Raw genomic sequence first — 57,671 nt, 5'->3', positions numbered from 1 at the left:
AGAAGGATCTCGCGGAGCTGACGCTGCCGTTCCTCGACCCCCGCAAGCGCATGGCGGAATACCCGCAGGATCCGCACAAGCTGCGGCTGGTGGCAATCCCCACCACCGCCGGCACCGGATCGGAGGTCTCACCCGCGGCCGTCCTCACCGTCGCCGGCCGCAAGGAGACCCTCGTCGACTACTCGCTGGTTCCGGACATGGCGGTCGTGGATCCGATGCTCACCCTCTCGATGCCGCGCACCCTGACCGTCGACACCGGCATCGACGCGCTGACCCACGCGCTGGAAGCGGTGGCCTCCATCTTCGCCTCGCCCTTCACCGATGCGTTCTGTGTCCAGGCCGCGCGCCTGATCTTCGAGGCGCTGCCGCGGGTGTACGACGACCCGGACGATCTGTCGGCCCGCACCGACATGTCCAATGCCGCCACTCTCGCCGGACTCGCCTTCTCGAACGCCTTCGTCGGCACGAACCACGCACTCGCGCACTCCGTCGGTGCCAGGTTCGGCATCGCCCACGGCCGGGTGAACGGCGTGTTCCTGCCGCACACCCTGCGCTACAACGCCAGCCTGCCGACCAAGTTCATGCCGGCCCCGGGCTACTCCGCGTACGTCGCGCCCGAGAAGTACGCCCAGCTCGGGCGGATCGTCTTCGGCGGGCACGAACCCGAGGAGAGCCGCCGCCGGCTCTTCCAGGGTGTCGAGGATCTGCTCCGCCGCATGGGGGTGCCGCGCACCCTGAAGGAGATCGGCATCGCGGAGGACGAGTTCCTCGCCGCCCTGCCGGAGCTGGCGATGACCGCGTTCCAGGACCTGAGCAACCGCACCAACCCGCGGATGCCGCTGATCAGCGAGATCACCACCCTGCTCCGGCTCGGCTACTACGGGGACGGCGAGCATGCCCACTGACAGCGCCACCAAGACCGTCCAGGTCGAGGCGCCCTTGGACACCGTGCTCGCGACCATCCGTGACCTCGAGAGCCAGACCGAGTGGATCCCCGAGATCCTCGAGGCCGAGGTGCTCGAGGTCGACGAGGAGACCGGACTGCCGCGCACTGCCCGGTTCAAGGCGTCGGCCACCGTCGGCACCGACAGCTACACCCTCACCTACCGGCACCGCGACGACGGCATGAGCTGGTCGATGCTCCAAGGACGCCTGCAGACCGGGCAGGAAGGGCGCTACCAACTCGACGCGGTCGGTCCGGCCAGCACCTCCGTCACGTACGAGCTGACCATCCACCACAACCTGCCGCTGCCCGGTTTCCTGCGGAATCGGGTGATCAAGGGCCTGGTCGACAGTACGCTCACCGGTCTGAAGAAGCGCCTGGAGAGCTGAACGCGGGCGGCGTGGGCCCACCCGGCAGGATCCTTCCATGCCGCCGATGCGCAAGATGCCACTCGAGCCCGCGCTCCGACACCTGCCGCCCCCGCCGCCACGTGCGCGCCGGCGACGACCCGTTTCCCGCCTTCACTCGCATCCCGCTGAACGGCCGCGGCCCCGAGGACGTGGTCGTCGACACGGACGGAAGGGTGCTGTGCGGTGTCGAGGATGGTCGTATCCTGCGAGTCGACCCCGGGACGGGCACCGAAGACACCGTCGCGGAGACGGACGGAAGGCCCCTCGGCCTCGAAGTGCTACCGGACGGCGATCTCCTCGTCTGCGACGCGCACCGTGGTCTCCTGCAGGTAGACGTCCGCCACGGAGCCGTCCGGACCCTGGTCGACGGCGTCGACGGTCGACCTCTGACGTTCTGTTCCAACGCCACCGCCGCCCGGGACGGCACCGTCTGGTTCACCCAGTCCAGCACCCGCCACGGTCTGGACCACTACGTGGGCGCCCTGCTCGAGCACCGCGGCAGCGGCCGACTGCTGCGCCGCGACCCGGACGGATCGGTCCATGTCGTACTCGACCGGCTCCACTTCCCGAACGGCATCACTCTCACGGAGGACGAATCCTCTGTCCTGTTCGCCGAAACCGGCGGTTACTGCCTGACCGGACTGCCGGTCCGTGCCCCCCACACCCCGCGTCCGCTGACGACGAACCTTCCGGGAATGCCGGACAACGTCTCCCGGGCGTGCGGCGGCCGGCTGTGGGTGGCGATGGTTGCGCCCCGCAATGGTGTCCTCGACCGGCTCGGAGGCAGCCCACCCGTGGTACGCCGGGCGTTGTGGCGACTGCCGGTGGCGCGACTGGCTTGTCCCGCTCGCACGACCTGGGTGCTGGGGGTGGGGGAGGACGGCCGGGTGCTTCACGACTGCGGGTGCCGGGATGTGCCCTTCGGCCAGGTGGCGGGCGTCGCCGAGCATGTCGGGCGGTTGTACCTGGGAAGCCTGAGCGACTCGGCGATCCTGTGCTTGGACGTGGACCGGGCGGCGTGAGCGAGCCACGACGGCACGCTTCTCCCGCCCGTGCCGAACGGTACGCCCTCGGACACGAGAGGGGGAAGGGAGCGGGCACCCTGCGGCACCACCAGGTCTGAATTCGAAGCAAACGGAACATTGGAATTCCAAGAAGAAGGCGGGCTGGCGCACCCAAGTCCGGCTTCCATAATCCGACCAATACGGAACAAAGAAATTTTCCAAACTCCACCGCAACTCCACGCACCCCACCGAAAGAACCGCCCTGGAGACAGCCACACAGTCAGGCGCCGAACGCGCGGGAGATGGCCGCAGCGACGTCGCGGTGGCCCCGGATCGGCAGGGCAAGCCCACGGCCGGCATGAGCGAGGTCGCGGGCGGTGAGCAGATCGTGTTCGCCGGAGATGTCGGCGAGCACGTCGAGCCGGGGGAGCCGGGAGGCGGCGGTCCGCGGATCGGGCCCAGCATTGTGCACACAATCGGACAGCAACAGCACCCGTCCTTCGTCGGCGGGTACGTCCCGGAGCTGACGCGCCGCCACCTCGAGCGCGAAGCCGACGTTCGTCAAACCCTTGCTCGGGATCCGGAGCAGCAGGTCCACGAGCCGCGCCGGGGAGACCGGCTCTCCGAGAGCGCTGAGCACGGCGGCTTCGGACCAGAACGCCACCACCGCCAGATCGTCGTGGCCGAGCTCGCCGGCCACGGCACCCACCGCGGCCGCGGCGGTGCGGATGCGTTCGCCGCGCATCGACCCGGAGATGTCGACGACCAGCACCACCTTCCGGCGGTCGCGGATCCGGTCCCGCATCACCAGATCGGTCGATCGCGCGAACGGGTCCTCGGCGAGTACTTCGACGGTGCGGTCGAGATCGAGTTCCTCGGCGCCGTCCTGATACGGCAGGGTTCGCAGTCTGCCGACGCCCCGCCGCGGCAGGCGACGGTGCCGCGGGCGCGGCACGGACAGCCGCGCAGCGATCTCGCGGGCCCGGCGTCGGACCTCGGCGTCGGCGACAGGGCCCGACGCATCGAGATCGGCCAGTGTCAGCACCTCGGCCGGCTCGTCGGTCATCCCGGTACCCGCACCGGGACCCGCTCCGGGGCTGCGCCCCTGACGATGCGGACCGCCGACCATCGCCGAACCCTGGCCGTTACCTCGGTTCTCGTACAGCGTCGGGGCCGTCGACAGCGGCTTCGGCTTGCGCCGGAACGGCCTTCCCCGACCGGTGGAGTGGCGCTGGGCGCGCCGGTGCCCGGGGCCGTCCGCGGGGACGGCTCTTCAACCGGGGGCCGCGGCGCTGGGGCGAAGGAGGAAGTGGTCCTGCCAGATCTCCCGCAGCACCGCCTCGGGTGTGGTTTCGGCGACCTCGTCCACCGCGATCCGCCCGGACAGAGCCACCAGCAGGGCGTCGAGCACAGCGCCGGTGTAGTCCGGCGGCAGATCGCGCGGCGGGTCGGCCGAGTCCGGCAGCTCGCCGCGCACGTCCCGCATGTCGATCAGCTGCATCGCGACCAGCGTCAAGTCGATAGCGCCGCGGACGCTGGACCCGCCGCGCAGGTCGGGGTGCCCGCGCGTGGCGCGGGTGAGGGCTACCGCGTCGGCGACGAGCCGTGCCGACCCGCACCCGGTGCGCCGGACGACGATCTCGCGTTCGGCCTGTGGGTCCTGATAGTCCACCGACAGCCGGCAGAACCGGTCGTGCACGCTCATCGACAACCGGACGGTGCCGATGTTGTCGAACGGGTTCATCGAGGCCACCACGCGGAACGCCGGATCGGCCTCGACCGTGCCCACCCGCGGCACCGTGATCCGCCGCTCCGCCATCGCGGTCAGCAGGCTGTTCAGTGTGTCCTCGGGCGAGCGGTTGAACTCCTCGAGGTAGAGCACCCCGCCGGCTCGCATCGCCGCCACCAGCGGGCCGGGCACGAAGTTGTCCTCGTGGTAGCCCTCCGACAGCACCCGCGCCGGATCGTGATAGCCGACCAGGCGCGCCGGCGTGAGATCGGCGTTCCCCTCGACGAACATCAGCGGACTGCCGAGCTCGGCGGTGACGGCCCCGAGCAGGGTGGACTTGCTGGTGCCCGGTGGCCCCTCGAGCAGCACGTCGCGCCCCGCGCCGATGGCGGCGAGCAGGAGGTCGGTTTCCCGGGCCCGGCCTACCACCCGGTCCGCGACTCCCTGTCGGACCTCGGCCATCGGTCGGGTGGTGCGCTGCATGCTCACGTCCTCGTGTACCCCTGGGATCCGTTCGTTTCCTCGGACAACTATGCACCGGGTGGACCCACGGGGCGGACCGATTCGGCGATCCATGCGCAGAATCGCAGTCCCCACCCCCTAATGTCGACGCAATGACCGTCCGGAACCCCTTGGACCCGACCGAGATCGGGTCGGCGCTCGCCGCGTTCGAACCCCGCTCCCTGCCGCTGGAAGGCCGGCGCCACGCGGCGGTGGTCGTCGCCGTACTCGACGACGGGCACGGCAACCCTGTCGTGCCGCTCACCCGCCGCCCGACCCGCCTGCGAGCTCACCCCGGCCAGTTCGCCCTGCCGGGCGGACGTCTCGACGACGGGGAGGCACCCGAGGTGGCCGCGCTGCGCGAGCTGCACGAGGAACTCGGCCTGCGCACCGATCCCGGCGGCATTCTCGGCCGCCTCGACGACTACATCACCCGCTCGGGTTACGTCATCTCCCCGTACGTCGTCTGGGCGGATGCCGGGATCGACGATCTCGTGCCCAACCCCGACGAGGTGGCCGCACTCTATGCCGTCACCGCATCCGAGCTCGACAGCGAACCCCGGTTCGTCGCCATACCGGAATCGGACAAGCCGGTGATCCAGTGGCCGTTCCGGGGACATCTCGTCCACGCCCCCACCGCGGCGGTGGTGTACCAGTTCCGCGAAGTCGTGCTCCACCGCCGCAGCACCCGCATCGACGACCTGGAACAGCCCGTGTTCGCGTGGAGGTGACGAGTCGGCCGGCCGGCGGCGACGAGGCGTGTGCAAGGCTGTCGGAACCGACCCCACCCGAACGACAGGACGGACGATGAACGACGCGACGACGGCCGGTGCGCCGGCTCGATCCGACCGCATCGTCACCGTCCCCAACGTGCTGAGCGTCGTCCGCCTGGTCGGCATCCCGATCTTCCTCTATCTGGTCCTCGTCCGGCACGCCGACGGATGGGCGCTTGCGGTCCTCATGCTCAGCGGGATCACCGACTGGGCCGACGGCAAGCTCGCGCGGCTGCTCGACCAGGCCTCGCGACTCGGCGCGGTGCTGGATCCGCTCGTCGACCGCCTCTACGTCGTCACCACCCTCCTCGCCCTGGTGGCCCGCGGCATCGTGCCGTGGTGGATCGCCGCGGTTCTGATCGGCCGGGAGCTGGTCCTCGCTCCGACCCTGGCCGTCTACCGTCGCCGCGGCCTGCCGCCCCCGGAGGTGCTGTACCTGGGTAAGGGCGCCACCTTCCTGCTGATGTTCGCGTTGCCGCTCCTGCTGGCCGCGGAAGCGCTTCCCGCCGCGGCCGGCGTCCTCGCGCCCGCGGGGTGGGCCGCCCTCCTCTGGGGGACTGCCCTCTACGTGTGGACGGGAGTGCTCTACCTGTCGCAGGCGGTGCGGACGGCCCGTGCGGTACCCATCTCGGGAGGGCCTGCCACCGAATGAGCCGCAACTGGGAGCAGATCCGCCGCAACCCCGTGCCGTCGCTGCTCAAGGCGCTTCTCGAGGACCACCTCGACCCCGGCTACACGGCCGCGGCGCACGACCGCGCCGTCGGCCACGCCCGGCCCACCCGGGTCGGCATCGGGCTCTGGCTGGTCCTCGGTGGCCTGCTCGCCGGACTCGTCCTCGGAGTGGCCTACGCCCAGAACATCGAGCGGGAATCCGGTACGGATCAGGCACGCAACGAGATCCTCGCCACCGTCCGCACCGCCGAGGACCGCAACGACGTCCTCGCGGCCACCCGCGACGACCTGGCCACCCAGGTGGAACAGCGCCGCATCGAGGTGCTCGCCGACGACGAACAGGGTGCGGCGGTGCTCGACCGGCTCGCCCGAGCCGAGGAGGCCGCCGCCGCGGCTCCCGTGCGCGGCCCCGGGATCACGGTCACCCTCGCCGATCCGACCTCGCGCCCCGACCTGACGGACTCCGCGGAGAAGGACCGCGCCCGCAGCACCTCGGTGATCCTCGACCGCGACCTGCAGTCGGTCGTCAACGCCCTCTGGGCGAGCGGGGCCGAGGCCGTCGCGATCAACGGGGTACGGGTCGGTCCCGGTGTCACGGTCCGGCAGGCCGGGGGAGCGATGCTCGTGGACAACCAGCCGGTCTTCTCGCCCTACACCGTCGCCGCCGTCGGGTCCCCGGCCGATCTGCAGACCGGCTTCGTCGTCAGCGACGCCTACCTGCGTATGTCGGGGGTGCAACAGCTGTACGGGGTAGGTTTCACCATCACGGAGGCGACGGACCTCGCGTTGCCGGGCGCCTCGGTACGCGACGTCGCATCGGCACGGGAAACGGGAGAGCGGTGAAGACTGTGGCGACCAAGCGCGGATACGCCCTCTATGCGGTGCTGGCCCTCGGCGTGGGCATCGCCGTGGGTGTGATCTTCAGCCCCCAGGTTCCCGACGTGGTCCAGCCCTACCTGCCCATCGCGGTGGTCGCCGCGCTCGACGCGGTCTTCGGGGGACTACGCGCCTATCTGGACGAGATCTTCGACGCCAAGGTGTTCGTCGTCTCCTTCACCTTCAACGTGCTCGTCGCCGCACTGATCGTCTGGCTCGGCGACCAGCTCGGCGTGGGCACCCAGCTGTCCACCGCGGTCGTCGTGGTCCTCGGTATCCGGATCTTCGGCAATGCATCCGCGCTGCGACGCAGACTGTTCGGGGCGTAGCCGGATGCACGAGGGCAAGCACGAATGGCACGAACCGGCCGAGAGCGGGTCGGCGCGCCGATCGCGGATCGTCTTCTCCGCACTGGCGGCGCTGCTCATGGTGGTGCTGGGCGTGGGAATCGCCACACAGGTCAGGAACACCGGTTCGGGCGACGCGCTCGACTCCGCCCGGCCGGCCGACCTGCTGGTGGTGCTCGACAACCTCAACCGGCGCGAAGCGGAGCTGCGGCAGGAGATCACCACACTGGAGCAGACGCTGGCCAGCCTGGAACGGAACGGCTCCGAAGCCGCGCTCGCGGAGGCGCAGCAGCGCCTGTCGGCCCTGGAGATCCAGGTGGGCACCGCCCCGGCGGCCGGCCCGGGAGTGATCTTGACCATTGCCGACCCGCGGCGCGGCGTGGGGCCGGAAGTCCTCCTCGACACGATCCAGGAGCTGCGCGCCGCGGGGGCGGAGGCCGTCCAGGTCTCCGGAACCGGCGGCGCCGCCGTCCGTATCGGCGTGGACTCCTGGGTGGGCGGAACCGCCGGTGCGCTGGTCGTCGACGATCGATCGATCGCAGCGCCCTACACCGTCGCCGCGATCGGGGACGCGCCCACGCTGGCGGCGGCTCTGAACATCCCCGGCGGCGTGGTCGACACGGTGGCGCGCGCGGGCGGGTCGGTACAGATCGAACAGTCGCCGCAGGTCGAGGTGCCCGCCTTGCGGGAGATCGAGCCGCGACAATACTCTCAGCCCGGTAATTGAACCCGGCGTTCCACGCGAATGTCGCTGCCCGAAAGGACCTGTCGTGAGTGAGTTCCGAACACCCGCCGATCTGCGTTACACGGCGGAGCACGAGTGGGTTCGCCGAACCGGTGACGCGACTGCGCGCGTCGGCATCACGGACTACGCCCAGTCGCAGCTCGGCGACGTCGTCTTCGTGCAGTTGCCGGAGACCGGAGCGGAGATCACCGCGGGCGACTCGTTCGGCGAGGTGGAGTCGACCAAGAGCGTTTCCGACGTGTTCGCGCCGCTCACGGCGAAAGTCGTTGGGGTGAACCCGGATCTGGATGCCAATCCCGAGCTCGTCAACAGCGATCCGTACGAGGCCGGCTGGCTGGTGGACCTCGAGGTCGGCAGCAAGGACGAGCTCGACGCCGCTCTGGCGAGCACGCTCGACGCGGACGGGTACCGCGCGATCACGCAGAACTGACGCCGCGTCCGGCCGGGACCGCGTCTGCCTGCACGAAGGACGTTGTGCAGGGTACGGTCAACGGTAGGCGTGTGCCGGGTCGGGGCGCGGGTCCGTACCGGAAGTGATCGTGGCTGAACGAAACTGCGGCCCAGGGGGAGCGATCCCGAAGGGTCGAACGGATAAGGAGATACGGTGAGCGAGAACGGCAACGCGGGCTACGAGGAAACCCCTGCGGAAACCACTTCGGTGTTTCGTGCCGACTTCCTGAACGAACTCGATACCACCGGCGCGGGCACGGGGACGACCGAGGCCCCCGTCTCGGGGGTCGAGGGGCTTCCCACAGGATCGGCGCTGCTCGTCGTCAAGCGCGGCCCGAACGCCGGGTCGCGTTTCCTGCTCGATCAGCCGACGACGTCGGCCGGGCGTCACCCGGACAGCGACATCTTCCTCGACGACGTGACGGTGAGCCGCCGGCACGCCGAGTTCCGTCAGGACGAGGGCGAGTTCCAGGTCGTCGATGTGGGAAGCCTGAACGGCACCTACGTCAACCGCGAGCCGGTGGACTCGGCGGTCCTCGCGAACGGCGACGAGGTGCAGATCGGAAAGTTCCGGCTGGTGTTCCTCACCGGCCCGCGGGGTTCGCAGGGCACGGGTAGCTGATGACCGCTGCCCGCCAGCCGTCACCGGGGGGAATGTCGATCGGGTCCGTGCTCGATCGGCTCCGTCCCGAGTTTCCGGACGTGACGATCTCGAAGATCCGCTTCCTCGAATCCGAGGGACTGATCAGTCCGGAACGCACCCCGTCGGGTTATCGACGTTTCTCGATCGCGGACTGCGAGCGCCTGCGGTACGTGCTGACCGCGCAGCGGGACCAGTACCTGCCGCTGAAGGTGATCAAGGAACAGCTCGAGGCGATCGACCGCGGTGTCGCGACGGTGGGCTCGGTGGAGAGCCGCCCGAAGCGGCCCCGGCCCCTGGCGGTGGCGCCGGGCGAGGTGTCGCCGGAGGATCTGCGCACGGACCGGGAGGTGCGGGTCGGCCGGGAGGACCTGTGCCGGCAGGCGGGCATCGAATCGTCCTTTCTCACGGAGCTGATCCGCGCCGGGCTCATCGTGCCCGGCGCGGCCGGCTTCTTCGACGAGGATGCGGTGCTGCTGGCTCGCACCGCCAAGGCCATGTCCGAGTTCGGCCTCGAGGTCCGGCACCTGCGTGCCTTCAAGCTCGCGGCCGACCGGGAGGCGGGCCTGGTGGCGCAGATCGCCGGTCCGGTCGCGAAGGGCCGGGACGTCGGGGCGCGCGCCCGAGCCGAGGAAATGGTGCGGGAATTGGCGGCGTTGTCGTTGACGATGCACACGTGCCTCGTCAAGGCGGCCGTTCGGGGCGCTCTCGATCGGTGAGTGTGGCAGCCGTGGCGTCGACTCTGACGACGGCGGCTCGTTGGCACTAGAATTCAGGGGGATATCGGCGGACGGTTCGCCACCGACGCACAGCAGGGATGGGAGGCGGCTCGATGAGCGAGATGCGAGTAGTGGGGATTCGGGTCGAGCAACCGCAGAATCAGCCTGTCCTTCTGCTGCGCGAGGTCGACGGTGATCGGTATCTGCCGATCTGGATCGGCCAGATGGAGGCCACAGCGATAGCGCTGGAACAGCAGGGTGTCGAGCCGATCCGGCCTCTGACGCACGACTTGATCAAGAATCTGGTCGATGCGTTCGGCCGCACCCTCCAGGAGGTCCGGATCGTGGATCTCAAAGAGGGGACGTTCTACGCCGATCTCGTCTTCGACGGCGGTCTGCGCGTGTCGTCCCGTCCTTCCGATGCGGTCGCTGTAGCCTTGCGCATCGGCGCGCCGGTCTTCGTGGAGGAGCCGGTGCTGGTGGAAGCGGGCCTCGTCATGCCGGATGAGCGGGAGGACGAGGTCGAGAAGTTCAAGGAGTTTCTCGAATCCGTGTCCCCCGACGACTTCAAGGCGACGGACGGCTGATCGTCGAACGTCGCCGAGGTTCTGTCGCGACTCCCGGTCACGGTGGCCGGGGCGCGTTCTGCGACGAGTGGTACAGGACCGGAAGATCGTCGTCCGGTCGGCGTGTTGCTGCCCAACTTTTCGCACGGGGCGTACGCTGAGTGAATCGCTACGGATCGACTCGGTGGGTCAAGCGGGCGCTCGACGATCGGATGGGGTGGGGGATCCGCCCGTCGTTCGTTCCGGGTCACGCCTGTGCACGCGAGAGGGAGTCACAACAGTGGGAGATCGGCCGCAGGGACAGCAGCTCAGCTTCGACGCCGTCGACCGCGAAGCCCCGTCACGGGCATCTCTCGACGCCGACGAGATGCAGCCGGGCCTGTTCCCGGACGATTCGGTGCCTGACGAGCTCGTCGGCTACCGCGTGCCGATCGCCTGCCAGATCGCCGGCATCACCTACCGTCAGCTCGACTACTGGGCGCGCACGAATCTGGTCGTTCCGTCCATCCGGGGCGCGGCGGGTTCGGGCAGCCAACGGCTCTACTCGTTCAAGGACATCCTGGTCCTGAAGATCGTCAAGCGTCTGCTGGACACGGGCATCTCCCTGCAGAACATCAGGGTAGCGGTCGACCACCTCCGGGAACGCGGAGTGCGGGACCTGGCGAAGATCACCCTGTTCTCCGACGGCACCACCGTGTACGAGTGCACCTCACCGGAAGAGGTGGTCGATTTACTGCAGGGCGGACAGGGCGTGTTCGGGATCGCGGTGAGCGGCGCGATGCGGGAGTTGACGGGCAGTATCGCCGACTTCCCGGCCGAGCGGGCGGACGGCGGCGACGTCGAGCAGCGTCCCGAGGACGAACTGGCCTCCCGTCGTCGCGAACGCGTCAATCGGCGGATCGGCTAGACGCTCGTCACACGAAACACCTGCAGCCTCGGTGCTGCCCGGGCGCCCCCGTGCCCTAGAATCGGTGGTACGTCGCCGCCGTGCGGGAGAGTTCCGGACCTGTTCCGGACGCCGAAGGAGCAGCACCTCCCCGTCAATCTCTCAGGCATCGAGGACCGTACGGGCATCGACGTCTCTGGAAAGCGGTGGGAGCACCCACCCGCCCACGGGGAAAGGGCCGGCTCGCTCCGGTACCGAATCTCTCAGGCGCTCGCCCCGGCGAGCTCGCGACAGAGGGGGAGGACACGCACCGTGCGACCCCTGCGCGGATGCGGACCTCCGACCTCAGGGAGTCGCGATGACCGACGCCGCCACGTACACCTTCGCCGACCGCCACGTCGGCCCCGACGCGGCGGGACTGCGCCGCATTCTCGACGTCATCGGCGTCGAATCCCTCGACGAGCTGGCCGTCAAGGCGGTGCCCGCCGGCATCCTCGACGCCCGGACCGACGGAGTCGCGGACGGACTCGAGTCGCTCGACCCGCCGATGTCGGAACACGAGGTACTGACGGCGCTGCAGGAACTCGCGGGCCGGAACACCGTCGCGACATCGATGATCGGCCAGGGGTACTACGGCACGCTGACCCCGCCGGTGCTGCTGCGCAACATCATCGAGAATCCCGCCTGGTACACCGCATACACCCCGTACCAGCCGGAGATCAGCCAAGGACGACTCGAAGCGCTCCTCAACTTCCAGACCATGGTCTCGGACCTGACCGGCATGGAGGTCGCCAACTCGTCGATGCTGGACGAGGCGACCGCCGCCGCGGAGGCGATGACGCTGCTCAAGCGCGCCAACCGCAAGTCCAGGAGTGCGCGGGTCGTCGTGGACACCGACCTGTTCGCCCAGACCGCCGCGGTCCTCGCGACCCGGGCAGAACCGTTGGGAATCGAGATCGTCACCGCGAACCTCGTCGACGACGGCCTGCCCGAGGGGGAGTTCTTCGGCGTCGTCCTGCAGATCCCGGGTGCCTCCGGCCGGCTGTTCGACGCGGCCCCCCTCGTCGAGGCGGCGCACGAGCGTGGGGCCCTCGTCGCGGTGGGCGCGGACCTGCTGGCGCTCACTCTGCTCACCCCGCCCGGGGAACAGGGCGCGGACGCGTGCTTCGGCACCACCCAGCGCTTCGGCGTGCCGATGGGGTTCGGCGGGCCGCACGCCGGCTATCTCGCCGTGCACGCCGCCCATGCCCGCAACCTGCCGGGCCGGCTCGTCGGTGTGTCGGTCGACGCCGACGGCGCACCGGCCTACCGGCTGGCGCTGCAGACGCGTGAGCAGCACATCCGGCGCGAGAAGGCGACCAGCAACATCTGCACCGCACAGGTTCTCCTCGCGGTGCTCGCCGCCATGTACGCGTCGTACCACGGAGCCGAGGGCCTGGCGGCGATCGCGACCCGCGTGGCCGGCCAGGCCGCCCGTCTCGCGGCGTCGCTGAAGGCCGCCGGTATCGACGTGGTGCACGACAGCTTCTTCGACACCGTGCTGACCCGCGTTCCCGGTCGCGCCGACGCGGTCGTCGCGGCGGCGCTCGAGGCCGGCATCAACGTTCGTCGCGTCGACGGGGACCACGTCGGGATCTCGTGCGACGAAGCGACCCGGGACGTCGACGTGGCCGCGGTCCTCGCCGCGTTTGGGGCCGAGGACACCGCGGCCGGAGCCACACCCGCCCTGCCGCGGCAGCTCGCGCGCACGACCGCGTACCTGCAGCACGAGGCGTTCACCCGGTACCGCACCGAGACCGCGATGATGCGGTACCTGCGCCGCCTGTCGGACATGGACCTTGCGCTCGACCGCACCATGATCCCGCTGGGTTCGTGCACGATGAAGCTCAATGCCGCCACCGAGATGGAGGCGATCACCTGGCCCGAGTTCTCGGCGCTGCATCCTTTCGCCCCCGCAGATCAGACCGCGGGCATCCGCCGGCTCATCGGCGACCTGGAAGGGTGGCTGGCCGCGGTGACCGGGTACGACGCGGTGAGCCTGCAGCCGAACGCCGGTAGCCAGGGCGAGTACGCCGGGCTGCTCGCCATCCGCCACTACCATCTGAGCCGGGGCGACGAGCATCGGGACACCTGCCTGATCCCGTCGAGTGCACACGGCACCAACGCCGCCTCCGCGGTCATGGCCGGCATGCGCGTCGAGGTCGTGGCGTGCCGGTCCAACGGTGACGTCGACCTCGCCGATCTGCGTGCGAAGATCGCCGATCACGCCGAACGTCTCGCCGCGATCATGATCACGTACCCGTCGACCCACGGCGTCTACGAACACGAGATCGCCGACATCTGCGGTGCCGTGCACGACGCCGGCGGGCAGGTGTACATCGACGGCGCCAACCTGAACGCCCTCGTCGGTCTGGCGCGTCCCGGCAAGTTCGGAGGCGACGTGAGTCATCTGAACCTGCACAAGACCTTCTGCATCCCGCACGGCGGTGGCGGCCCCGGCGTGGGGCCGATCGGTGTGCGCGCGCACCTGGTGCCGTTCCTGCCCGGACACCCGGCCGAACCAGGCCTCGGGGGCGGTGGGCCGGTGTCGGCGGCGCCGTTCGGATCGGCCTCCATCCTCCCGATCACGTGGGCGTACATCAAGCTGATGGGGGCCCAGGGCCTGCGGCGGGCGTCGCTGACGGCGATCGCGTCGGCGAACTACATCGCGCGCCGGCTCGACGAGTACTTTCCCGTCCTGTACACGGGCGAGAACGGCATGGTGGCGCACGAGTGCATCCTCGATCTGCGCCCCCTGACGAAGGATTCGGGGGTCACGGTCGACGACGTGGCCAAGCGCCTGGCGGACTACGGCTTCCACGCGCCGACCATGAGCTTCCCCGTCGCGGGCACCCTGATGGTCGAACCCACCGAGAGCGAGGACCTCTCCGAACTCGACGCGTTCATCGACGCGATGATCGCCATCCGCGGCGAGATCGATCGCGTCGGGGCAGGGGAGTGGCCGGTGGACGACAACCCGCTGCGCGGCGCACCGCACACCGCCCAGTGCCTGGTCGGGGAGTGGACCCACCCCTACAGCCGTGAGATCGCGGTGTATCCGCTGGGGCAGAGCCGCGCGAAGGTGTGGCCCGCGGTGCGACGCATCGACGGGGCGTACGGGGATCGGAACCTCGTGTGCTCGTGCCCGCCGTTGGAGGCCTACAGCAGCTGAGCGAGTTTTCGGGGGCTGGGGCTGTCGGTAGCCCGGCCCCCGAAAAAACCACAGAGAATATTCCGAGCTCGACGGAACAGTATAAATAACCGAATCACACTCGACCCCACCTCAACCACAAAGCAAACGTCCAAAACAACAGCCACAGACCAGAAGGTCAGCCCGGGGCGGCGTTCAGTTCCAGGATTGTCACTTCCGGAGGAGTGGCGATGCGTACCGGTGGACCCCAGGCGCCGGTACCGCGGGAGGTGTACACGAGGGTGTCGCCGAACCGGTCGAGGCCCGTCACCGTCGGCTGTTGCAGGGGCACGACATATCCGAGCGGCCACATCTGTCCGCCGTGCGTGTGCCCGGACAATTGCAGGTCGACACCGTGGTCGCGGGCCTCGAACACCTGCCGGGGCTGATGGGCGGCCAGGAGGACGAAGCGCTCGGGATCGCGGCCCTGCAACGCCGCGGTCAGATCCGCTTCGTTCGGGGCCGGCGCCGAATAGTCGTGAATGCCGGCGAGATCGATGGCATCGCCGCCGCGCTCCAGGACGACTCGTTCGTTGCGGAGGGTGCGTACGCCGAGGGTTTCCCAGAAATCGAGCCAGGACATCGCGTCGTCGGCGTAGTACTCGTGGTTGCCGCTGACTCCGTAGACCCCGAGGGGAGCCCGCAGGTCGGCGAGGGGAGCGAGATCCTGCCCGACGAGCGCGATCGTGCCGTCGGTGAGGTCCCCGCCGAGAACGATCAGGTCCGGCTGCTGCGCGTTGACGAGGTCCACCGCGCGCCGGGTGAATTCGCGGCCGCGGGACGGGCCGACGTGCAGGTCGGTGACGAGGGCGACGCGCAGCCCGTCGAATCCGGCCGGGAGTCGGCGCAATGGGATCCGGGTGTGCACGACCCGGGGCCGAGCGGCCTCGACCGTGCCGTAGCCGACCGCGGCGACCGCGGCGACGGTCAGCACGCCCGTCGCGACCTGCAGGGCGCGTCGCCTGGAGGGATCCGGGGGGTGGGCGTCGCCGCGCCGGAAACGGCGTACCGCTCGCGTCGCGAGGCACACGATCCCGATCAGGAGCGTGCCGAGGACCAGGTACAGCACGACGCCGAGCCAGGTCCAGCCGAGGAATCCGAACGGGCGGGCCCAGCGCGGGTCGAGCGACGTACCGCTCTGCGCACCGATCAGAGCGACGACGAGGAGGACGCCGAGCGCGGTGTTCGCGGCGATCGCCGAGCGGCCGCGCAGGCCGGGGGCTCTGACGAGACGGCGGTGGAGCCAGAAGGTGACGAGGGCGAGGAACGTCCCCGCGACGAGAAGGCGGATCACGGTGTCAGGACATCAGCTTTCGGATGGCGGCGGCGAGATCGGGTCCGTCGGTCGTGGCGACGGGGACGAGCGCACCGCCGGTGCGGTCGGCGAGGGTCTGCAGGGTGTTGCGGTCGGTGCCGTCGCCGAGCGCCACGACGTCGATCCGGACGGGCCGGTCGGGGTCGCCGGCGGCGGCGACGAGGTCGAGGATGCGTTGGCGGGAGGTGTCGTCGTCGTTGGCGCTGTCGGTGATCAGGAGGACGGAGTTGGGCCTGCCGGGGGTGTGGTTGCGGACGGCGTCGACGTAGGCGGCGGCCAGGGACCGGTAGACGGCGGAGCCGTCGGTGGTGTCGGCACCGGTCAGGGCGGCGGTCAGCGCGGTGCGCTGGTCCGCGGTGAGGGTGCCGCGCGCCACCGCGGTGCGGTACGGGGTGGTGCCGTCGAGGTCGCGGGCGAAGACCCACATGGCGAGTGTCGAGGCATCCGGCGAGCGGGCGACGTGCTGGTCCAGGGCGGTGGCGATGTGGGCGAGACGGGTGTCGTCGCCCTCGACGGCTCCCATGGACGTGGACGTGTCGAGAAGGATCGTGGTGGCGCGGGGTGCGACGGGTGCGCGCCGGTGGTCGAGGAGGATGTCCGCCACGGCCGGGGCGGCGCGGTTCAGGGTCTGTTCGATGCGTGGGAAGGGAACCGCGTCGGTGCGGGGGACGGGCTGGCCGTCGACCCGGAAGCCGGCGTCGGCGAGGGCGCGGGCCGCGTCGGGTTCGCGGAGGTGGCCGGCGAGTTCGGCGGCGGCGCGGGAGAGGGTCTCGTCGACCCACGGGGCGTCGACCACGGCGGCGGGGAAGTCGGCGGTGGGGGTGGGGCCCACGGGAACGAATTCGACGAGGCCGGCGGTGCCGCCGGTGACGATCGCCGTGTGCAGTTGTTGCTCTGTGATCGGTACGGCGTGCACCGCTCCGTCGGCGCCGGGTCCATCGGCGAGGGTGGCCAGGGCTGCGGCGGTGGTCGGTCCGGCGCCGTCTCCGAGGGCGTCGGCGCCGAGCGCGAGTGCACCGACGGCGGAGGTGGCTGCGGGGGAGGCGGCCTGTTCGGCGGTCAGGGGACCGGTTCCGGCGTCGGTGGCTGCGGCGGCGACGGCCTCGAGGGCGGGAGTGGTGGCGTCGGCGTCGGTGCCGGTGGGCAGGGCCAGGCGGAGGCCGGCCCAGCCGTCGAGGCCCAGGCCGGCGAGGATGCTGCCGTCGGACTGCAGGGAGGGCAGCTGGCGCCATCCGGTGCCGGCGGTGCTGAGGGCGCGCTCGAGCTCGGCCGGGACGGCCAGCACGACCGGGGAGGTGGCGAGGGAGCGGGTCTGTCCGTCGAGGGCCTGCGCCGCGCGCGCCGTGGCGTCGCTGCTGAAGGGGACCCAGAGTGCGGGTGGGGGGCCGAGGATGGGGTCCCAGCGGGGGTCGGCGGTGAGGGCGGTCGTGGCCGGGGTGGTGGCGACGGGGGTGACGCGCACGTCGATGCAGTGGTCGCGGACGACGGGGCGGGTGTCGGTGACCCAGCGGGCGGCGAGGGTGGTCAGTGTGGGGGCGACGGCGGGATCGGCAGCGACGTCGAGGAGCGCGTCGCCTTCGACGCAGGTCTGCGCGGCTTCGGTGGCCTGCTCCTCGATGCGTTCGCGCAGGCGAAACCAGCCGACGGTGGCGAGGACGAGTGCGAGTGCTACGGCGACGGCAATGATCGGGCCCTTGCTGACGCCTCTGGCGCGGCCCGTGCCGCGATGTCGACCCACGTGTTTCCTGCCTGTCGTCGTGCCTGCCCCGCCGTTCCCGGAGTCTAGTGATCGGCCGGTGAGACGCCACGGCCCCCGATCCGGTGGATCGGGGGCCGTGGGTCGTGGCTCAGGCTCGGCAGCCGTGGGCGGCCTTGAACTCGAGGCGGCGGCGGTGCAGGATCGGCTCGGTGTAGCCGCTGGGCTGCGTGGTGCCTTCGAGGATCAGTTCCTTGGCGGCCTGGAAGGCGATGCTGCCGTCGAAGTCGGGGGCCATCGGCAGGTAGGTGGAGTCGCCCGCGTTCTGCCGGTCGACGACGGGGGCCATGCGCTGCAGGGCGGCGACGACGTCGTCGGCGGTCACGATGCCGTGGTGGATCCAGTTGGCGAGCAGCTGGCTGGAGATGCGCAGGGTGGCGCGGTCCTCCATGAGCGCGACGTCGTGGATGTCGGGCACCTTGGAGCAGCCGACGCCCTGGGAGATCCAGCGCACGACGTAGCCGAGGATCGACTGGCAGTTGTTGTCGAGCTCCTCGCGCTTCTGCTCGTCGGTCCAGTCGGTGCTGGGGGCGAGGGGGATGGTGAGGATGTCGTCGACGGTGGCGCGGCGCTTGCCCTTCAGTTCGTCCTGCACGGCGAACACGTCGACCTGGTGGTAGTGGGTGGCGTGCAGGGTGGCGCCGGTGGGCGAGGGGACCCAGGCGGTGTTGGCGCCGGCCTTGGGCTGGCCGATCTTCTGTTCGAGCATGTCGGCCATGAGGTCGGTCATGGCCCACATGCCCTTGCCGATCTGGGCTTTGCCCTGCAGGCCGGTGGCCAGGCCGGTGTCGACGTTCCAGTCCTCGTAGGCGAGGATCCACTTCTGCTTCTTCATCTCGGCCTTGCGCACCATGGCGCCGGCTTCCATGGCGGTGTGGATCTCGTCGCCGGTGCGGTCGAGGAATCCGGTGTTGATGAACACGACGCGCTCGCTGGCCTCCTTGATGCAGGCCTTCAGGTTGACGGTGGTGCGGCGTTCCTCGTCCATGATGCCGACCTTGAGGGTGTTGGCCGGCAGGCCCAGCACCTCTTCGACCCGGCCGAAGAGTTCGGTGGTGAAGGCGACTTCCTCGGGGCCGTGCTGCTTGGGCTTGACGATGTAGATCGAGCCGGTGCGGCTGTTGGCGAGCGGCCCGGTGTCCTCGCCGACGGACAGGCCGTGCACGGCGGCGAGGCTGGTGATCAGCGCGTCGAGGATGCCCTCGGGGACCTCGTTGCCCTCGGAGTCGAGCACGGCGGGGTTGGTCATGAGGTGGCCGACGTTGCGGACGAACAGCAGGGACCGGCCGTGCAGGGTGAGGTCGGAGCCGTCGGGGGCGACGTAGACGCGGTCGGCGTTGAGGGCGCGGGTGAAGGACTTGCCGCCCTTGGAGATCTCCTCGGCGAGGTCGCCGCGGTTGAGGCCGAGCCAGTTGCGGTAGCCGATGACCTTGTCGTCGGCGTCGACGGCGGCGACGGAGTCCTCGAAGTCCATGATGGTGGTGATGGCCGATTCGAGGACGACGTCCTTGACACCGGCGGCATCGGTCTTGCCGATCGGGGATTCGGGGTCGATCTGGATCTCCACGTGCAGACCGTGGTTGCGCAGCAGCACGGACGTCGGGGCGTCCTTCTCGCCGAGGTAGCCGACGAACTTCTCGGGCTGGGCGAGTGTGGTGACGGTGCCGTCGCCGAGTTCGACCTTCAGCTCCTCCCCGTCGACGAAGTACCGGGTGGAGTCGGTGTGCGATCCGGTGGCGAGGGCGGCGGCGGTGTCGAGGAAGTTGCGGGCCCAGGCGATGACCTTGTCGCCGCGGACCTTGTTGTAGCCGGTGCCCTTCTCGGCGCCGCCTTCTTCGGAGATGGCGTCGGTGCCGTAGAGGGCGTCGTACAGCGAGCCCCAGCGGGCGTTGGAGGCGTTGAGGGCGAAGCGGGCGTTGAGGACAGGCACCACGAGCTGCGGCCCGGCGGTGGTGGCGATCTCGGCGTCGACACCGCCGGTGGTGACCTGGAAGTCGGCGGGTTCGGGGACGAGGTAGCCGATGTCCTGGAGGAACGCCTTGTAGGCAGCGGCGTCGTGCGGCCGGCCCTTGCGGTCGCGGTGCCAGGTGTCGATCTGCGCCTGGAGGTCGTCGCGCACGGCGAGCAGGGCGCGGTTGCGGGGGGCGAGGTCGTGGATCACCTTGTCGGCGCCGGCCCAGAACTCGGCCGCGTCCACCCCGGTGCCGGGGATCGCCTCGTCGACGACGAAGTCGTAGAGCACCTTGGCGACCTGGAGTCCACCGACTTGCACGCGTTCAGTCATTACCTGCCTCACTCTTTCCGGGACCTGTGCGCTCGCGTCGGCGGTGCCGACGGGCAGCACGACGAACAGCACTCACGTTACCCGCCGGTAGTTTCGGGCAGGTCGGTTCGACCCGCCGCCGGGGCGGTACATCGATTCAGCAGCTCCTCTCCAGGGCCGCGGCGCGATGGTGAGCGCCGACCGCTCGCGGGCGTACTGTGCGCGCCCGGAAGCGGTCTCGATCGTGATCGGCGAGTAGCCGTAATCGCTCAGATCATACGGGGTGGCCCGCGAACCCGGCCCGCCCGGGCGGGCCGGGCGGCCGGGCGCTCACGCGGCCCGCCGGGCGTCGTCGAGCAGTCCGGTGAGGTTGGTGAGGGCGGGGCGGACGTGGGTGGCGAATCGCCTCGTCGCTTCCCGGACGAGGGGCCGGTCGACGCGGTGCCGGAGCCCCCGGGACGTGTTGAGGCGGGAACGCTCGAGCCAGTCCGCCATGTCCGGTTCCTTCGACCACGCGTACTCGGCGCTCGTCTCGACGAGCGTTCCGCGGATCCAGTCGAGGGGGACGTCCGGTAGCCGGTTCGGTGGGCAGAGCCGGTTCTTCTCGACCAGGTCCCGGCCGGTGGCCTCCACGAATCCGACGAGGGCGGCGTTGAACGAGATGAGCCCGGTGCGGATTGGTTGCAGCGTGATACGGCCCTCCTCGAAGATCGGGACGGCCGGGGCCGGGTTCAGGCCCGGGGCGGCACAGTGCACGTGCAGGTGGTCGGGCCCGGTGCCGATCGTTCCGTGGTCGAGCACGATCTCGTCGCGTGCGATGCGCCGGACGTGCCCGAGGCGGACGACGTCGTCGATGCGGCGGAGCTGGGCGAGTTCGGCAGTGCTCGCCGTCGGCCCCTTGTACATGGTTGGGGTGACTCGCTCGTCGACGCGCAGCAGCTGTTCGCTCGCCTCGAGCCGGGCGAACAGGTCGTGCGTGCTCGTCGCCTGCGCTGCGGCTTCCATCTGCCGGGCGAGTCCGTCGATCAGGTTGCCCACCAGTTCGCCGCCCTGCGCGAACCAGCGGTTGCGCAGCCAGGCCTCGCGCGGTTTGATCCAGCGGACGGCGGCCGGTGGCACCCCCATCTGCAGCAGCCACAGGCACGCGTCCATCGCCGTCTTGCCGGCGCCGATGACGACGTACCGCTCGGCAGGATCGGCGACCCGTGCGAGCGCGTTCACCGGGACACAGCGGACGGCGGGGGCGACGTCGAACGGCGGGGCGAACGTCGCCGGGACCGCCGGCTCGAGGTAGGTGGCGTCGACGAGCGCCGTGCGGACCGTCACCTCGTACCGGTCGGCGGAGACCCGGGAGACGAAGCGGTGGTCGCCGACGTACTCGCTCATCGGGAAGTACCGCACGGATCCCGATGCCAGGAGACGCCGGCGCATGACGCGGTCGTAGTACGCGCAGATCTCGGGGGCGCCCGCCTGCTCGTACATGCCCCGGTTCGGGCCGACGTCGTCGATGGTGTCCGCCCCGAGCGGCAGTGAGTTGACGCCGTAGTACGCGGACGGCTGGTGCAGCCGCACGAACGGGTAGGCCTCGTGCCAGTGTCCGCCGGGTGCGTGCCGCCGGTCCACCATGACGACGTCCGCGTCGGAGTCGGTGATCAATGCGTCCGCGAACGCCATGCCGGCCGCGCCGCAGCCGATCACCAGATAGTCCGTTTCCAGCCTGTGGGTGGGCATGTCCCGTTCCTCTCCGAGCAGGTGCGGTTCCGGGCTACCGGTCGGGTGCGGCGGGCCGGATGTTCTGGTTGATGTGGAAGACGTTGTCCGGGTCGTAGCGCCGCTTGATCCGGGTGAGCCGGTCGTAGTTCCCGCGGTAGGCGGCTTCGACCCGGTCCTGTCCCTCGCTCATCAGGAAGTTGACGTAGGCGCCGCCGGCGGAGGTCGGGTGCAGTTCCTCCCAGTAGTCGCGGGCCCACCGGGTGATGAGGTCGGCGTTGGCGGGGTCGGGGTCGACGCCGACGATGACCCCCGCCCATCCGCCGCCCCGGTACGCGAAGGGGGTCGCGTCCTCGGGGACGCGGCTGGTGGCGCCGTCGATGGGATAGAGGTGCATGGTGGAGTGACCGGTCGGCAGCTGCTGCCCGTACCTGCAGTGCACGTCGATCGCGGCGTCGGTGATCTCGTCGAAGAAGTCCGCCCGCCAGTACCACTGCAGGCCGGGCGGGTAGAGGCCGTCGAATGCGCTCTGCAGCACGGTGAACGGCATGTCGTGCAGGCCGACCAGCAGCGGCGAGCCGTAGGTCCGGATGGGCTCGAGCACCTCGTCGGCCTTGGCGTGCGGTCCGGTGTAGCACCAGACGATGCCGCAGCACCTGCGGCCCCAGAGGTCCTCGGGAAACGGGGCGGCGGGTGGGACGGTGAGCAGCGCGATCCAGCCGCTGAGCTCCTCCGGGAGCGCCGGCAGCAGTTCCCGGTACCAGCGCATGACGTCGGCGGTGTCGGCGAGGTCGTAGAGCACCGGGCCGCCGACGATCACGCCGGCTTCGCCGATGTCGTGGCAGCGGAAGGTGAAGGAGGTGACGACCCCGAAGTTCCCGCCGCCGCCGCGCAGCGCCCAGAACAGGTCGCTGTGCGAGCTCTCGTCGGCCGTCACGAGCGTGCCGTCGGCGAGCACCACGTCGGCGGACAGCAGGTTGTCGACGGTCAGCCCGAAGCGCCGGGAGAGATAGCCGATGCCGCCACCGAGGGTCAGCCCGCCCACGCCCGTGGACGAGAGGAAGCCGGACGGGGTGGCCATGCCGAAGGCGACCGTGGCGTGGTCGACGTCGCCCCAGGTGCATCCGCCGTCGACGCGGACGGTGTGGTGTGCCGGATCGACCGTGGTACTGCGCATCAGGGACAGGTCGACGACGAGCGCGTCGTCCCACACGCCGAGTCCGCCGGCGTTGTGCCCGCCGCCGCGCACGGCCAGGGTGAGGGCGTGGGCGCGCCCGAAGCGGACGCAGGAAACGACGTCGGCGGCGTCCCGGCAGCGTGCGATCGCCGCGGGGTGTTTGTCGATCATGCCGTTGTAGACGGCACGCGCCGTGTCGTAGCGGGTGTCGCCGGGGGTGATCAGGTCGCCGCGCAGGGCCGCGGCCAGGTCGTCGTACGGCACCGCGCCGGCCGACCGGGTCGAGATGGTGGTCACGGGAGCCCCTTTCGGGTCAGTCGCTCGCCGGTGCGGGCGTTGTACCGTCGACCCTAGGAAGGGGGCGTTCGCGCAGCGTTCGAGTGCGCGCAGCCCGTCACGGGGCCGGGGGAACGCCCGGGAGCGGCAGGTGAACGCCGCGTTCGGCGAGGTCCCGCGCGCAGCGCCGCAGCAGGGCGGCACTGCCGTGGGCGGCCGCGGTCCGGGCGGCGGCGCGCAGCCGCGCGATCGCGGCCTCGTGGTCGTCGTGCGCCGCGCGCATCCGCATCACCTCGGGCAGCCACCACAGGTCGTCGCGGGCCTGTCCGGCGACGAGGGCGGCATCGAGCGCGGCGCGGGCGGCGCCGGGATCTCCTTCCCGCACCGACAGGTCGGCGAGCAGCGAGAGCCAGTACGGCATCCGGGCGAACGAACCGGCCGATCGGAGCGTGTCGATGCCGCGCCGCGCCTGCGTGAGTCCGGCCTCGCCGCCGCGGGACCAACCGCCGAGAATCAGCGCCCACTCGCTGTAGTAGGCGAAGCCGTACCGGACGCACAGGTCGGTCAGTTCCCCGACGGCGACGTCGAGGGCGGCGGGGTCTGCCCGCATGTGGTGGGTGATGCCGCTGTAGGCCAGGGCGACGGCCAGGCTGTACGGATGATCGATCGTGCGGGCCAGCCGGATGGCCTCGTTGCAGCAGGTCAGTGCGGCGTCGTTGTGGCCGAGCAGCCAGTGGGCGTGTGCCGCCCAGGCGCTGCCGTGCACGTCGGGCCGGGTGCCGACGGTCAACGAGGGAGCGCCCCGGGTCAGTTCGGCCGCGAGGTCGAAGTGGTGGAGTGCCTCCTCGGGGCGGCCGAGCTCGACCGCCGAACCGGCGAATGCGAAGTGGGCCGATCCGCTCAGCGGGGAGCCGGGGTCGACGAGGGTCAGGGCGCGGGTCGCCACCTCGTGGGCGCCGGCGATGTTTCCCTGCACGAACCGCGACGACCAGAGCCCGACGAGGCCGGCCAGGAGGGAGTCCTTGCGGCCGAGGGATTCGGCCAGCCCGATCGAGCGCTCGAGGGTCTGTTGCAGTTCGGGGGAGGAGTAGCCGTATCTGGCGTTGAGCGGCGCCGCCATCGCTTCGCGGACGGCGAGTTCCTGTACGGCGGCGCTGCGCCCCTCGAGTTGGGTGCGGACGACGGCGAGCGCCTTCTTGTGCAGTCGGATCGCCTCGGTGTGGGCGAAGGTGCTCGAGGCGACATCGGCCGCGCGACGGTAGTAGGCCACTGCCCGGTCCGGTCGTCCCCCGCGGGCGTATTGCTCGGCGAGTTGCGCCGAGACGCTGTCGAGGTCGTCGACGTGCAGCAATTCGAGGCTCTGCGCGAGACGGCGGTGCAGCAGCCAGCGCTTGGGCGGGCTGATCCGGGCGTAGGCGGCGTCGCGGAGCAGGTCGTGGGAGAAGTCGTAGCCGTCGCGGAACTGTCGCAGGATTCGGCGTTGCCACAGCTCGTCGACGGCGCGCACCACGGCGTCGGCGTCGAGGTCGCTGGCCTCGGTGAGCAGATCGAGGGTGAAGTTGCGGCCTACCGCCGCGGCGAGTCCGGCGACGTCCCGTGCGGCGGGGCTCACCTGCCCGATCCGGTCGTGCAGCACATCGGCCAGGCTGCCGGCGGGGGCGAGGCCCGGGCCGCTGTGCATCGCTTCGATGATGTAGAGCGGGAAGCCTCCGGTGGTCGCGTGCAGCAGTTCGGCGTCCTGCGGGTCGAGCGGGCGCCCGCCGAGCGCCTCGGCCAGGCGGGCGGTGCCGGAGACCCCCAGGGGCTGCAGTGGCAGCTCGGTGAGCAGACCGGCGGTCCGCATCCGGACGGCCCATTCCTCGAGGTCCCGGCTCTCGTCGGTGTCGTCGGTGCGGGCTGTCGCGGCCACCATCAGGGGCGCGTCGGGGGTCAGGGACAGGCAGAACGTCAGGAACGTCAGCGTCTCCGGGTCGCACCACTGGATGCTGTCGAGGGTCAGCAGGACCGGGCGGCCGCCGCCGATCAGGGCCCGCGCCAGGCCTTCGAAGAACCGGAGGCGTTGCCAGGCGTCGACCATCGCCCGGAAGCCGGCACCGGGTTCCGGGCGGGTCGTGCCGGACGGTACGAGCCTGTCGACCTCGGCGCGCCAGAGCGGGTCGAGCGCAGCGAGCGCGGGCTGCACCGCGGGGTTGCGGAGCCAGTCCGCGACCGGGGCGAGGGCGAGCCGTCCGGACGTTCCGAAGCACTGGGTGCTCGCCACCACCGCGGGGTGTGCGCGGGCCGTGTCGGCGATCTCGGCGACCAGGCGGGTCTTGCCGACGCCGGCGCCGCCGGTGACGAGGACAAGGGTGGGGCGGCCGGCGGCCGCCGTGCGCCACGCCTCGTGCAGCCGACGGAGTTCGCGTGAGCGGCCGACGAGGCCCGGGGCGGCGAGTCCGGGCCGCCCGGCCGCCGGCTCGACGGTCGGACGGGCGGCCGGGGTGGGGGCCGCGTGGGCGAGCAGGCGGTCGGCGAGTGTGCGCGTCGCCGGGTCCGGTACCACCCCGAGTTCACGTTCGAGGAGGGCGGCGCAGCGGTGATAGGTGCTCACCGCGCCGGCGCGGTCGCCGTGCTGGGCCTGCAGGTTCATCAGGGTGCGGTATCCGCCCTCTTCCAGGGGCCGCAGGTGGATCCGGCGGCGGGCGGCGTCGATCGCCCCGGGGAGGTCGCCGGTGCGGGCCCGGAGCCGGCACAGCAGATCGCACAGGTCGACGCAGTGCCGTTCGAGATCCGAACGGGCCTCGAGGATCCAGTCGTCGTACATGCCGGGCAGCAGGGAGCCGCGGTAGTCGGCGAGCGCCGTGGTGGCGTGCCGCAGCGCCGCCTCGTCGTCGCCGCTCGTCGCGGCCGCCCGGGCGGCGTGGTACTCGACGGTGAAGGTCCGTAGGTCCACCCGGCTGGTCTCGGTGTCGCGCCAGCACAGGTCCCGGGAGGTCACCTCGACGGCCGGGTCGTCGTCGAGGGCGCGACGCAGGTGGTGCAGTTCGCGGCGCAGGTTGGTCAGGGCCTGGGCGGTCGTCGAGTCGGGCCAGAACAGCGGGGCGATGAGCTGGCGGGGCTGGGGAACTCCCGCGTGGAGGGCGAGGAAGGCGACCAGGGTCGTGCCGCGGGGGGACCGCGTCACGACGGCGCCGGTCGCGTCGTCGGTGATCGACTGCTCACCCAGGACGGAGACGTACAGCATCGGGTCGTGGCCTCTCCAGACTTCAGCGTAGACCCGGCGGGGAGGGATATCGATCGTCGCGGGTGCGGCGCTGCGCGCCGGGGACGTCCCGGGGAGAGGGCAGGCAGCGGCGGTGTCCGCTCACCGGCCGCCGGCGTGCTCCCGGTCGGCGTCGAGCAGTCGGTGGCACCGGTCGAGCAGCGCCGCGCGCAGCGCGGTGGACCGCTCGGCCAGGACCGTCTGTTCGCGGACGTACTCCGCTCGTCCGCGGGGTGTTTCGATCCGCACCGGGGGGTAGCCGTACTCGCTCAGGTCGTACGGGCTGGCCCGCATGTCGAGTTCCCGGGCGGCGTAGGCCAGCTCGAAGCAGTCGACGGTCAGGTCCGAGTCGAGCAGCGGGGTGAGCTTGTAGCAGTATTTGTACAGGTCCATGGCGGCGTGCAGGCAGCCCGGTTGTTCCCGCCGTACCTGGTCGTCGCGGGTGAGCGGCTCGATGTTGAGGGGGCCGGCGTCCGGGGTGAAGAACCGGTACGCGTCGTAATGCGTGCAGCGCAGCTGCAACGACTCGACGACGGCGTCGGTGCCGGTGTGCCCGAGGCGCAGTGGTACGGCGCCGTGGCGGACGTCTTCGGGCCGAGTGCGGTAGAGCATCGCCCATTCGTGGAGACCGAAGCAGCCGAAGTGCGCGGGCCGGGAGGCGGTGGCCGCGAGCAGGCCGGTGACGTATCGGACGGTCTCGCGCCGCCGGGCCAGGTGGGCGGGGTCGACCGTGACCCCGGTACCGGTGGTCCGGTAGCCCCGCAGGGTGGCGTACTCCGCCGACGCGGAGCCGGCGAGGGTGGTTCCGAAGCCGGGGTGCCAGCGCATGAGCTGGGACGGCGTGAAGCTGTAGTAGGTGAACAGGAAGTCGATCACCGGGTGGGTGGCGCCGCGCGCTCGCCGGTCGAGGTAGGGGCCGAGCAGCGCCGTCAGCCGGTGGCGGTGCCGCTCCCGGCGCGGCAGCCACTGCTCGGGTGCCAGGACCGTGCTCACGGTTCCTGCCCGTAACGACTGCATCGGTGCTGCAATGATTCCATCGCGGCGCCGCGCCGGCCGGCGGGCGCCGGGGTGGTCGGGGCGGGGTTCACGTCCGGGGTCCCGGTCCCGGGTCGGCGATCCGGTGGGTGGTGTCGCGCACGGTGCCGACGAATTGTTCGACGAGATCCTCGAGCGCGACGATGCCGATCACCCTGCCGTGCTCGTCGACGACTCCGCCGAGGTGGGAGCTGGTGCGCCGCAGCAGCGACAGGGCGTCGTCGAGGGGGGCGTCGACCGGCACCGGCGGCAACGGCCGGATCTCCGCGGTCGCGATGATCGTGTCCGGTCCCGCGGACTCGTCGCGGACGAGGTCGAGCACGTCCTTCAGGTGCAGGTAGCCGGCCAGTTCCCCGGCCGGGGTCTCCGCCGGGTACCGGGAGTAGCCGGTCTCGATGACGGCCCGCTCGACGGCCCCGAGGGTGGTGCCGGCCGGGCCGAGCGGGACGGTGCGGACCCCGGACAGGGGGATCGTCACGTCGGCGACGGTCCGTCCGCTCGTCGCGAGTGCCTTGGTCAGGCGCCGGTGTTCCTCCTCGTCCAGCAGCCCCTCGGAGCGGGACTCGCCGATCATCTCGGACAGTTCGATCTCGGTGACGGTGACGTCGAGTTCGTCCTTCGGTTCCACCCGCAGCAACCGCAGGCTGACGTTGGCGCACAGGTTGTAGAAGGCGATCAGCGGCCGGGCCACCTTCATGAACAGCAGGTGTGCCGGCACGAGCAGCATCGCCGAGCGCTCCGGTCCGGCGATGGCGATGTTCTTCGGGACCATCTCGCCGAGCAGGATGTGCAGCACCACCACGATCGCGAGGGCGAGCGCGAAGCCGATCGGGTGCAGCAGGGAGTCCGGGACGCCGAGCGCATGCATGGGTTGTTCGATCAGGTGTGCGATCGCCGGTTCGCCGACGCGGCCGAGCAGGATCGAGCAGATGGTGATTCCGAGCTGGGACCCGGCGAGCATCAGCGACAGGTGCTCGCCCGCGTCGATGACGGTCCGTGCCCTCTTCTTACCCTGCCCGACGAGGGTTTCGAGCCGGTCGCGGCGGGCGGTGATGAGGGCGAACTCGGCGCCGACGAAGAAGGCGTTGCCGGCGAGCAGCAGGACGGTGAGCAGCACCGCGAGCCAGTCGTTCATCGCCGGTCCCCCGTCTCGTCGTCCGGTGCGTGGTCGTCCTCGTCGGCGTCCTCGTCGACAGGGACGAGCAGGACCCGGTCGATGCGGTGCCCGTCCATCTCGAGGACGCGGGCCCGCCACCGGTGATCGGCGTCGCCGGGCCGGTGCGGCAGCAGCACCTCGTCGCCGGAGGCGGGGATCTCCCCGAGCTCGGTGAGGAGCAGGCCGCCGAGGGTCTCGTACTCGCCGTCCGGGGCGAGGTATCCCGTCAGGTGGGCCACCTCGTCGATGCGGAGCAGCCCGGAGCAGGACCAGCCCTGCTCGACGCGCTGCGCCTCGGGCTCGGGTTCGTCGTGCTCGTCGCGGACGTCGCCGACGATCTCCTCGATCAGGTCCTCCATGGTGACGATGCCGGCGGTGCCGCCGTACTCGTCGACGACGAGCGCGACCTGCATGCCGTCGGAGCGGACCCGTTCCATGACCGCGTCACCGTCGAGGGTGGACGGCACGACGGGCACCTGCCGGGCGAGGGTGCGCAGCTGGGTGTGGGCGCGGCGCCGCGCGGGCACGGTGAACGCGTGCTTGACGTGCACGACGCCGACGGTGGCGTCGAGATCGCCGTCGACGACGGGGAAGCGGGAGTAGCCGGTGCGTGACGAGGCGTCGATGAGGTCGAGGACGGTGTCGTGGATGTCGAGTGACTCGATGGTCACGCGGGGGGTCATGAGGTCCTCGGCGGTGCGTTCCCCGAAGCGCAGCGAGCGCCCGACCAGCAGCGCGGTGTTCTCGTCGAGGGCGCCGCGTGCCGCCGAGGCCCGGACCAGGGAACCGAGTTCCTCCGGGGAGCGCGCCGAGCGCAGTTCCTCGGCCGGTTCGATGCCCAATCGCCGCACGATCCGGTTGGCGGCGCCGTTGAGCCCGACGATGGCCCACTTGAAGACCAGCGAGAAGCCGGCCTGCAGGCCCGCGGTGGCGCGGGCGGTGGCCAGGGGCCGCGCGATGGCGAGGTTCTTCGGCACGAGCTCACCGAAGATCATCGAGAACGACGTGGCGATGATCAGCGCCAGGGCCAGGGAGATGCCGGAGGCCACGCCGGCGCCGAGCCCGGCCGCGCGCAGCAGCGGGTCGAGGAACCGGGCGAGGACCGGTTCGGCGAGGTAGCCGGTGATCAGCGTGGTGATGGTGATGCCGAGCTGGGCGCCGGAGAGCTGGAAGGACAGGGTGCGGTGGGCGTGCTGTACCTGTCGCGCGCGCAGGTCGCCGTCGCGGGCGTGGGCGTCGACGGTGCTGCGTTCGAGGGCGGTCAGGGAGAATTCGGCCGCCACGAACACGGCGGTGCCCGCGGTCAGGGCGAGGAAGCCGACCAGGCTGAGAATGGCCAGGAAGACGGACATCAGCACCGTCCCCGTGGCGGAGGGGAGCTCCGCTCCGGTGCCGACCGGGAGCGCCGCTCCGGTGTCGAGTAGGTCCCGCCGGGTTTGTCACCCGGCTCGCTAGGGGAGCCCTCCGAACCGGCGGAGTCGGACTCCGCGTCGGCCGCGGTGGCCAGGGGTCGTGTCGAAGTGGTGGTGGGTGCCGCGGGCACCGGGTTCCTTTCGTCGGGCCCGATCATCGAAAGGGGCGGGCGTTTCACGGTGAGGCATCATTCTACGGGCCGTGTCCGGCTCCGCAGCGGCGGTGCGGTCACCAACCGGTGGGCAGGGGCCGTCCCTCGGCGAAGCCGGCCGCCGATTGGACCCCGAGCACGGCCCGCTCGTGCAGGTCCTCGAGGGTGCGGGCGCCGGCGTAGGTGCAGGTGCTGCGCACCCCGGAGCAGATGTGGTCGATCAGGTCCTCGACGCCCGGCCGTTGCGGGTCGATGCGGATGCGGGAGGTGGAGATGCCCTCCTCGAACAGGGCCTTGCGGGCGCGGTCGAAGGCGGAGTCGTCGACGGTGCGGGCGGCCACCGCGCGCTTGGAGGCCATGCCGAAGCTCTCCTTGTAGGGGTGGCCGGTCTCGTCGTAGTGCAGTTCGCCGGGCGATTCGTAGGTGCCGGCGAACCAGGACCCGATCATGACGTTGGCGGCGCCGGCGGCGACGGCGAGCGCGACGTCGCGGGGGTGGCGCACGCCGCCGTCGGCCCACACGTGCGCGCCGAGGTCGCGGGCGGTGCGGGCGCATTCGGCGACGGCGGAGAACTGGGGGCGCCCGACGCCGGTCATCATGCGGGTGGTGCACATGGCGCCGGGGCCGACGCCGACCTTGACGATGTCCGCGCCGGCGTCGAGCAGTTCGCGGGTGCCGGCGGCGGAGACGACGTTGCCGGCGACGAGCGGGACGGGCAGATCGAGCGCCTTGATCCGCTTCAGGGCGTCGAGCATCTTCTCCTGGTGCCCGTGCGCGGTGTCGAGGACGAGCAGATCGACGCCGGCGTCGACCAGCCCGGCGGCCTTGGCGGCGACGTCGCCGTTGACGCCGACGGCGGCAGCGATGCGCAGGGCGCCGTCGGCGTCGACGGCCGGGCTGTAGATGCCGGCGCGGACGGCGCCGGTGCGGGTCAGGACCCCGGCGAGGGTGCCGTCGTCGTGGGTGAGGACGACCAACGGGTCGTGCTTGGCCTCGAGCAGCGCGAACGCCTCCCGCGGGGACGAGCCGACGGGGGCGGTGGCGAAGTCGCGGATGGCGACCGAACGCAGCCGCGCGAACCGGTCCACCTCGCGGCAGGACGCCTCGGTGACGACGCCGACGGGGCGGCGGTTCTCGTCGACCACCACGACGGCGCGGTGGGCGCGTTTGGGCAGCAGGGCGAGGGCGTCGGAGACGGAGTCCTCGGGGCCGAGGGTGACGGGGGTGTCGGCGACGAGGTGGCGGCTCTTGACGAACGCGACGGTCTCGGCGGCGGTGCCGGCCGGCAGGTCCTGGGGGAGCACGACGAGCCCGCCGCGGCGGGCGACGGTCTCGGCCATGCGGCGGCCGGACACGGCGGTCATGTTGGCGACCACGATGGGGATGGTGGTGCCGGAGCCGTCGACCGTGGACAGGTCCACGTCGAACCGGGATGCGACGGCGGACCGGTTCGGGACGAGGAACACGTCGTCGTACGTCAGGTCGTACGGGGGTTGGTGACCGTCGAGGAAGCGCACCCGGCGAATGCTACGCGCCGGCGGCGGCGGGTGCGGTGAGCCGGGCCTGGCTGCGTGAGAGCGCCACCGTGGCGATCAGCATGACGCCGACCGAGGCGACGACCAGGGCGAGTCCGGGGCCGTCGACCCGGAGCCGTTCGTCGAGGACGGTCATGCCGAGGAAGACGGCGGCGAGGGGCTCGCCGATGGTGACGGCCGGCAGGGATGCGGCGAGCGGGCCGGCCTGGAAGGCGCGTTGCTGCAGGTAGACGCCGAGGAGGCCGGCGGTGACCAGGGCCCAGGTCTGCCAGGCGCCGACCACGGGCCGCAGGCCGTGCTCGAACAGGTCGGTGACGTACTTGGTGAACGCCACCGCCACCCCGTAGAGCAGGCCGCTGGCCGCGCCGAGGGCCAGCGCCCGGGTGCCGCGGTCGCGGCCGAACAGCCCGATCGCGGTGGCGGCGAGCACGACGGCGCACACCACGCCGAGCGGGAGCACCCACTCGTGCCCGGGGGCGTCGATCTCCCCGGCGGTGGGGTCGCCGACGACGAGGAACACGACGAGAGCCGCGCACAGCGCCGCCGCGGTCAGCCAGGTGGGACGGGTGATGCGAGACCCGGAGAACGCCGCGGACAGGGGGAGGGCGAACAGCAGCGACGACACCAGCAGCGGCTGGACCACCAGGACCGGCCCGAGGGCGAGCGCGGCGACCTGCAGCAGGTAGCCGCCGCCGTCACCGAGTACCCCGGCCCACCAGCGGGGGCTGCGGATCAGGGCGGCGACGAGGGACTCGCCGGCGGGGACGGCTTCGGCGGAGCGCTGCTGGGCGACGCTGGCCGCCGCGAACAGGATCGCGGCGGCCAGCGCGCACACGACGGACGCCGTGACGGTGCCGCTCATGGGCACAAACTATGCCCTACGGCGGCGCCGGTGCGGGCGCGGTCAGGCGCGGATCTCGCTGCGGTCGCCGCTCCAGAGGGTGTGGAACTTGCCGTCGGCGTCGATGCGCTCGTAGGTGTGGGCGCCGAAGAAGTCGCGCTGGCCCTGGGTGAGGGCGGCGGGCAGGCGTTCGGCGCGCAGCCCGTCGTAGTACGACAGCGACGAGGCGAACGCGGGGACGGGGATGCCGAGCATGGTGGCGGTGGCCACGACGCGGCGCCAGCTGTCGATGCCGGCTTCGATGGCCTCGCGGAAGTAGGGGGCGAGGATCAGGCTGGGCAGCTGCGGGTCGGCGTCGTAGGCCTCCTTGATGCGGTTGAGGAACTGGGCGCGGATGATGCAGCCGCCGCGCCAGATGGTGGCCAGGGCGGCGCGGTCGACGTTCCAGCCGTATTCGGCGCTGCCGGCGGCGATCTGGTCGAAGCCCTGGGCGTAGGCGACGATCTTCGACGCGTACAGGGCGCGGCGGATGTCCTCGGTGAACTGTGCGGCGTCGGCGGGCTTGTCGCCGAGGGCGCCGGAGGCCAGGCCGCGGGCCGCCGCGCGCTGGGTGCGGGAGCCGGACAGGGCGCGGGCGAAGACGGCCTCGGCGATGCCGGTGACCGGGACGCCGAGGTCGAGGGCGGACTTGACGGTCCAGCGGCCGGTGCCCTTCTGCTCGGCGGCGTCGACGATGACGTCGACGAGGGGCTTGCCGGTGGTGGCGTCGGTCTGGCGCAGGACGTCGGCGGTGATCTCGATCAGGTAGGACTCGAGGGTGCCGGTGTTCCACTCGGAGAACACGTCGGCGATCGTCGTGGCGTCGTAGCCGAGGGCGTCGCGCAGCAGGTTGTAGGCCTCGCCGATGAGCTGCATGTCGGCGTACTCGATGCCGTTGTGCACCATCTTCACGAAATGGCCGGAGCCGTCGGGGCCGATGTGGGTGCAGCACGGGGTGCCGTCGACGTGGGCGGAGATGGACTCGAGGAGGGGGCCGAGGGCCTCGTAGGACTCCGTGGGGCCACCGGGCATGATCGACGGGCCGTTGAGGGCGCCTTCCTCGCCGCCGGAGATGCCGGCGCCGACGAAGTGCAGGCCGCGTTCGCGCAGCGCGGCTTCGCGGCGGATGGTGTCGGTGTAGAGGGCGTTGCCGCCGTCGATGATGATGTCGCCGGGTTCCATCGCGTCCGCGAGTTCCTCGATGACCGCGTCGGTGGCCTCGCCGGCCTTGACCATGATGAGCACCCGGCGCGGCTTCTGCAGGGCGGCGACGAACTCTTCGATGGTTTCGGTGCGCACGAAGTCGCCGTCGTCGCCGTGGGCTTCGAGCAGGGCGTCGGTCTTGGCGACACTGCGGTTGTGCAGCGCGACGGTGTGGCCGTGGCGGGCGAAGTTACGGGCGATGTTCGATCCCATGACGGCCAGGCCGGTCACGCCGATCTGGGCGCGGGGATTCTCGGTGCGTTCGACGGTCATGGGTACAGCTTCCCCCGAACCCGGACGGGATCGAAATCGGGGGCGTGCTACGGGTGGGGCCGGCGCCGGTTCACCAGGCGCGCAGCAGGCGGCCGAGTTCGGTCAGCCACGGCACGGCGACCGCGATGGTGGGCACGACGAGGATCGCGGCGGCGGCGGCGTACGCGATGACGGCGGTGCGCAGGTCCGGTCCGGGTTCGGCGAGGCGTTTGACCCGCAGCAGCGTGGAGGGGCCACCGACGGCGAGGGCGCCCTGGGGGGTGCGGGCGCCGGCGCAGGCCACCAGGGCCCGGGCCAGCGGGGTGGGGCCGGTGACGCGCACGGCGGAGTCGTCGGCGAGCATCTCGACGAGCAGCTGCACCGAGCCGAGCGCCGACTTGGACCGCACCCAGCGGGGGAACGCCTCGTAGACGGCGGTGAACGCCTCGAGCACGAGGTCGTGCCGGGCCCGCAGGTGCGAGTGCTCGTGTCCGAGGACGGCGCGGATCTCGTCGTCGGCGAGGTGGTCGAGGGTGCCTTCGCTGAGCACGACCCGGTGCCGCAGGCCCGGCAGACAGTAGGCGACGGGTTCGGCGGTGTCGAGGACGCGCACGTGGGACAACTGGCGCACCGACGCGCCGCTGTCGCGCCGATCGAGCAGGTCGACGAGCATGCGGTGCCGGGCCCGGCGGCGGCGGGTTCGGACGCCGACCCGCAGAATCGAATACATCAGCCGTGCACCGATCAGCAGGGTGAGGGCGAAGACCACCACGTAGGTCAGCCACAGGGGCAGGCCGAGCGCGTCGATTTCCTGCAGCGGGGCGGTGGTGGGGCGGCCGTCCTCACCGGGGACGAGCAGCAGCGACGCGATGGCCAGGCCGGAACTGAACGCGGACAGCACGGCCGCGAGGGCCACCGCCTGCCACAGCACCAGGGCGGCGCGGGGGTTGCGGTACGGCCATGTGGCACGACTGAGCAGGGCCGGTACCGGCCCTGCCAGCAGCAGCGCAAGGATGCCGAAGACCAGCGCAGTGGTCGCGTTCATGGCACCGAGTGTGCCAGTCAGCTCGCCCGACCGGTACCCGGGTCGGCGACGGCGGGACGGGCGTGCCCTTCCTCCTCGGCCTCGAGGGCGGCGAGGGCCTCGCGCAGCGCGGCGGCCTCGTCGGGGTTGACACGCCCGATGAAGTGGACGAGGGCGGCGACCCGGCCGGCGGACTCGTCGGCCTGATCCAGGGCGTCGACCATGAGGCTGGCGACGAGTTCTTCGCGGCCGTGCACGGGGACGTAGCGGTGGGCGCGGTCGTCGCGCTGCTGGATGACGAGGTTCTTCTTCGCGAGGCGCTGGAGAACGGTCATGACGGTGGTGTACGCGAGGGAGCGCCGGGCGGCGAGGGCCTCGTGGACCTGCCGGACGGTCTGGGGTTCGGTGGAGGACCACAGGTGGTCCATCACTGCGCGTTCGAGTTCTCCGAGTGCTGCCATGACACGAGTTTACCGGGTCTCCGACGAGCGTGTCGTACTACCCGAAGTAGTACGTGTTCTCGTGGCCGCCGGGCCGCCCGCGGTGCCGACGACGTGGCGGGTGCCGATCGGCACGATCAGCGGCCGGTCCGAAACCGGATCGTCGATCACCGCGGCGTCGAGCGCGAACACCGCCCGCAGCAACTCCTCGGTGATCACCTCCGCCGGCGCCCCCGACCGCACGATCCGCCCGTCCTTCATCACCACGAGATGGTCGCTGTAGCGGATCGCGAGATTCAGATCGTGCAACACCATCACCACGGTGCGCCCCAGCTCCGAGTGCAGGCGGTCGACGAGGTCGAGCACCTCCACCGAGTGCGCCAGATCCAGATAGGTGGTCGGTTCGTCGAGCAGCAGGATGTCGGTGCCCTGCGCCAGCGCCATCGAGATCCACGCCCGCTGTCGCTGCCCGCCCGAGAGCTGATCGACCGGGCGGTCGGCCAGCTCCGCGATGCCGGTGCGTTCCAGCGCGACGGCGACCTCGCCCTCGTCGTCGGCGGACCACTGGCGCAGCCACGACTGGTGCGGATGCCGCCCGCGCGCGACGAGGTCGGCGACGGTCAGGCCCTCCGGCGCGACGGGGGCCTGCGGCAGCATCCCCAGCACCCGCGCGACGTCGCGGGTGCGCATCGAGGAGATCGCGTGCCCGTCGAGCAGCACGGTGCCGCGACGCGGGCGCAGCAACCGGCCCAGGGCCCGCAGCAGGGTGGACTTGCCGCAACCGTTGGGACCGATCACGGTGGTGATCACGCCGGTGGGCACGGTCAGATCCAGGTCGTCGACGACGAGCCGGTCGCCGTAGCCCAGGGCCAGGTGCTCGGCGACGAGCCGCGGCGACGCGGCCGCGGCCGACGGGGCTGCGGGCGCGCCGACGCCGCGGGAGATGCCGGTCATACGGAGACCTTTCGGTTGGAGCGCACGAGCAGATACAGCAGGAACGGGCCGCCGAGCGCGGAGGTGACCAGCCCGACGGGCAGGGCCACCGGCAGCACCGTCCGGGCGAGGATGTCGGCCGCGACGACGAGCGCCGCCCCGGCCAGGGCCGAGGCGATCAGCGGCGGACCGGGGGAGCGGACCAGCCGCAACGCGACCTGGGGGGCAGCCAATGCGACGAACCCGATGGGGCCGGCCGCCGCGGTGGCGATCCCGGCCAGCGCGCACGCGGAGAGCAGCAGCACCGCCCGCTGGGTCTGCAGCCGCACCCCGAGCGAGCGGGCGGTGTCGTCCCCGAGGCGCAGCGCGCCCATCGTGAACGCGCCGGTGACGAGCCAGCCGCCGAGCACGGCGAGCGCGAGCGCCGTGGGCACCACCTGGGACCACCCGGCGCCGTTGAGCGACCCGGTGAGCCACACCTGGGCCTGCGAGACGTCGTTGATGTCGGCCGAGACGAGCATCCAGTTGGTCAGCGCGACGAACAGGGCGTTGGCGCCGATGCCGATCAGCACCAGCCGGAAACCCTCGACTTCGCCGCGCCAGGCCAGCACGTACACCGCCGCCGCGGTGAGCAGGCCCCCCAGCAGCGCCGCGAGCGGCAGGCCGAGCGCGCCGAGCGCCCCGCCGAGCACTCCGGACCCGGTGGCGACGATCAGGGCGACGGCGGCCGCGCTCGCCCCGGCCGTGATGCCCAGAATGTCGGGGCTGGCCAGGGGATTGCGCGAGACCGTCTGGGTCAGCGCCCCGGAGACGGCCAGGGCCGCGCCGACGAGCACGGCCGCCAGGCCGCGGGGCAGCCGCAATTCGAGCACGATGAACCGGTCGAGCTGTTCCCCGCCGCCGGCCAGGACGGTGAGCACCTGCGGCACCGACAGCGGATAGTCGCCCCGGCCGAGGCCCACGCACAGCAGCAGGAACGTCGCCACCACGAGCGCCAGGCACACGACCACCATGCGCGGGCGCCACACGAGCGAGACCGGGCCGAGCCGCAGGGCGGGGCGGGACGGGACCGTCGGCCGGTCCGGTGCGGGATACGTCGTCGCGGGCGCGGTCACAGCGCCACCAGCCGGCGCCGACGGACCAGGGCGATGAAGAACGGCGCCCCCATCAGCGCGAGCACGATGCCGACCTGCAGTTCGCCGGGCCGCACGACGATCCGGCCGATCACGTCGGCGAGGACGAGCAGCGCGCCGCCGAGCAGGCCGGAATAGGGGACCAGCCAGCGATAGTCGGGTCCGGTGACGGCCCGCGCCACGTGCGGGACCACGAGCCCGATGAACGCGATCGGCCCGCACGCCGCCGTGGCCGCGCCGGTGAGCAGGGTGATGGCGACGATGCCGACGGTGCGGGCCGCGACGACGTTCGTGCCGAGGGAGCGGGCCACGTCCTCGCCGAGTCCGAGGACGTTGAGGCCGGGCGTGTTGGCCACCGCGACGACGAGCCCGGCCGCGAGGAACGGCAGCACCTGCCACAGCGCCTCGAGGTCGCGTCCGGCGACGGAGCCGACGATCCAGAACCGGTATCCGTCGAGGGTGGTCTGGTCGAGCAACACCACCGCATGCGTCATGGCCTGCAGGAAGAAGGCGACCGCGGCGCCGGCCAGGGCCAGGCTCAGCGGCCCGGCGCGGCCACCACCGAGGGAGGACAGACCGAAGACCACGAGGCTGGCGGCGAGGGACCCGGCGAAGGCGAACCACAGGTACTGGGCGGGCGTCGACATGCCCAGCAGGTAGATCGAGAGCACCACCAGGAACGCGGCGCCCGCGTTGAGGCCGAGCAGTCCCGCGTCGGCCAGCGGATTGCGGGTGTGGCCCTGGATGAGGGCGCCGGCGACGCCGAGTGCGATGCCGACCACGAGTCCGAGGACCGTGCGCGGGATCCGCAGGGTGTGCACGATGACGTCGGTGTCGGAGCCGTCGTCGACGGTCAGCGCGTGGACGACCTCGGCGATGGTCATCGGTCGCGCGCCGACGGCGATCCCGGCCAGCAGCACCACCCCCAGCACGACGCCGATGGCGAGCAGGCCGAGGAGCCGGCGACGGCGGAGCGCCGCGACGCTCGTGTCGGCGGCGCGGGGGGTGAAGCCCTCGGCGGCGGCGACGCGGTCGGTGACGACCTCGGTGCCGCGCCGCAGCAGGCTGCGCCGCGTGCCGGCCGGGCCGCCGTCCGCGGCGTCGCGCGTGATCAGGCCGGTCCACTGCTTGCCGAGGCTGCACCCGGCGCTGCCCTCGCGGTGCCCGCGGTTCCACCATTGCAGGCCGACGGTGGCGGCCAGTGCGGTGCCGCCGAAGACGACCCGGTCGGTCTGCCCGCCGCCGTTGGCGTCGGCGAGTGCCTGCACGAGCAGCAGGCCGATGCCGGCGGGAACGGCGAGCAGGGCCAGGTCGAGGGCCTCGGCGACGAGGCGTCGGGCGAGGGAGGGAGGCGCCGCGGCGGAGGCCGGCGTGTCCGGGGGTCGGAGGGTGGTCACAGGGGCGGGCTCCTCGGGGGGACGCGAACTCGGCCGAACGGAGGTTAGGTTACCGAACCCTATCTTCCGGGGTTGCGTCCGCCGGCCCGCAATGTAATGGTTAGGCTTACCTAAACACAGCAGCTCGCCGATCAGGAGGTGTGGATGACAACCCTGCTGCCACCCCGATCCACCGCAGCGCAGGTCCGCGCGTTCGTGGACACGGACGCCCGCCTGCGCCTGCTGACGCCCCACGCCCCGCGCGTCTACGCCGTCGCCCGCATCGACGACGAGCCGCGCCGCCGCTGGTGGCGGCTCGCCGACGCCGAGCGGGACCGGCGGATCGCGCTGCTCCACGCCCGCGCGCTCGAGGACGTCGCCGACCCGCGGATCGCCGCCGACCAGGTGGCCGGCGCCCTCGTCCACGTCGTCGCGGGCCGGGTGCTCGCCCCCTACCTGCTCGAGGCGCGCTGCTGGGACCCCGGACTCGACAACCTGTGGATCCACCAGGACAGCGACGGAGGCATCGACTGGGCCGCGGTCGCCGACGACACCCTGCGCGTGCTGCCCGACGACCCCGCGGCCGCCGACGACACGGTCGTCGTGCTGCCGTGCGAGGAGGCGCTCGCGCGGTGGACCGCCCACCGGGCCGGCACCGCGCTGCACGCCGTGCACGCCTCTCTGGCGCTGTGCGCCCCCACCGACGCGCTGCGGTTCTGGTCGCTCCTGGGCCGCGCCGTCGTGGCGGGCGCGGCCCAGATTCCCCTGCTGGCCGGCACCTCCCGCTCCGTCGCGGCGCGCCGCGGCCAGCTTCTGCTGGACGCGTTCCTGGCGCTGGGCGTGCCGGTCCGAGGGCTTGCAAAATTAGGCAAGCCTTGCCTATAGTCAAGAGTGTTGCGACCGCCGGACCGCGCCGGAGTCCTGAGGGCTGCAGAGACTCCCGGTCCTTCCCACGGCGGGCCTCGCGTCCACGACGCGAGGCCCGCCGGCTCGTCCCGGCACTGCGTGCCACCGGCGATGTCCTAGCATCCCTTCCAGGCCCGGCGACCGCCGCCGGGCCCGCGCCAGGGAGCTGGCACGACCCGGACGGAGTGACACATGACCGATCTGCCCACGCAGGAGCACCTGACCGACCCCGCGGCCGTCACCGAACAGCACAACAACGGCTTCGGCGCCGTCCTCGGCCTCGAGTTCACCGAACTCGGCCCGGACCGGGTCCGCGCGCACTGGACCGTCACCCCGACCCAGCACCAGCCGTTCGGCATCGTCCACGGCGGCGTCTACTGCGCGGTCGTCGAATCCGTCGCCAGCTTCGCCGGCAGCATCTGGCTCGGCGACCGCGGCAAGGTGGTGGGGGTCAACAACAACACCGACTTCATCCGTGCCACCCGCGAAGGTGTGCTCACCGCCACCGCCACCCCCATTCAGCGCGGGCGCAGCCAGCAGCTGTGGCAGGTCGCCATCACCGACGAACAGGACCGCACCGTCGCCCACGGGCAGGTGCGCCTCGCCAACATCCTCGATCCCGACGCCCTGGGCCACTGACCACAGCGGTGGGGTCCGCCGGAACCGGCCTCAGCCCGCGGCGCGGCGGCTGCGGCTGCCGCGTTCGGCCTCCTCGGTGTGTCGCTGCAGCCGATCGATCGCGTTGCGGGCGAACACCTGCTGCTCCGTCGAGGCCATCTCGTTGCGGCCCCGGGTCAGGAACGTCGTGGCCCACGACAGCAGGGTCGACAGCTTGTTCGAGAACCCCACCAGGTACAGCAGATGGATCCCCAGCCAGGCCACCCAGCCGACGAACCCGCTGATCTCGAGCTTGCCGACCTTCGCGACCGCGCTGAAACGGCTGATCGTGGCCATCGAACCCTTGTCGAAGTACTTGAACGGCTTGCGTTCGGCCGGACTGTGACCGGACAGGCCCGCCACGATCTGCCGCGCCGCGTACTTGCCGCCCTGCATCGCCACCTGCGCCAGGCCGGGCAGCTTGTCCAACGCCATCATGTCGCCGATGACGAACACGTTCGGGTGACCGGGCAGCGACAGGTCCGGGTTCACCTGGACCCGGCCCGCCCGGTCGACCTCGGCGCCGGACTGCTCGGCGAGCTGCCGGCCCAGCGGGCTCGCCGACACGCCCGCCGACCACACCTTGCACTGCGAGTCGATCCGGCGCTCGGTGCCGTCCTTCTCCTTGATCGTCAGACCCGTCGCGTCCACATCGGTGACCATCGCGTTGAGCTGGATCTCCACGCCGAGCTTCTCGAGGGTCTGACGGGCATTGGCGCTGAGCTTGCCCCCGTACACCGGCAGCACGTCCGGCGCCCCGTCGAGCAGCACCACCCTCGCCGACGACGGATCGATGTTGCGGAACGCGCCCCGGAGCGTGTGATGGGACAGCTCCGCGATCTGCCCGGCGAGTTCCACCCCCGTGGGGCCCGCCCCGACCACCACGAACGTGAGCAGCCGCCGCTGCTCGGCCGGATCCTCGGACAGCTCCGCCTGCTCGAATGCCCCGAGGATCCGTCCTCGCAGCTCGAGCGCGTCGTCGATCGTCTTCATGCCGGGCGCGAACTCGGCGAACTGGTCGTTGCCGAAATACGACTGCCCGGCGCCGGCGGCGACGATCAGGCTGTCGAACGGCGTCACCGTCTCGTGCTCGAGGAACCGGGACGTGACGGTCTGCTGCGTCAGATCGATCGACTCGACGTCGCCGAGCAGCACCTGCGCGTTCTTCTGCTTGCGCAGCACCAGGCGGGTCGGGGGCGCGATGTCGCCCACCGACAGGATGCCCGTCGCCACCTGGTACAGCAGCGGCTGGAAGAGGTGGTGCGTGGTCCGAGCGACGACGGTGACGTCCACGTCGGCACGTGCGAGGGCCTTGGTGGCGAACAGACCCCCGAATCCGGATCCGATCACCACGACATGGTGACGACGCGGCTCAACCGACTGGATGCTCATTCCGTGCTCCTCGCTGTCTCGGGTCGACCGGGCAACCGGTGGCGGGACGAGCGACGGGGCTCCCGCGCCGCCCCCAGTCTGTCAGCAATACCCGCTCACCACAGGCTTACGCGTCCCGCCGCCGGCCCGCCCCCCGCGCGCCGGGCCTCACTCGCGCCGGTCGAGCAGCCCGTAGACCGGGTTGTGCCGCGCGGCGTGCCGGACCGCGTCGTCCGTCGCCGACGTGTAGATCTGCACGGTCTGCAGCGACCGGTGTCCGAGCAACTGCTGCAGTTCCACCATCGTCGCGCCGCCGTCGGCCAGACTGGTGGCGAAGGTGTGCCGCAGCGCGTGCGCGAGGGCGCCCCGCTTGCGCTCACCCTCGATGCCCGCCATCCGGTACATCCGCCGCACCCGGTACTGCAGCGTGCCGCGGGTGATGCGCCGGCCGTCGGCGCCGACGAACAACGGATCGGACGGGGGATAGCGCTCCCACACCGCCGGCGTCTCGTCGTCGCCGCGCCGGGATCGATGGGTCGGGGGGAAGCGGGTGTAGCGCTCCTCGAGGTACCCGGAGACGATCGCCGTCCAGCTCGCCTCGAGCGGAATCTGCCGTTCCACGGACCCCTTGCCCATCACCCGCAGCACGGGCGTCTCGGTACCGCCGAGAATGCTGCCGAGATCGAGGCGGATCAGCTCCTCCGAGCGGATGCCGGTCAGCAACAGGGTCGCGATGAGCGCCAGATCGCGCTGAGGCCACTCCCGACCCGAGGCGGCGGGGCGTTGCGCCTCGACGGTGAGGGTGTCGACGAGTTGCCCGATCGCCTTGGGCGTGAACGACTTCGGGGTGTGCTGCGGCCGCTTCGGCTGGGCGATCGACGCCATCGGGTTGCCCTCCGACACCCCCTCGGAGACGAGGAAGTTGCAGAAGCTGTTCCACACCGACCAGGCCCGCCGCACCGACGCCGGTTGCCGCTCCCGCGCGAACGCGGCGAACGCCGAGCGCATCGCCCGGATCGTGATGTCCTGCACGCACAGGTCGTCCGGGGCGACCGAGAGCTTGACGCCGAGTTCCTCGCACACCGCCTGCAGATCCAGTCGGTACGCCTTGATGGTGTGCGCAGACCGCTTCGCCGTCTGCAACGTCTCGAGATACGCGGCGACCCAGTCCAGCAACCCCGGATCCAGCCGGCTCGTCATGTCCCTCCTCACGTACCGGTCGTACACCTGTGCGATACCAGTGTGACATCCGGGACCGACGGGAACGGTGTGACAACAGGAAAGGGGAGTGGGACCCGAGGTGGGACGCGAATGCCGGACTCCTATCGCGGCACGGACCTGCCGAGCCGGTGCGGTCCCGGCCCCTGCGCACCCAGCACGTCGCCGGGGTTGGCCAGCGGACACGAGGCCATGCTCAGGCAGCCGCAACCGATGCAGTCGGTGAAACTGTCCCGCAGGGCGGTGAGCGCCTCGATCCGCTCGGTGAGCCGGTCGTGCCACTGCCGCGACAGCCGGGCCCAGTCCGCGGCGGTGGGCACCCGGCTGTCCGGCAACGAATCGAGCGCCTCCCGGATCTCGTCGAGGGAGACCCCGACGCCCTGGGCGACCCGGATGAACGCCAGGCGGCGCAGCGTGTCGCGCCGGTAGGTACGCCGGTTCCCGGAGGTGCGCCTGCTGTCGATCAGGCCGCGGGCCTCGTAGTAGTGCAGCGCGGACACCGCCACCCCGGAGCGGGCGGACAGCTCGCCCGGGGTCAACCACACGCTCGGCCGCATCGACGTCCCTCCCGTACCCCGGGCCGGCCCGGCGGAACCGACCATACCTGTCGAACCCGAATCTACGTCGAGGCGGAAGGGGGGTGCCGAGCGGGGAGAGGGCCGGGCCGGGGGTGGGCGAGACGTATTGCCGCCCGGGGGCGAGCGCGAGGGTTGCCTGCCCGGCGCTCGCCCACACGCGGGGCGGGTCCGGCGCTCCCGGGGCACAAGGGGAGGACAGCGGCGACCCCGGGGCACAAGGGGAGGACAGCGGCGACCCCGGGGCACAAGGGGAGGACAGCGGCGACCCCGGGATTGCCCACACGGCGGCGTTCCGCCGGCATCCGGGGAGCGCACCTGCCGCGGCCCCTGCCACATATGATGGATAACGGTGATTATCCATCATTATCGTTATCATGGATATGCAGGCGTGCGGCGCGGGGCATTCCCGGCCGTCGGGGTGCTCGGGCATCGGGGAGGAGGAGGTCTCGTCCATGCCGAATGTCGCGCGCCGCAGGGGCGTGGGACGGGCCCGCCGGTGCGGTAGATCTTCACGGCAGGTCGGACATTGTGCGAGATGTCGTGATCCCGTATGTGGCGATCGGCCGTCGCGCCGAAGAACGTCGCAGTGACGCACCGGCCGTTCCATGGGGCGTCCCGCCGTTGCCGGCCTTGCCGAGGCAGCGGGCGTCGCTGCCGGAGCGGGTCCCGTCCGCCGTCTGTTCGATCGCCTCCGCCGTCGCGGCGCAGGGCGTCGACCACCTCGGCACCGTCTTCCGTCCCGGCCGGGGAGTTCTCCGATCCGTTAGTTGACATAATGTGGATTATCGGCAATACGAGTGCCGGCCGTGACCAGCCTTTTCGCCGACGCGGGACCCGGTCGAGTGTCGAGGATGTCGCGAGTCTGCCCGTCATGACGACGTTCATCTGCTCGGCTTTCGGCGTCGCGGCGCAACGTCGGGCATTCGTACCGAAGGCTCGCTGCCGAACCGCGCCGCTCGGCGGCGGTGCATGCCGACCGTCGAACGGCCGGACGCATCCCGGATGCCACCCAGGGATCTGCAATCGACCACGTGCTCCGGCGTGGCGTACCCTCGTCCCCTCCATGGCCTCCGCCGCGAGAATGAATTCGTCACAGTGACGATTACCGAAGGTGACGATTACCGAGGGTGACGATTTGCCGGGGGTTGAGCCGAACCGGCGTCCCTCAGCGGTCGCCGGGTCGGCAACGCCGCAGCTGGCCGGACAGGTAGCGCTTGGCGCGGCGATATCCACCCGCGCTGTCGAATTCGAGGTTCAACTCGTTCAGGAGCGTTGCCAGCAGACTCGCCTGAGGGGTCCATCCGTGTCGGTGTCGGCACTGTGCGAGCCAGCCGATCGGGCCCATGTGTCCGCGATCCGCGTTGCACCGCGGGCACGCGGCAGCCTCGTTGGCGGCGATGCTGGGACCGCCTTTGACTCGCGGCACGAGGTGTTCGGTGGTCGGTGGTACCATGGGCCCGAACCGTCTGCCACACCACAGGCATCGGCCGCCCTGACGGTCGACAGCGAGCACGAGTCTGGCGGCACGGTCCACTCGTCGATGGTAACCATCAGCGCTGCCGACACCGCCGGGCTGGAACCTCCTCCCCTCCCCTCGCGCCGCACATTTCATCGACCCTGATACGTCACTGTGACGAAGATAGGGCGGCGACGGGTCGACCGGCGGCGCTTGAAGGGTAGATCGACTCTCGATGCCATGGTGTCGATCACGTTAGGCTTTCCGGACATTCGCCGAAGGAGGACTTTCGTGAGCGGCCATGAAGTGAAGATGATCGTGCTGTCGACCGACGATCTGGACGAGTCGATCAAGTTCTACAACGAGACCCTGGGCATGGCGTTGAAGTTCCGCGACGGCGCTCATTTCGCGGCCCTCGACGGTGGCGGGGTCACCCTCGCACTCGCGACCGCAATCGACCATCCGATCCACGGCCAGGTGGTCGTCGGCATCAAGACCGCCGACGTGGACGCCGCCGCGAAGGCTATCGAAGAAGCCGGCGGCGGCATCGTGAAGGGCCCGTACGACGACGCGCACGAGCGCCGCGCCGTGGTGTACGACAACAAGGGCAACGGGTTGGTCTTCTACAGCCCGCTCGGGCGGTGATCGGTCGCTGACCCATGGCCCCGCCGCGTGCCGACCTGTTCTGGTCGACGCGCGGCGGATCGGATCTGTGATCGGAGGGGCCGGTGGCAGCTCGTCAGGGCCCCGCGCAGTGCTCATCGACGGCGATGATTGCCGGGACGTGGCGGCCGACCAAGCGCGGTCGCCTTCTGACGTTGACGGTCGCGATGTTCCGGTCGGGAACTCCCGACCTCGGTCCTCGACTGCGCGAGGAGCCGGATCGCGTGGGCGAGTTGCGTGGTGCGTCGGGGGTAACGCTCGAGTTCGACGACACGCCCCACTGATCTCGGTCGGCCGGAGCATCGCGATCTGCAGATGGACCGGGATGTCGATGTTCGGGGGCCAGCGTGATGGGGTTGCGCTCCTCGTACATGTTCAGCTCGTTCATCACGATGTCGAACCAGGCCTCGTGGTGCTTCGGGTAGTTCAGCACGTGGACCAGGTTCGGCCAGGCGGCTGCATCCGGATCCTCGAGGAACATGCCCTCGATTGATGTACGGGCGTGCGGTCCACGCGCGGACCACGGTGGTGGCCGGCCGGTCCGCCTCGATGCCGCCGGGTGGCGGCCTCAGCCCCGCGGGCCCGCGCCGGTGATCGCGGTGTCCGCGAGCCGCGCCGACAGGACCCGCACGATCGCCTCGACCGCGTGCGGGGACACCATCTCGTGGTGGTCGCAGTCGATCCGGTACTGGTGGATCTCCCCCGACACCACGTTGTGCCAGGCCGCGACTGCCGGCGCCGGCGCCGCGGACCGGGTGGCGGTGAAGAACAGCACGTCCCCGTCGAAGGTGGCGGGCGTGTGCCGGCGGGCGGCCCGCAACGCGGCGGCCGAGCCGCGGTGGATCCGCTCGAGGTGCGCGGCGGTCAGGCCGGTGCCGCCGCCGAGCGCGGCGTCGAGCAGCGCCGACGCCTGGTCGTAGGTCGGGTCCTGCTCGGCGTCGACCGGCACGCCGAGGTCGCGGAGCATGTCGCGGACTCCGACCGACCCGGCGCCCCGGACGCTGAGGTGGCTGTCGAGCAGGGCCAGGGTGTCCACGCGCTCCCCCGCCCGGCGCAGGTCCACGGCGACGGCGTGGGCGACGACGCCGCCGAGCGACCAGCCGAGCAGGTGGTAGGGGCCGTGGGGCTGGATGCGCCGGATCTCTTCGACGTACCGCTGGGCCAGCGCGGTGACGGACTCCGGGGCGGGGCCGCCGCTGAGAGTGGGCAGCTGCAGCCCGTAGACCGGTCGGTCGCCGCCGATGCGTTGTGCGAGCGGCGCGTACGCCCACGACAGGCCGGCGGCCGGGTGGAGGCAGAACAGCGGTGCGCCGGTGCCTTCACGCAGTGGCACGAGCACCTGTAGGGCCTCGTCGATGCCGGTGCGTTCCTGCGGGCCGCCGAGGTGGGCGGCGAGGCCGGCGGGGGTCGGATGGACGAAGATCGATTGCAGCGGGACGGGACGGCCGAGACGTTCGCCGAGCGCCGGCAGCATCCGGGTGGCGAGCAGCGAGGTGCCGCCGAGGTCGAAGAAGTTGTCGTCGACCGAGACCCGGTCGAGGCCGAGATGCTCGACGAACACCTCCACCACGGTGCGCTCGAGGTCCGTGGCCGGGGCGCGGTAGGTGCCGCCGAGCGCCGAGAAGTCCGGCTCCGGCAGGGCGCGCCGGTCCAGTTTGCCGGCGGGCGTGAGCGGGATCCCGTCGAGCACGATCACGGCCGTGGGCACCATGTGTGCCGGAAGGTGTTGCGACACATGGTCTCTGATGGTGACTGGGTCGGGGGCGGTGCCGGGGGCGGGCAGCACGTAGGAGACGAGGACGGTCTCCCCCGACGGGGCCGTGTGGCCGATGGTGTGCGCGAACGCCACATCCCGGTGTCCGGTGAGTGCGGCGTCGATCTCGGCGAGTTCGATGCGGAAGCCGCGGACCTTGACCTGGAAGTCGGAGCGGCCGACGTATTCGAGGTCGTGCTCCTTGGTCCAGCGCACGACGTCGCCGGTGCGGTACATCCGCTCCCCCGGCGCCCCGAACGGGTCGGCGACGAAGCGCGCGGCGGTCAGGTCGGGTCGGGCGTGGTAGCCGCGCGCGAGGCCCGGCCCGGCGACGTAGAGTTCGCCGGCGACGCCGACTGGCACGGGGCGCAGCCGGGTGTCGAGGACGACGGCGTGGAAGGCGCGGGTCGGCCGGCCGATGGTGACGGGTTCGCCCGGGGTCAGGGGGTCGCTGATGGAGGTCATGATGGTCGCCTCGGTGGGGCCGTAGGCGTCGACCATGCGGCGGCCGGGGGCCCAGCGGGCGACGAGTTCGGGTGGGCAGGCCTCGCCGGCGACGAGGAGCACCCCCAGGCTGTCGACGGCGTCCGGGTCGAGGGAGGCCAGCGCGGTGGGCGTGATGAACGCGTGGGTGACCTGTTCGGTGTGCAGGACGTCGGCGAGTTCGTCGCCGCCGTACACGGTCGGGGGCACGATCACGAGGGTGGCGCCGGCCGAGAGGGCCATCATCTGTTCGAACACCGAGGCGTCGAAGCTCGGTGAGGCCAGGTGCGAGACGCGGCTGCCGGGCCGGACGTCGAGGTGGAGGTGTTCCTCGACGGCGAGGTCGGACAGGCCGCGGTGGGTGAGCACGACGCCCTTGGGCCGGCCGGTCGAACCGGAGGTGTAGATCAGGTAGGCGGGATGGTCGGGTTCGAGGGGGGCGGTGCGGTCGGCGTCGGTCGGGGGTTCGGGCGGGTACGGTGCGAGTTCGGCGACGGTGGTGGCGGAGTCGAGGGCGAACCACGGCACGGTGGCGGGCAGCCCGTCGCGGTGGGCGGTGACGGTGAGGCCGAGGGCGGCGCCGCTGTCGGCGAGCATGTATTCGATGCGGTCGCGGGGGTAGGTCGGGTCGACGGGCACGAAGGCGGCGCCGGTCTTGGTCACGGCCCACAGCGCGGTCACGGAGTCGAGGCTGCGGGGCAGGCCGAGGGCGACGACGGTCTCGGGGCCGACGCCGTAGTCGACGAGCATCCGGGCGAGGCGGTTCGAGTGGGCGTCGAGATCGCGGTAGGTGGCGCGGCGGGGGCCGTCGACGACGGCGAGGGCGTCGGGATCGACCGCGACGGCGTCGGCGAGGATCTGTGGCCACAGCCGGGTGCCGAGGGTGTGCGGGCCGTGCGCGGGGACCAGGGCGCGGGTCTCGTCGGCGGTGACGAGGTCGAGGTCGCCGACGGGGGTGTCGGGGGCGCCGGTGACGGCGTCGAGGAGGCGGACGAACCGGTCGGCGACGGCGGCGACGGTGTCGGCGTCGAACAGGTCGGTGGCGTAGACGAGGGCGGCGTCGAAGCCGGTGGGGGCGCCGGTGTCGTCGTGGTTCTCGCCGAGCAACAGTTCGAGGTCGAAGTTGGCCACCGTCGGATCCAGGGGCAGGCCGGTGACGGTCAGGTGCGGCAGTTCCAGGCGGGGGCGTTCGGTGTTCTGGAATTCGAGGGAGACCTGGAACAGCGGCGCGTGGGCGGTGGAGCGGGCGGGGTCGACGGCTTCGACGACCTGTTCGAAGGGGACGTCGGCGTGGGCGAAGGCGTCGAGGTCGGTGGTGGTGACGTCGGTGAGCAGGTCGGTGTAGGTGATCTGCCCGGGGACGCGGGTGCGCAGCACGAGGGTGTTGACGAACATGCCGACCACGTCGTCGAGGGCGCGGTGCCCGCGGCCGGCGATGGGGGTGCCCACGGCGATGTCGTCGCTGCCCGAGAGCCGGGCCAGCAGCACCGCGAGGGCGGCGTGCACGGCCATGAACACGGTGGTGCCGTGGGCGTGGGCGAGGCGGGTCAGGCGGTCGTGCAGGGCGGCGTCGATCGGGAAGCGGACGACGTCGCCGCGGAAGGACCGTTGCGCGGGCCGCGGCCGGTCGGTGGGGAGGGTGAGGACCTCGGGCAGGCCGGCGAGGATGGTGCGCCAGTAGTCGAGCTGGGTGGCGGCGAGGGAGCCGGGGGTGTCGGCGTCGCCGAGGCGGCCGAGCTGCCAGAGGGTGTAGTCGGCGTACTGCACCTCGAGCGGCGCCCAGGCGGGGGCGTCGCCGCGGGTGCGGGATTGGTAGGCGGTCATCAGGTCGCGGGCCAGGGGGGCGGTGGAGAAGCCGTCGGCGGCGATGTGGTGGACGACGAGGACGGCGAGGTGGTCGTCGCGGCCGAGGGTGTACACCCGCGCCCGCAGCGGCACGTCGACGGTGACGTCGAATCCGGTGGCGGCGAACTCTGCGGCGGCGGCGACGACGGTGTCCTCGGTGGCGGGCACGACGTCGACGGTGAGGCCGACGTCGTCGGCGTCGAGGATCCGCTGCACGGGCCCGGTGGGGCCGGCCGGGTAGACGGTGCGCAGGCTCTCGTGCCGGGCCAGGACGTCGCGGACGGCGGTGTCGAGCGCGGCGACGGACAGATGGCCGGTCAGCCGGATCGCGAGCGGGATGTTGTAGGCCGGGGAGCTGGTGTCGAACTGGTTGACGAACCACATGCGCTGCTGGGCCGGGGACAGCGGTATGCGGTCGGGACGCGGGCGCCGGGCCGGTCCGGTGCCGGTGGCCGGTTGGGCGCCCGGGGTTTCGGCGAGGCGGGCGGCGAGGGCGCGGACGGTGGGGGCCTCGAACAGGGCCCGCACCCCGAGGTCGACGCCGAGGTCGGCGCCGAGGCGGGAGGCGGCGCGGGTCGCGACGAGGGAGTTGCCGCCGATGTCGAAGAAGCTGTCGGTGACCGAGACCCGGTCGACGCCGAGGACGTCGGCGAACACCCCGGCGACGGCGGTTTCGAGTGCGTCGGCGGGTGGGATGTAGTCGCCGCTGCCGCCGGACAGGTCCGGTGCGGGCAGGGCGCGGCGGTCGAGCTTGCCGACCGGGGTGAGGGGGATCTCGTCGAGGACGACGACCGCGGCGGGCACCATGTGCGCCGGCAGCCGGTCGCCGACGTGCGCGCGCAGGGCGTCGGCGTCGACGTCGTGTCCGGGGGTGGGCAGGACGTAGGCGACGAGCACGGTCTCCCCCGACGGGGCGGTGTGGCCGAGGGTCGCGGCGAATGCGACGCCGGGGTGGCTGCAGAGCGCGGCGTCGATCTCGCCGAGTTCGATGCGGAAGCCGCGGACCTTGACCTGGAAGTCGGAGCGGCCCACGTATTCGAGTTCGAGGGCGTCGGTCCAGCGCACCACGTCGCCGGTGCGGTACAGCCGCTCCCCCGGCGCCCCGAACGGATCGGCGACGAACCGGCCTGCCGTCAGGTCGGGGCGGGCGTGGTAGCCGCGGGCCAGGCCGAGACCGCCGAGGTACAGCTCGCCCGCGACGCCGGCGGGCACGGGGCGGAGGGCGGCGTCGAGGACGAGGGCGCGGACGCCGCGCAGCGGGCCGCCGAGCGTGATGGGGCCGGCGACGGTCATCGGGGCGCTGATGGCGGCCATGATCGTGGTCTCGGTGGGGCCGTAGGCGTTGACCAGGCGCCGGCCGGGTGCCCAGGTGTCGCGCAGTTCCGACGGCCATGCCTCGCCGCCGACGGCGAGATCGGCGAAGGCGTCGAGGTTGTCGGGGGGCAGGGAGGCCAGGGCGGCGGGGGTGATGAAGCCGTGGGTGACGCCGTGCTCGCGTAGGACGCGGGCGAGTTCGTCGCCGCCGTACACGGTGGGCGGTACGACCGCCAGGGTGGCGCCGGAACCGAACGCGAGCAGGTATTCGAAGATCGAGGCGTCGAAGCTCGGTGAGGAGAAGTGCATGACGGTCGCGCCGGGGCCGGCGCCGAACCGGCCGCGCTGGTCGAGGGCGAAGTTCTCGAGGCTGCGGTGGGTGGTCACCACGCCCTTCGGGCGGCCGGTGGAGCCGGAGGTGTAGATGAGGTAGGCGGGGTGGTCCAGGCGCAGCGGGCTGCGGCGGTCGGCGTCGCCGATCGGGTCGGTCGAGGCGTCGGCGAGCCGGGCGGCGAAGGCGTCGGTGTCGACGGTGAGCCAGCGGGCGGTGTCCGGCAGCGTGTCGCGGTGCGCGGCGGTGGTCACGCCGAGGGTGGCGCCGCTGTCGGCGAGCATGAAGGCGATGCGGTCGGTGGGATAGTTCGGGTCGACGGGTACGAAGGCGGCGCCGGTCTTGGTGACCGCCCACATCGCGGCCACCGAGTGCAACGATCGCGAAATCCCCAGGGCCACGAAGGTTTCCGGACCCACGCCGAGGTCGAGCAGGACGCGGGCGGCGCGGGTGGACCATTCGTCGAGCCGGCGGTAGGTCCACCGGGCGGCGCCGTCGGCGATCGCGACGGCGTCCGGGTGGGCGGCGGCGGTCGCGGTGAACAGCTCCGGCAGGGTGCGGGTGGTGCCGCCGACGGGACCGCGGACCGGGGCGAGGGCGGCGCGTTCGTCGTCGAGGAGCACGTCGACGGCCGCGGCCGGGGCGTCGAGATCGGTGGCCAGGGTGGTCAGGGCCCGCTCGATGCGGCGGGCGACGGTCTCGACGGCCGGGCGGTCGAACACCTCGGGCAGGTACTTCAGCCGCAGGTGCAGGGTCGCGGTGTCGCCGGTGCCGGCCGGGTGCGCGACGATGCTCAGCGGGTAGTGCGCGGCGTCGTGGCCGCTGATGCCGGCCACCCGCATCCCGGCGATGTCGGTGTCCTCGGTCAGGCCCGCCCGGTCCACCGGGTAGGACTCGAACACGGTGAGCGTGTCGAAGCCGGCGGCCGCGCCGACGCGGCGTTCGATGGCGCTCAGACCGATGTGGTGGTGGTCGAGCATGGCCGCCTGCTCGGCCTGCACCCGGTCGAGCAGGGCACCGAGGGTCTCGGCGGGCCGCACGGTGACCCGGACGGGGACGGTGTTGATGAACAGCCCGATCATCGACTCGATGCCGGCGACCTGTGGGGGCCGGCCGGAGACGGTGGCGCCGAAGACGACGTCGTGGCGGCCGGTCAGCGCGCCGAGCACGAGCGCCCACGCGGTCTGCACCAGGGTGTTGACGGTCACGCCGCGGTCGGTGGCGACGGTGTCGAGACGCGCGGCGAGGCCGGACGGCAGGTCCAGGTCGAGGTCCTGCGAGACCGCGGCGGTGCGGCCGGGGCGGTGGGCGGGGGCGAGCAGGGTGGGCTCGTCGAGACCGGCGAGGGTGTGGGCCCAGGCGTCCGCGGCGGTGTCGGGGTCCTGCCCGGCCAGCCACTGCAGGTAGTCGCCGTAGCTGCGGGGCCGGCCGAGGGCGCCGGTGTCGCCGTCGGTGGCGTACAGCAGCAGCAGGTCCTTGACCAGCAGCGGCGTGGACCAGCCGTCGAGCAGGATGTGGTGATTGGTCAGGGCCAGCCGGTACCGGTCGGCGGCGACCCGGACGAGGGTGGCGCGCAGCAGCGGGGCGACGGCGGTGTCGAATCGGGTGCGGCGGTCCTCGTCGAGCAGGCGCGCCGCCTGACGGTCCGGATCGTCGAGGCCGGTCAGGTCCAGCACCGTCCAGGGCAGTTCGACGCGGGCGGGGACGACCTGGACGAAGCCGCCGGAGCCGTCGTCGGCGAACGCGGCCCGCAGGTTGGGGTGCCGGTCGAGCAGCAGCTGCGCGGCGCGGCGCAGCCGGTCCGGGTCGACGGTGCCGTGCAGGTCGAGGACGAGTTGCACGACGTAGGCGTCGGCGGACTGCTCGGCGAGCAGGGCGTGGAACAGCAACCCGGCCTGCAGCGGGGCGACGGGCCACACGGTGGCCAGGCCGGTGTCGTGCCCGGCCGCCCGGTAGTGGCGTTCGAGGCGGTCGAGGGTGGGCTGATCGAGGGCGACGAGGGGCACGTCGGACGGGGTCAGGCCACCGGCGTGCGGGTCGCGGGCATGCCGGGCCAGGGCGGCGGCCGCGGCCGCCCACCGGTCGGTGAGGGCGGCGACGTCGGCGTCGGCGAGCAGGTGCTGCGGGTAGGAGAAGGTGGCGCGCAGCACGGGCCCGTCGGGGGTGGGCACGGTGACGGCGTTGATGTCGACGGCGGCGGCGGCCGGCATGTCCGGGCTCTGGGCGCCGCCGCGGTCGAAGGCGTCGACCGGCAGCCACGGGGTGTCCGCTTCGGTGAGGGCCGGGGTGAGGCGGCCGAGGTAGTTGAAGCTGATCTGCGGGGCGGGGCGGGTCCGCAGCCGGGCGGCGGTGTCGGCGTTGAGGTAGCGCAGCAGGCCGAACCCGATGCCGTGGTCGGGGACGGCGGCGAGCTGTTCCTTGACGGCCTTGATCGCGGCACCGGCGGCGTCGCCGCCGCGCAGCGCGTCCGGCAGGTCGACACCGCTCAGGTCGAGCCGGACCGGATGGATGGTGGTGAACCAGCCGACGGTGTGGGACAGGTCCGCGCCCGGGGCGACGGCGGTCTCCCGGCCGTGTCCTTCGAGGCCGACCAGCACGTCGTCGACGCCGGTGCCGCGGTCGCGGCGCCAGGCGGTGACCGCCAGTGCCAGGGCGGTGAGCAGGCCGTCGTTGACGGTGCCGTGGAACGCGCCGGGCACCGCGGTCAGCAGCGCGGCGGTGACGTCGGCGGGCAGGTCGGTGGAGACGGTGCGGACCGTGGCGTTGGTGTCGACGACCGGGTCGAGGGGACGGTCCCCGAGCTGCGGGTCGTCACCGTCGAGGATCGCGGTCCAGCGGTCGAGTTCGGCGACGCGGTCGGACCGGTGCGCGGCCTCGACGAGGGCGTGCGCCCAGCGCCGCACGGAGGTGCCGGCGGGGGGCTCCTCGACCGCGGTGCCGTGGAGGGTGGCGGCCCACGCGGCCGCGAGGTCGGGTACGAGGATGCGCCAGGACACACCGTCGACGGCGAGGTGGTGTACGACCAGCAGCAGACGCCCGGATCCGGCGGCGGCGTCGAACCACACCGCCTGCAACAGGATTCCGGCGGCGGTGTCGAGCCGGTCGGCGGCGGCGTCGAGTTCGGCGGCGGCGAGGGCGAAGAAGTCGTCGGTGTCGGCGGCGGTGGTGACGGGGACGCGGTGGATCAGCGTGTCGGCGGTGACCGCGCCGGGACCGCGGACCTGCAGGCCGACCCCGGCGGGGTCGTCCACGTCGGGGACGAGGCGGGCGCGGAGCATGTCGTGCCGGTCCAGCACCGCCTGCAGCGTGGCCGCGAGGGTGACGCGGTCCAGGCCGGCGGGCAGCCGCAGCAGCGCGGCCTGGGAGTAGCGGTCGATGCTGCCGCCGCGTTCGAGCATCCACCGCACGATCGGGGTCAGGGGCACGGGACCGACGCCGCGTCCGGGCAGTTCGGCGAGCACGGCCGGGCCGTCGCCGAGGGTGGCGACGGCGGCGAGCGCGGCGGGGGTCTTGCGTTCGAACACATCCCGGGGGGTCAGCTCGATCCCGGCGGCCCGGGCGCGCGAGACCAGCTGGATGGACATGATGCTGTCGCCGCCGAGCGCGAAGAACGAGTCGTCCACTCCGACCGTCTCGAGGCCGAGGACCTGCGTGAACAGCTCGACGAGCTGCTGTTCGAGGTGGCCGGCGGGGGCACGGGTCTCGGTGGCCAGCGCACCGAAGTCGGGGTCGGGCAGGGCCTTGCGGTCGAGCTTGCCGGTGGCCGTGACCGGCAGGGTGTCGAGGACGACGAGGGTGGCCGGGACCATGTAGGCGGCGAGGTCACCGGCGACCCGGTTCAGCGTGGCGGCCACATCCACGGTCGCGCCGGTCTCCGGAACCACGTACCCGACGAGGCGGTCGGCGGCGCGGTCGTCGCGGTGGAGCACGACGACGGCGCGGGCGACGCCGGGGCAGCGCAGCAGCGCCGCCTCCACCTCCCCCAGTTCGATGCGGAAACCGTGCAGCTGCACCTGGAAGTCGCTGCGGCCGACGTATTCGAGCCGGCCGTCGCGGCCCCGGCGGGCGAGGTCGCCGGTGCGGTACAGGCGGGCGCCGGGGCCGCCGAACGGATCGGCGACGAAGCGTGCGGCGGTCAGGTCGGGGCGGCCGAGGTAGCCGCGGGCGGCCTGACTCCCGGAGACGTACATCTCGCCGATCACGCCGGCCGGTACCGGATGCAGCCGCCGGTCGAGGACGTGCACCGTCAGGCCGGGGATGGCGTCGCCGATGACGCTGGCCGAGGCGGTCGCGGCGAACTGCCGGTCCAGCGGCTGCAGGGTCACGTGCACGGTGGTCTCGGTGATGCCGTACATGTTCACCAGCAGCGGCGCGGTGTCCGGGTGGCGGCGGTACCAGCGTTCGAGCTGGGCGAGGTCGAGGGCTTCGCCGCCGAAGACGACGTAGCGCAGCGACAGGGTGTGCTCGCCGGCGGCGCGGTCGGCCTCGATCAGCTGGTAGAACGCGGTGGGGGTCTGGTTGAGCACGGTGACGTGCTCGCGGCGCAGCAGGTCGAGGAACGCCTCCGGGGCGCGGGCGGTGTGGTGGTCGACGACGACGAGGCGGCCGCCGTAGGCGAGCGCGCCCCACAGTTCCCACACCGAGAAGTCGAAGGCGTACGAGTGGAACATGGTCCACACGTCGTGCTCGTCGAATCCGAACCGGTCGTGGGTTTCGGCGAGGAGGGTGACGACGTTGCGGTGCGGGACGACGACGCCCTTGGGGCGGCCGGTCGAGCCGGAGGTGTAGATGACGTAGGCGGTGTGGTCGGGGTGCAGCGCACCGAGCCGGTCGGCGTCGGTGAGCGGGCCGTCGGGCAGTTCCGCGAGCCGGGCGGCGGTGTCCGGGGTGTCGAGCAGCAGCACCGGGGCGTCCCCGGCGGGCAGGGTGTCGGCGTCGGCGCCGGTGGTGACGATGCAGACCGGCCGGGCGTCGGCGAAGAGGAACGCGAGCCGCTCCGGCGGGTAGGACACGTCGACGGGCAGGTATCCGGCGCCGGTCTCGAGGACGGCGAGCAGCGTGACGATCAGGTCGGTCGAGCGGGGCACGGCGACGGCGACGAGCCGGTCGGGTCCGGCGCCGTGCGCGACCAGGGCCCGGGCGAGGCGACGGGCCCGCGCGGCGAGCTCCCGGTAGGTCAGTGCCGGGGTGGCCGGGTCGGTGGGGGCGGTGATCGCGACTGTGTCGGGTGCTGCGGCGACGGACCGCGCGAAGAGGGTGGGGAGGGTCTCGGCGTGCCGGTCGGGGTCGGGGCGTCGCGTGGCGGCGGGCCGTTCGGCGGGGTCGAGCAGGTCGAGGTCGCCGACGGGCCGGGCGGGGTCGGCGGTGACGGCGGTGAGGACCCGCAGGAACCGGTCGGCGAACGCGGTGACGGTGTCGGCGTCGAACAGGTCGGTGGCGTAGGTGAAGGCGCCGGTCATGCCGGCGGGGTCGGTGCCGGCGGCCGGGTTCTCCCCCATGGTCAGCTGCAGGTCGAACTTGGCGACGGGGGCGTCGGCGTCGAGGGCGTCGACGGTCAGGTCGGGCAGGGCGAGGTGGGCGCGTTCGTTGTTCTGGAATTCGAGGACCACCTGCACGAGCGGGGCGTGGTCGGTGGCGCGGGTGGGGGCGAGGGCGTCGACGAGCTTTTCGAAGGGCAGGTCGGCGTGCCCGAAGGCGGCGAGGTCGACCTCGCGGGTGCGTTCGAGGTGGTCGGCGAACGGCAGACCGGGGGCGACGGGGGTGCGCAGCACGAGGGTGTTGACGAACATGCCGACCAGATCGTCGAGGGCGCGGTGCCCGCGGCCGGCGATGGGGGTGCCCACGGCGATGTCGTCGCTGCCCGAGAGCCGGGCCAGCAGCACCGCGAGGGCGGCGTGCACGGCCATGAACACGGTGGCGCCGTGGGCGGCTGCGAGGTCGGCGAGCCGGCGGTGCAGCTCGGGCTCGACGTCGAAGCGGACGGTGGCGCCGCGGAACGACTGGTGCGGCGGGCGGGGCCGGTCGGTGGGCAGGGGCAGGATCTCGGGCAGGTCGGCCAGGGCGGTGCGCCAGAACTCGAGCTGCCGCGCGGTGAGCGAGTCCGGGTCGGCCGGATCGCCGAGGACCTGCCGCTGCCACAGCGCGTAGTCGGCGTACTGCACCGGCAGCGGCGCCCACACCGGCTCCTGTCCCCGGGTGCGGGCGGCGTACGCGGTCATCAGATCCCGGGCCAGCGGCGCCATCGACGCCCCGTCCGCCGCGATGTGATGCACCACGAACACCAGCACGTGCTCCCCGTCGCCGAGCGCGAACAACCGCGCCCGCACCGGCACCTGCA

At 72.0% G+C, this 57,671-nt stretch carries 42 protein-coding genes and 1 riboswitch (1 of these 43 running past the window's edge); of the genes, 17 read left to right on the top strand and 25 right to left on the bottom strand.

The window, feature by feature from the left end; all coding sequences use genetic code 11:
* The 3 genes from adhE to ACWPOB_RS23720 all read left to right on the top strand — a co-directional run.
* Positions 1–905: the end of a bifunctional acetaldehyde-CoA/alcohol dehydrogenase gene (adhE, locus tag ACWPOB_RS23730; RefSeq protein WP_100057002.1), read on the top strand. 1,756 nt of this gene lie to the left of the window's left edge; the window shows 905 of its 2,661 coding nt (coding positions 1,757–2,661); its start codon lies beyond the left edge, outside the window; it ends in the stop codon at positions 903–905.
* The gene (locus tag ACWPOB_RS23725; protein WP_100057001.1) at positions 895–1,332 is read left to right on the top strand and encodes an SRPBCC family protein; all 438 of its coding nucleotides are present in this window, start codon (positions 895–897) and stop codon (positions 1,330–1,332) included. Before adhE ends, ACWPOB_RS23725 begins: the two co-directional genes overlap by 11 nt.
* A 101-nt stretch (positions 1,333–1,433) precedes the next feature.
* Positions 1,434–2,375, top strand: a complete 942-nt coding sequence (locus ACWPOB_RS23720; protein WP_455402319.1) for an SMP-30/gluconolactonase/LRE family protein — start codon at positions 1,434–1,436, stop codon at positions 2,373–2,375.
* Positions 2,376–2,637: 262 nt separating this feature from the next.
* On the opposite strand, the gene ACWPOB_RS23715 is transcribed toward ACWPOB_RS23720, so the two are convergent.
* Both ACWPOB_RS23715 and ACWPOB_RS23710 read right to left on the bottom strand, forming a co-directional pair.
* The gene (locus tag ACWPOB_RS23715) at positions 2,638–3,423 is read right to left on the bottom strand and encodes a vWA domain-containing protein (protein WP_455402318.1); all 786 of its coding nucleotides are present in this window, start codon (positions 3,421–3,423) and stop codon (positions 2,638–2,640) included.
* A 207-nt stretch (positions 3,424–3,630) separates the two neighbouring features.
* On the bottom strand, positions 3,631–4,569 hold the full coding sequence (locus ACWPOB_RS23710) for an AAA family ATPase (RefSeq protein WP_100056741.1): 939 nt from the start codon (positions 4,567–4,569) through the stop codon (positions 3,631–3,633).
* Between the two features lie 131 nt (positions 4,570–4,700).
* Between ACWPOB_RS23710 and ACWPOB_RS23705 the strand changes: the two genes are divergently transcribed.
* The 11 genes from ACWPOB_RS23705 to gcvP all read left to right on the top strand — a co-directional run bounded on the left by ACWPOB_RS23705 (position 4,701) and on the right by gcvP (position 14,472).
* Entirely contained in the window at positions 4,701–5,318 is a 618-nt protein-coding gene (locus tag ACWPOB_RS23705) for an NUDIX hydrolase (protein ID WP_100056738.1), read from the top strand.
* A 76-nt stretch (positions 5,319–5,394) separates the two neighbouring features.
* Positions 5,395–6,012: a CDP-alcohol phosphatidyltransferase family protein gene (locus tag ACWPOB_RS23700; protein ID WP_100056737.1), complete on the top strand. Its 618-nt coding sequence runs from the start codon at positions 5,395–5,397 to the stop codon at positions 6,010–6,012.
* Entirely contained in the window at positions 6,009–6,875 is an 867-nt protein-coding gene (locus ACWPOB_RS23695) for a DUF881 domain-containing protein (protein WP_100056736.1), read from the top strand. The genes ACWPOB_RS23700 and ACWPOB_RS23695 overlap by 4 nt, the downstream gene beginning before the upstream one ends.
* Before the next feature lie 5 nt (positions 6,876–6,880).
* Positions 6,881–7,237, top strand: coding sequence for a small basic family protein (locus ACWPOB_RS23690; RefSeq protein WP_029543853.1), 357 nt, complete (start codon positions 6,881–6,883; stop codon positions 7,235–7,237).
* Positions 7,238–7,241: 4 nt separating this feature from the next.
* Complete coding sequence (locus tag ACWPOB_RS23685) at positions 7,242–7,982, top strand: DUF881 domain-containing protein (RefSeq protein WP_455402317.1); 741 nt, start codon at positions 7,242–7,244, stop codon at positions 7,980–7,982.
* A gap of 43 nt (positions 7,983–8,025) precedes the next feature.
* A complete protein-coding gene (gene gcvH / locus ACWPOB_RS23680) occupies positions 8,026–8,430 on the top strand; it encodes a glycine cleavage system protein GcvH (protein ID WP_006936771.1) in 405 nt (134 codons plus the stop codon).
* 174 nt (positions 8,431–8,604) lie between these two features.
* The gene (gene garA, locus ACWPOB_RS23675) at positions 8,605–9,072 is read left to right on the top strand and encodes a glycogen accumulation regulator GarA (RefSeq protein ID WP_006936772.1); all 468 of its coding nucleotides are present in this window, start codon (positions 8,605–8,607) and stop codon (positions 9,070–9,072) included.
* Entirely contained in the window at positions 9,072–9,809 is a 738-nt protein-coding gene (gene ftsR / locus ACWPOB_RS23670) for a transcriptional regulator FtsR (RefSeq protein ID WP_029543847.1), read from the top strand. The genes garA and ftsR overlap by 1 nt, the downstream gene beginning before the upstream one ends.
* A 113-nt stretch (positions 9,810–9,922) precedes the next feature.
* On the top strand, positions 9,923–10,396 hold the full coding sequence (locus tag ACWPOB_RS23665; RefSeq protein ID WP_100056739.1) for a bifunctional nuclease family protein: 474 nt from the start codon (positions 9,923–9,925) through the stop codon (positions 10,394–10,396).
* Between the two features lie 259 nt (positions 10,397–10,655).
* A complete protein-coding gene (locus ACWPOB_RS23660; RefSeq protein WP_455402316.1) occupies positions 10,656–11,282 on the top strand; it encodes a MerR family transcriptional regulator in 627 nt (208 codons plus the stop codon).
* A 73-nt stretch (positions 11,283–11,355) separates the two neighbouring features.
* Positions 11,356–11,450: riboswitch (glycine riboswitch) on the top strand.
* A gap of 169 nt (positions 11,451–11,619) precedes the next feature.
* Positions 11,620–14,472: an aminomethyl-transferring glycine dehydrogenase gene (gene gcvP / locus ACWPOB_RS23655; protein WP_455402315.1), complete on the top strand. Its 2,853-nt coding sequence runs from the start codon at positions 11,620–11,622 to the stop codon at positions 14,470–14,472.
* A gap of 157 nt (positions 14,473–14,629) precedes the next feature.
* Here gcvP and ACWPOB_RS23650 read toward each other — a convergent pair whose 3' ends face one another.
* The 17 genes from ACWPOB_RS23650 to ACWPOB_RS23570 all read right to left on the bottom strand — a co-directional run bounded on the left by ACWPOB_RS23650 (position 14,630) and on the right by ACWPOB_RS23570 (position 38,780).
* On the bottom strand, positions 14,630–15,784 hold the full coding sequence (locus ACWPOB_RS23650; protein WP_100056733.1) for a metallophosphoesterase: 1,155 nt from the start codon (positions 15,782–15,784) through the stop codon (positions 14,630–14,632).
* A 4-nt stretch (positions 15,785–15,788) separates the two neighbouring features.
* The gene (locus ACWPOB_RS23645) at positions 15,789–17,543 is read right to left on the bottom strand and encodes a hypothetical protein (RefSeq protein ID WP_455402314.1); all 1,755 of its coding nucleotides are present in this window, start codon (positions 17,541–17,543) and stop codon (positions 15,789–15,791) included.
* 109 nt (positions 17,544–17,652) lie between these two features.
* Positions 17,653–19,845, bottom strand: coding sequence for a malate synthase G (locus ACWPOB_RS23640; protein ID WP_455402313.1), 2,193 nt, complete (start codon positions 19,843–19,845; stop codon positions 17,653–17,655).
* A gap of 309 nt (positions 19,846–20,154) precedes the next feature.
* Complete coding sequence (locus ACWPOB_RS23635) at positions 20,155–21,555, bottom strand: NAD(P)-binding protein (protein ID WP_455402312.1); 1,401 nt, start codon at positions 21,553–21,555, stop codon at positions 20,155–20,157.
* Between the two features lie 34 nt (positions 21,556–21,589).
* Positions 21,590–23,008: an FAD-binding oxidoreductase gene (locus ACWPOB_RS23630; RefSeq protein WP_455402311.1), complete on the bottom strand. Its 1,419-nt coding sequence runs from the start codon at positions 23,006–23,008 to the stop codon at positions 21,590–21,592.
* Between the two features lie 97 nt (positions 23,009–23,105).
* Positions 23,106–26,210: an ATP-binding protein gene (locus ACWPOB_RS23625; RefSeq protein ID WP_455402310.1), complete on the bottom strand. Its 3,105-nt coding sequence runs from the start codon at positions 26,208–26,210 to the stop codon at positions 23,106–23,108.
* A 120-nt stretch (positions 26,211–26,330) separates the two neighbouring features.
* Positions 26,331–27,245, bottom strand: a complete 915-nt coding sequence (locus tag ACWPOB_RS23620) for a 3-methyladenine DNA glycosylase (protein WP_455402309.1) — start codon at positions 27,243–27,245, stop codon at positions 26,331–26,333.
* Between the two features lie 67 nt (positions 27,246–27,312).
* On the bottom strand, positions 27,313–28,398 hold the full coding sequence (locus ACWPOB_RS23615) for a hemolysin family protein (RefSeq protein WP_029543826.1): 1,086 nt from the start codon (positions 28,396–28,398) through the stop codon (positions 27,313–27,315).
* On the bottom strand, positions 28,395–29,771 hold the full coding sequence (locus ACWPOB_RS23610) for a hemolysin family protein (RefSeq protein ID WP_100057652.1): 1,377 nt from the start codon (positions 29,769–29,771) through the stop codon (positions 28,395–28,397). The genes ACWPOB_RS23615 and ACWPOB_RS23610 overlap by 4 nt, the downstream gene beginning before the upstream one ends.
* Before the next feature lie 289 nt (positions 29,772–30,060).
* Entirely contained in the window at positions 30,061–31,500 is a 1,440-nt protein-coding gene (locus ACWPOB_RS23605) for a GuaB1 family IMP dehydrogenase-related protein (RefSeq protein ID WP_455402308.1), read from the bottom strand.
* Positions 31,501–31,510: 10 nt separating this feature from the next.
* A complete protein-coding gene (locus ACWPOB_RS23600; RefSeq protein ID WP_100057651.1) occupies positions 31,511–32,380 on the bottom strand; it encodes a DMT family transporter in 870 nt (289 codons plus the stop codon).
* 42 nt (positions 32,381–32,422) lie between these two features.
* On the bottom strand, positions 32,423–33,874 hold the full coding sequence (gene gndA / locus ACWPOB_RS23595) for an NADP-dependent phosphogluconate dehydrogenase (protein WP_455402307.1): 1,452 nt from the start codon (positions 33,872–33,874) through the stop codon (positions 32,423–32,425).
* A 70-nt stretch (positions 33,875–33,944) separates the two neighbouring features.
* Entirely contained in the window at positions 33,945–34,898 is a 954-nt protein-coding gene (locus ACWPOB_RS23590; RefSeq protein ID WP_455402306.1) for a M56 family metallopeptidase, read from the bottom strand.
* 17 nt (positions 34,899–34,915) lie between these two features.
* A complete protein-coding gene (locus ACWPOB_RS23585; RefSeq protein WP_006936801.1) occupies positions 34,916–35,338 on the bottom strand; it encodes a BlaI/MecI/CopY family transcriptional regulator in 423 nt (140 codons plus the stop codon).
* A 9-nt stretch (positions 35,339–35,347) separates the two neighbouring features.
* A complete protein-coding gene (locus tag ACWPOB_RS23580) occupies positions 35,348–36,271 on the bottom strand; it encodes an ABC transporter ATP-binding protein (protein WP_455402305.1) in 924 nt (307 codons plus the stop codon).
* Positions 36,268–37,365 (bottom strand): FecCD family ABC transporter permease, encoded by a 1,098-nt coding sequence (locus ACWPOB_RS23575; RefSeq protein ID WP_455402304.1) that lies wholly within the window; start codon positions 37,363–37,365, stop codon positions 36,268–36,270. Before ACWPOB_RS23575 ends, ACWPOB_RS23580 begins: the two co-directional genes overlap by 4 nt.
* Entirely contained in the window at positions 37,362–38,780 is a 1,419-nt protein-coding gene (locus ACWPOB_RS23570; protein WP_455402303.1) for a FecCD family ABC transporter permease, read from the bottom strand. Before ACWPOB_RS23570 ends, ACWPOB_RS23575 begins: the two co-directional genes overlap by 4 nt.
* Before the next feature lie 144 nt (positions 38,781–38,924).
* Between ACWPOB_RS23570 and ACWPOB_RS23565 the strand changes: the two genes are divergently transcribed.
* Both ACWPOB_RS23565 and ACWPOB_RS23560 read left to right on the top strand, forming a co-directional pair.
* Entirely contained in the window at positions 38,925–39,644 is a 720-nt protein-coding gene (locus ACWPOB_RS23565; RefSeq protein WP_455402302.1) for a hypothetical protein, read from the top strand.
* A 213-nt stretch (positions 39,645–39,857) separates the two neighbouring features.
* The gene (locus tag ACWPOB_RS23560) at positions 39,858–40,304 is read left to right on the top strand and encodes a PaaI family thioesterase (protein ID WP_100057825.1); all 447 of its coding nucleotides are present in this window, start codon (positions 39,858–39,860) and stop codon (positions 40,302–40,304) included.
* Between the two features lie 30 nt (positions 40,305–40,334).
* Here the strand turns inward: ACWPOB_RS23560 and ACWPOB_RS23555 are convergent, their stop codons facing one another.
* The 4 genes from ACWPOB_RS23555 to ACWPOB_RS23540 form a co-directional block, all read right to left on the bottom strand.
* Complete coding sequence (locus ACWPOB_RS23555; RefSeq protein ID WP_100057824.1) at positions 40,335–41,714, bottom strand: NAD(P)/FAD-dependent oxidoreductase; 1,380 nt, start codon at positions 41,712–41,714, stop codon at positions 40,335–40,337.
* A 147-nt stretch (positions 41,715–41,861) separates the two neighbouring features.
* A complete protein-coding gene (locus ACWPOB_RS23550; protein ID WP_100057823.1) occupies positions 41,862–42,893 on the bottom strand; it encodes a tyrosine-type recombinase/integrase in 1,032 nt (343 codons plus the stop codon).
* 122 nt (positions 42,894–43,015) lie between these two features.
* Complete coding sequence (soxR, locus tag ACWPOB_RS23545) at positions 43,016–43,468, bottom strand: redox-sensitive transcriptional activator SoxR (protein WP_100057822.1); 453 nt, start codon at positions 43,466–43,468, stop codon at positions 43,016–43,018.
* A gap of 1,186 nt (positions 43,469–44,654) precedes the next feature.
* Complete coding sequence (locus ACWPOB_RS23540) at positions 44,655–45,023, bottom strand: HNH endonuclease (RefSeq protein WP_455402301.1); 369 nt, start codon at positions 45,021–45,023, stop codon at positions 44,655–44,657.
* 213 nt (positions 45,024–45,236) lie between these two features.
* Here ACWPOB_RS23540 and ACWPOB_RS23535 point away from each other — a divergent pair, with 213 nt between their 5' ends.
* On the top strand, positions 45,237–45,590 hold the full coding sequence (locus tag ACWPOB_RS23535) for a VOC family protein (RefSeq protein WP_029543805.1): 354 nt from the start codon (positions 45,237–45,239) through the stop codon (positions 45,588–45,590).
* A 94-nt stretch (positions 45,591–45,684) separates the two neighbouring features.
* Here the strand turns inward: ACWPOB_RS23535 and ACWPOB_RS23530 are convergent, their stop codons facing one another.
* Both ACWPOB_RS23530 and ACWPOB_RS23525 read right to left on the bottom strand, forming a co-directional pair.
* The gene (locus ACWPOB_RS23530) at positions 45,685–46,089 is read right to left on the bottom strand and encodes a hypothetical protein (protein WP_455402332.1); all 405 of its coding nucleotides are present in this window, start codon (positions 46,087–46,089) and stop codon (positions 45,685–45,687) included.
* Positions 46,090–46,176: 87 nt separating this feature from the next.
* Positions 46,177–57,671 (bottom strand): amino acid adenylation domain-containing protein (locus tag ACWPOB_RS23525; protein ID WP_455402300.1); only part of this gene is annotated, 11,495 nt, incomplete at its 5' end.

Source organism: Rhodococcus sp. 2H158 (genome assembly GCF_053764755.1).
This window is presented reverse-complemented; position numbering and strand designations above follow the sequence as displayed.

Bases quoted from the DNA above. Each gene is read 5' to 3' on its own strand.
- ACWPOB_RS23560 (WP_100057825.1), top strand. From the start codon at position 39,858: ATGACCGATCTGCCCACGCAGGAGCACCTGACCGACCCCGCGGCCGTC.
- soxR (WP_100057822.1), bottom strand. From the start codon at position 43,468: ATGCGGCCGAGCGTGTGGTTGACCCCGGGCGAGCTGTCCGCCCGCTCC.
- ACWPOB_RS23640 (WP_455402313.1), bottom strand. From the start codon at position 19,845: ATGACTGAACGCGTGCAAGTCGGTGGACTCCAGGTCGCCAAGGTGCTC.
- ACWPOB_RS23585 (WP_006936801.1), bottom strand. From the start codon at position 35,338: ATGGCAGCACTCGGAGAACTCGAACGCGCAGTGATGGACCACCTGTGG.
- ACWPOB_RS23705 (WP_100056738.1), top strand. From the start codon at position 4,701: ATGACCGTCCGGAACCCCTTGGACCCGACCGAGATCGGGTCGGCGCTC.
- ACWPOB_RS23565 (WP_455402302.1), top strand. From the start codon at position 38,925: ATGACAACCCTGCTGCCACCCCGATCCACCGCAGCGCAGGTCCGCGCG.
- ACWPOB_RS23635 (WP_455402312.1), bottom strand. From the start codon at position 21,555: ATGCCCACCCACAGGCTGGAAACGGACTATCTGGTGATCGGCTGCGGC.
- gndA (WP_455402307.1), bottom strand. From the start codon at position 33,874: ATGACCGTCGAACGCACCGAGAATCCCCGCGCCCAGATCGGCGTGACC.
- ACWPOB_RS23620 (WP_455402309.1), bottom strand. From the start codon at position 27,245: ATGCAGTCGTTACGGGCAGGAACCGTGAGCACGGTCCTGGCACCCGAG.
- ACWPOB_RS23695 (WP_100056736.1), top strand. From the start codon at position 6,009: ATGAGCCGCAACTGGGAGCAGATCCGCCGCAACCCCGTGCCGTCGCTG.
- ACWPOB_RS23685 (WP_455402317.1), top strand. From the start codon at position 7,242: ATGCACGAGGGCAAGCACGAATGGCACGAACCGGCCGAGAGCGGGTCG.
- ACWPOB_RS23600 (WP_100057651.1), bottom strand. From the start codon at position 32,380: ATGAGCGGCACCGTCACGGCGTCCGTCGTGTGCGCGCTGGCCGCCGCG.
- ACWPOB_RS23550 (WP_100057823.1), bottom strand. From the start codon at position 42,893: ATGACGAGCCGGCTGGATCCGGGGTTGCTGGACTGGGTCGCCGCGTAT.
- ACWPOB_RS23715 (WP_455402318.1), bottom strand. From the start codon at position 3,423: ATGACCGACGAGCCGGCCGAGGTGCTGACACTGGCCGATCTCGATGCG.
- ACWPOB_RS23665 (WP_100056739.1), top strand. From the start codon at position 9,923: ATGAGCGAGATGCGAGTAGTGGGGATTCGGGTCGAGCAACCGCAGAAT.
- ACWPOB_RS23610 (WP_100057652.1), bottom strand. From the start codon at position 29,771: ATGTCCGTCTTCCTGGCCATTCTCAGCCTGGTCGGCTTCCTCGCCCTG.
- ACWPOB_RS23580 (WP_455402305.1), bottom strand. From the start codon at position 36,271: ATGACCGGCATCTCCCGCGGCGTCGGCGCGCCCGCAGCCCCGTCGGCC.
- ACWPOB_RS23555 (WP_100057824.1), bottom strand. From the start codon at position 41,714: ATGAGCATCCAGTCGGTTGAGCCGCGTCGTCACCATGTCGTGGTGATC.
- ACWPOB_RS23625 (WP_455402310.1), bottom strand. From the start codon at position 26,210: ATGCTGTACGTCTCCGTCCTGGGTGAGCAGTCGATCACCGACGACGCG.
- ACWPOB_RS23590 (WP_455402306.1), bottom strand. From the start codon at position 34,898: ATGAACGCGACCACTGCGCTGGTCTTCGGCATCCTTGCGCTGCTGCTG.
- ftsR (WP_029543847.1), top strand. From the start codon at position 9,072: ATGACCGCTGCCCGCCAGCCGTCACCGGGGGGAATGTCGATCGGGTCC.
- ACWPOB_RS23725 (WP_100057001.1), top strand. From the start codon at position 895: ATGCCCACTGACAGCGCCACCAAGACCGTCCAGGTCGAGGCGCCCTTG.
- ACWPOB_RS23700 (WP_100056737.1), top strand. From the start codon at position 5,395: ATGAACGACGCGACGACGGCCGGTGCGCCGGCTCGATCCGACCGCATC.
- ACWPOB_RS23710 (WP_100056741.1), bottom strand. From the start codon at position 4,569: ATGCAGCGCACCACCCGACCGATGGCCGAGGTCCGACAGGGAGTCGCG.
- ACWPOB_RS23530 (WP_455402332.1), bottom strand. From the start codon at position 46,089: ATGTTCCTCGAGGATCCGGATGCAGCCGCCTGGCCGAACCTGGTCCAC.
- gcvP (WP_455402315.1), top strand. From the start codon at position 11,620: ATGACCGACGCCGCCACGTACACCTTCGCCGACCGCCACGTCGGCCCC.
- ACWPOB_RS23615 (WP_029543826.1), bottom strand. From the start codon at position 28,398: ATGAACGACTGGCTCGCGGTGCTGCTCACCGTCCTGCTGCTCGCCGGC.